The sequence below is a fragment of the Kiloniellales bacterium genome, from assembly GCA_030064845.1.
GTDB lineage: Bacteria > Pseudomonadota > Alphaproteobacteria > Kiloniellales > JAKSDN01 > JASJEC01.
In genome coordinates this window covers 1-49,377 of record JASJEC010000088.1, presented here as the reverse complement: position 1 = coordinate 49,377, position 49,377 = coordinate 1, and the positions used below count along the sequence as shown (strand labels likewise).

The 49,377-nt window shown below is 68.5% G+C and carries 45 protein-coding genes and 1 tRNA gene; 25 read left to right on the top strand and 21 right to left on the bottom strand.

Translation table 11 applies throughout. The annotated features are described in order from the left end of the window. From QNJ67_21530 to QNJ67_21515, 4 genes are all read right to left on the bottom strand, one after another. A partial coding sequence (locus QNJ67_21530; protein MDJ0611569.1) for a protein norD occupies window positions 1-1,135 on the bottom strand: 1,135 nt, incomplete at its 3' end. A gap of 10 nt (window positions 1,136-1,145) precedes the next feature. Next, window positions 1,146-1,961, bottom strand: a complete 816-nt coding sequence (locus QNJ67_21525) for a CbbQ/NirQ/NorQ/GpvN family protein (GenBank protein MDJ0611568.1) — start codon at window positions 1,959-1,961, stop codon at window positions 1,146-1,148. 7 nt (window positions 1,962-1,968) lie between these two features. Beyond that, window positions 1,969-3,318 (bottom strand): cbb3-type cytochrome c oxidase subunit I, encoded by a 1,350-nt coding sequence (locus QNJ67_21520; GenBank protein ID MDJ0611567.1) that lies wholly within the window; start codon window positions 3,316-3,318, stop codon window positions 1,969-1,971. Window positions 3,319-3,342: 24 nt separating this feature from the next. Then, window positions 3,343-3,795: a cytochrome c gene (locus QNJ67_21515; protein MDJ0611566.1), complete on the bottom strand. Its 453-nt coding sequence runs from the start codon at window positions 3,793-3,795 to the stop codon at window positions 3,343-3,345. A gap of 263 nt (window positions 3,796-4,058) precedes the next feature. Between QNJ67_21515 and QNJ67_21510 the strand changes: the two genes are divergently transcribed. After that, window positions 4,059-5,207 (top strand): IS481 family transposase, encoded by a 1,149-nt coding sequence (locus QNJ67_21510; GenBank protein MDJ0611565.1) that lies wholly within the window; start codon window positions 4,059-4,061, stop codon window positions 5,205-5,207. Between the two features lie 56 nt (window positions 5,208-5,263). Here QNJ67_21510 and QNJ67_21505 read toward each other — a convergent pair. From QNJ67_21505 to hemC, 5 genes are all read right to left on the bottom strand, one after another. Next, window positions 5,264-5,339, bottom strand: a tRNA-Thr gene (locus QNJ67_21505). An 84-nt stretch (window positions 5,340-5,423) separates the two neighbouring features. Then, on the bottom strand, window positions 5,424-6,857 hold the full coding sequence (locus QNJ67_21500) for a heme biosynthesis HemY N-terminal domain-containing protein (protein ID MDJ0611564.1): 1,434 nt from the start codon (window positions 6,855-6,857) through the stop codon (window positions 5,424-5,426). A gap of 3 nt (window positions 6,858-6,860) precedes the next feature. Continuing rightward, entirely contained in the window at window positions 6,861-8,618 is a 1,758-nt protein-coding gene (locus QNJ67_21495) for a hypothetical protein (protein ID MDJ0611563.1), read from the bottom strand. Between the two features lie 59 nt (window positions 8,619-8,677). Then, window positions 8,678-9,391, bottom strand: a complete 714-nt coding sequence (locus QNJ67_21490; GenBank protein ID MDJ0611562.1) for a uroporphyrinogen-III synthase — start codon at window positions 9,389-9,391, stop codon at window positions 8,678-8,680. A 16-nt stretch (window positions 9,392-9,407) separates the two neighbouring features. Continuing rightward, window positions 9,408-10,346 (bottom strand): hydroxymethylbilane synthase, encoded by a 939-nt coding sequence (gene hemC, locus QNJ67_21485; GenBank protein ID MDJ0611561.1) that lies wholly within the window; start codon window positions 10,344-10,346, stop codon window positions 9,408-9,410. Between the two features lie 251 nt (window positions 10,347-10,597). Here hemC and tsaD point away from each other — a divergent pair, with 251 nt between their 5' ends. The 9 genes from tsaD (at window position 10,598) to acs (ending at window position 18,893) form a co-directional block, all read left to right on the top strand. After that, window positions 10,598-11,671: a tRNA (adenosine(37)-N6)-threonylcarbamoyltransferase complex transferase subunit TsaD gene (tsaD, locus tag QNJ67_21480; GenBank protein MDJ0611560.1), complete on the top strand. Its 1,074-nt coding sequence runs from the start codon at window positions 10,598-10,600 to the stop codon at window positions 11,669-11,671. Then, window positions 11,668-12,681, top strand: coding sequence for an NAD(P)H-dependent glycerol-3-phosphate dehydrogenase (locus tag QNJ67_21475; GenBank protein ID MDJ0611559.1), 1,014 nt, complete (start codon window positions 11,668-11,670; stop codon window positions 12,679-12,681). The genes tsaD and QNJ67_21475 overlap by 4 nt, the downstream gene beginning before the upstream one ends. 22 nt (window positions 12,682-12,703) lie before the next feature. Next, window positions 12,704-12,997 (top strand): YciI family protein, encoded by a 294-nt coding sequence (locus QNJ67_21470; protein MDJ0611558.1) that lies wholly within the window; start codon window positions 12,704-12,706, stop codon window positions 12,995-12,997. 109 nt (window positions 12,998-13,106) lie between these two features. Beyond that, window positions 13,107-13,916 (top strand): hypothetical protein, encoded by an 810-nt coding sequence (locus QNJ67_21465; protein MDJ0611557.1) that lies wholly within the window; start codon window positions 13,107-13,109, stop codon window positions 13,914-13,916. A gap of 228 nt (window positions 13,917-14,144) precedes the next feature. Further along, the gene (locus QNJ67_21460; protein MDJ0611556.1) at window positions 14,145-15,581 is read left to right on the top strand and encodes an ammonium transporter; all 1,437 of its coding nucleotides are present in this window, start codon (window positions 14,145-14,147) and stop codon (window positions 15,579-15,581) included. Between the two features lie 14 nt (window positions 15,582-15,595). Continuing rightward, a complete protein-coding gene (locus QNJ67_21455) occupies window positions 15,596-15,826 on the top strand; it encodes a hypothetical protein (protein MDJ0611555.1) in 231 nt (76 codons plus the stop codon). A gap of 199 nt (window positions 15,827-16,025) precedes the next feature. After that, entirely contained in the window at window positions 16,026-16,439 is a 414-nt protein-coding gene (locus tag QNJ67_21450; protein MDJ0611554.1) for an EVE domain-containing protein, read from the top strand. After that, on the top strand, window positions 16,436-16,792 hold the full coding sequence (locus tag QNJ67_21445; GenBank protein MDJ0611553.1) for a Rieske 2Fe-2S domain-containing protein: 357 nt from the start codon (window positions 16,436-16,438) through the stop codon (window positions 16,790-16,792). The genes QNJ67_21450 and QNJ67_21445 overlap by 4 nt, the downstream gene beginning before the upstream one ends. A 157-nt stretch (window positions 16,793-16,949) precedes the next feature. Then, window positions 16,950-18,893 carry an acetate--CoA ligase gene (acs, locus tag QNJ67_21440; protein ID MDJ0611552.1) on the top strand — a complete coding sequence of 648 codons (1,944 nt, stop codon included), beginning with the start codon at window positions 16,950-16,952 and terminating at the stop codon, window positions 18,891-18,893. A 208-nt stretch (window positions 18,894-19,101) separates the two neighbouring features. Here acs and QNJ67_21435 read toward each other — a convergent pair whose 3' ends face one another. After that, window positions 19,102-20,928, bottom strand: a complete 1,827-nt coding sequence (locus QNJ67_21435; GenBank protein ID MDJ0611551.1) for an alkaline phosphatase D family protein — start codon at window positions 20,926-20,928, stop codon at window positions 19,102-19,104. A gap of 248 nt (window positions 20,929-21,176) precedes the next feature. On the opposite strand from QNJ67_21435, the gene QNJ67_21430 reads away from it, so the two are divergent. After that, window positions 21,177-21,776 (top strand): YceI family protein, encoded by a 600-nt coding sequence (locus tag QNJ67_21430; GenBank protein ID MDJ0611550.1) that lies wholly within the window; start codon window positions 21,177-21,179, stop codon window positions 21,774-21,776. A gap of 362 nt (window positions 21,777-22,138) precedes the next feature. Further along, the gene (locus QNJ67_21425) at window positions 22,139-23,548 is read left to right on the top strand and encodes a PcfJ domain-containing protein (protein MDJ0611549.1); all 1,410 of its coding nucleotides are present in this window, start codon (window positions 22,139-22,141) and stop codon (window positions 23,546-23,548) included. 4 nt (window positions 23,549-23,552) lie between these two features. Here the strand turns inward: QNJ67_21425 and QNJ67_21420 are convergent, their stop codons facing one another. Continuing rightward, entirely contained in the window at window positions 23,553-25,043 is a 1,491-nt protein-coding gene (locus tag QNJ67_21420) for a PLP-dependent aminotransferase family protein (protein ID MDJ0611548.1), read from the bottom strand. A gap of 102 nt (window positions 25,044-25,145) precedes the next feature. On the opposite strand from QNJ67_21420, the gene QNJ67_21415 reads away from it, so the two are divergent. Both QNJ67_21415 and QNJ67_21410 read left to right on the top strand, forming a co-directional pair. Next, complete coding sequence (locus QNJ67_21415) at window positions 25,146-25,877, top strand: type 1 glutamine amidotransferase (GenBank protein ID MDJ0611547.1); 732 nt, start codon at window positions 25,146-25,148, stop codon at window positions 25,875-25,877. A gap of 8 nt (window positions 25,878-25,885) precedes the next feature. Next, window positions 25,886-26,584, top strand: coding sequence for a GNAT family protein (locus tag QNJ67_21410; GenBank protein MDJ0611546.1), 699 nt, complete (start codon window positions 25,886-25,888; stop codon window positions 26,582-26,584). A gap of 176 nt (window positions 26,585-26,760) precedes the next feature. Here QNJ67_21410 and QNJ67_21405 read toward each other — a convergent pair whose 3' ends face one another. Then, a complete protein-coding gene (locus tag QNJ67_21405) occupies window positions 26,761-26,949 on the bottom strand; it encodes a DUF1674 domain-containing protein (GenBank protein ID MDJ0611545.1) in 189 nt (62 codons plus the stop codon). Between the two features lie 150 nt (window positions 26,950-27,099). Between QNJ67_21405 and htpX the strand changes: the two genes are divergently transcribed. From htpX to QNJ67_21380, 5 genes are all read left to right on the top strand, one after another. After that, window positions 27,100-27,975, top strand: a complete 876-nt coding sequence (gene htpX / locus QNJ67_21400; GenBank protein ID MDJ0611544.1) for a zinc metalloprotease HtpX — start codon at window positions 27,100-27,102, stop codon at window positions 27,973-27,975. A 38-nt stretch (window positions 27,976-28,013) separates the two neighbouring features. After that, window positions 28,014-28,229 carry a hypothetical protein gene (locus QNJ67_21395; protein MDJ0611543.1) on the top strand — a complete coding sequence of 72 codons (216 nt, stop codon included), beginning with the start codon at window positions 28,014-28,016 and terminating at the stop codon, window positions 28,227-28,229. A 316-nt stretch (window positions 28,230-28,545) separates the two neighbouring features. Then, window positions 28,546-29,541 (top strand): hypothetical protein, encoded by a 996-nt coding sequence (locus QNJ67_21390; protein MDJ0611542.1) that lies wholly within the window; start codon window positions 28,546-28,548, stop codon window positions 29,539-29,541. Window positions 29,542-29,558: 17 nt separating this feature from the next. Next, entirely contained in the window at window positions 29,559-29,984 is a 426-nt protein-coding gene (locus tag QNJ67_21385; protein ID MDJ0611541.1) for a hypothetical protein, read from the top strand. A 90-nt stretch (window positions 29,985-30,074) separates the two neighbouring features. Then, window positions 30,075-31,010: a hypothetical protein gene (locus QNJ67_21380; GenBank protein MDJ0611540.1), complete on the top strand. Its 936-nt coding sequence runs from the start codon at window positions 30,075-30,077 to the stop codon at window positions 31,008-31,010. Window positions 31,011-31,216: 206 nt separating this feature from the next. On the opposite strand, the gene QNJ67_21375 is transcribed toward QNJ67_21380, so the two are convergent. The 5 genes from QNJ67_21375 to QNJ67_21355 form a co-directional block, all read right to left on the bottom strand. Next, complete coding sequence (locus QNJ67_21375; GenBank protein MDJ0611539.1) at window positions 31,217-33,148, bottom strand: alpha/beta fold hydrolase; 1,932 nt, start codon at window positions 33,146-33,148, stop codon at window positions 31,217-31,219. Between the two features lie 141 nt (window positions 33,149-33,289). Continuing rightward, complete coding sequence (gene ppk2, locus QNJ67_21370; GenBank protein ID MDJ0611538.1) at window positions 33,290-34,210, bottom strand: polyphosphate kinase 2; 921 nt, start codon at window positions 34,208-34,210, stop codon at window positions 33,290-33,292. Window positions 34,211-34,446: 236 nt separating this feature from the next. Continuing rightward, window positions 34,447-35,616, bottom strand: a complete 1,170-nt coding sequence (locus tag QNJ67_21365; protein ID MDJ0611537.1) for a cytochrome c peroxidase — start codon at window positions 35,614-35,616, stop codon at window positions 34,447-34,449. Window positions 35,617-35,621: 5 nt separating this feature from the next. Beyond that, window positions 35,622-36,380, bottom strand: coding sequence for an SCO family protein (locus tag QNJ67_21360; protein MDJ0611536.1), 759 nt, complete (start codon window positions 36,378-36,380; stop codon window positions 35,622-35,624). Between the two features lie 26 nt (window positions 36,381-36,406). Beyond that, entirely contained in the window at window positions 36,407-37,705 is a 1,299-nt protein-coding gene (locus tag QNJ67_21355; protein MDJ0611535.1) for a selenium-binding protein SBP56-related protein, read from the bottom strand. 123 nt (window positions 37,706-37,828) lie between these two features. Here QNJ67_21355 and QNJ67_21350 point away from each other — a divergent pair, with 123 nt between their 5' ends. From QNJ67_21350 to QNJ67_21340, 3 genes are all read left to right on the top strand, one after another. Continuing rightward, on the top strand, window positions 37,829-39,133 hold the full coding sequence (locus tag QNJ67_21350) for a transcription antitermination factor NusB (protein MDJ0611534.1): 1,305 nt from the start codon (window positions 37,829-37,831) through the stop codon (window positions 39,131-39,133). Window positions 39,134-39,208: 75 nt separating this feature from the next. Continuing rightward, window positions 39,209-39,874, top strand: coding sequence for a ribulose-phosphate 3-epimerase (rpe, locus tag QNJ67_21345; GenBank protein MDJ0611533.1), 666 nt, complete (start codon window positions 39,209-39,211; stop codon window positions 39,872-39,874). A 45-nt stretch (window positions 39,875-39,919) separates the two neighbouring features. Beyond that, entirely contained in the window at window positions 39,920-41,611 is a 1,692-nt protein-coding gene (locus QNJ67_21340; protein MDJ0611532.1) for a heparinase II/III family protein, read from the top strand. 199 nt (window positions 41,612-41,810) lie between these two features. On the opposite strand, the gene QNJ67_21335 is transcribed toward QNJ67_21340, so the two are convergent. The 3 genes from QNJ67_21335 to QNJ67_21325 form a co-directional block, all read right to left on the bottom strand. Continuing rightward, a complete protein-coding gene (locus tag QNJ67_21335; GenBank protein MDJ0611531.1) occupies window positions 41,811-42,812 on the bottom strand; it encodes a TauD/TfdA family dioxygenase in 1,002 nt (333 codons plus the stop codon). Between the two features lie 31 nt (window positions 42,813-42,843). After that, a complete protein-coding gene (locus QNJ67_21330) occupies window positions 42,844-43,977 on the bottom strand; it encodes a PQQ-dependent sugar dehydrogenase (GenBank protein MDJ0611530.1) in 1,134 nt (377 codons plus the stop codon). A gap of 118 nt (window positions 43,978-44,095) precedes the next feature. Beyond that, the gene (locus tag QNJ67_21325; protein MDJ0611529.1) at window positions 44,096-44,791 is read right to left on the bottom strand and encodes a hypothetical protein; all 696 of its coding nucleotides are present in this window, start codon (window positions 44,789-44,791) and stop codon (window positions 44,096-44,098) included. 92 nt (window positions 44,792-44,883) lie between these two features. Between QNJ67_21325 and QNJ67_21320 the strand changes: the two genes are divergently transcribed. Further along, window positions 44,884-45,714 carry a TauD/TfdA family dioxygenase gene (locus tag QNJ67_21320; protein ID MDJ0611528.1) on the top strand — a complete coding sequence of 277 codons (831 nt, stop codon included), beginning with the start codon at window positions 44,884-44,886 and terminating at the stop codon, window positions 45,712-45,714. A gap of 62 nt (window positions 45,715-45,776) precedes the next feature. Here the strand turns inward: QNJ67_21320 and QNJ67_21315 are convergent, their stop codons facing one another. Next, the gene (locus tag QNJ67_21315; GenBank protein MDJ0611527.1) at window positions 45,777-47,465 is read right to left on the bottom strand and encodes a hypothetical protein; all 1,689 of its coding nucleotides are present in this window, start codon (window positions 47,463-47,465) and stop codon (window positions 45,777-45,779) included. 339 nt (window positions 47,466-47,804) lie between these two features. Here QNJ67_21315 and QNJ67_21310 point away from each other — a divergent pair, with 339 nt between their 5' ends. After that, complete coding sequence (locus QNJ67_21310; protein MDJ0611526.1) at window positions 47,805-48,875, top strand: nitronate monooxygenase family protein; 1,071 nt, start codon at window positions 47,805-47,807, stop codon at window positions 48,873-48,875. 86 nt (window positions 48,876-48,961) lie between these two features. Continuing rightward, on the top strand, window positions 48,962-49,377 hold a 416-nt coding region (purH, locus tag QNJ67_21305; GenBank protein ID MDJ0611525.1), incomplete at its 3' end, for a bifunctional phosphoribosylaminoimidazolecarboxamide formyltransferase/IMP cyclohydrolase.

Here is a 49,377-nt window from a genome sequence, read left to right as displayed (position 1 = left end):
GGCTCTCCAGGATGCGGACATGGTCCGCCAGGTAGCGATTGCCGCGGTAGTCCCATTCGGGCAGCAGCGCTTCGCCGGCCAGCCGCTCCCCCTCGAGGTCCCGCGGCGCCAGGTCAAGATCGAAGGCGAGGCGCGTGGCCGGGCGCTGGTCCACATCTGCGATGCCGAGCTCCTCGGCATCGTCCGCCGCTTTCTTCGCCGTCTCCGGGTCGTCGTCCTCGACGCGGCGGTTGAGATTGAGGAAGTCGGCCCAGGAGAGGATCGACTCGAAGCGGTGGAGGATCAGCGAATCCTTGCGATTGGCCTGGTCACTCTTCTTTCGGGCGGCGCGTTTGCGTTTTCCATTGGGGGTCTGTCCGCTTCCGGCCCCGGCTTCGTCGCGGCTTGCCTGGCCCCTGTCCGGCAGCGGGGCCGGCCGCCGCTCCGGCCAAAGCAGGACCGGCTCGAAACAATGGTAGCCCGCGGGCGCGGTGACGTCGTCCAGCCCTGCCGTCTCTTCTTGGATGAGCTCGAGGTAGCGCCGCGCGGTGCCGGAAGTCGCGGCGCCGTCGCCGAGCAGGGCAAGGATCGCGCTCTCCAAGGCCTGCTTCGCTTCCGGCCGCTGGCGCCGGGCGCGCAGGGCAAGGGTCTCCCGGCGGAGCCGGTCGTAACCTTGCCGCAGGCCCGGGTAGTCGGCGAGCACCTGGGCGGTCGTCCTGTGAGCCTGGCGCAGGGTGAGCAGATCGGCGCGAAGAGGATCCTGGATGTCGGGCGGCGGGGCTGGGTCGTGCGCGGCGTAGGCGGCCAGCCAGAGATAGAGCTGCTCGTTCAATGCGCGCTCGGGCAGGGCGTCCAGGCTTGCCGGCAGGCGCAACACCTCGCCGTCGAACGAGGGCCGCTCGATCGACTCTTCGGCATGGCCGAGCCGTCGCCAAAGACTGCGCCGGTGCTGGGCCGTCTCCTCGGCGGCGTCCCGAAACTCCACTCCGGCCTCGCCGCCGAGACCGCGGAAGACGATACCGATGCGCCCTTGCATGGCGGCGAGGGCGACGGCGGCTTCGGGAAAGGCCGGGCGCTCGTCGAGCCGCCCCACCACGCGGTGCCACAGACTGCCGACGGCTTCCTCGGGTTCCCAGGGCTTGATGCCGAGCGGCATGGCGACGACCTCAGCCGATCACAGCGGTCATCAGATCCTTGAGGCCGCGCTTGGTCTCAGGGTCGTCGGAAAGCGGCTCGATCATCGCCGCCTCGATCGCCCGCTCGATCTTCATGCCGTCCCGCAGCAGAGTGGCGCAATAGACCACCAAGCGGGTCGAGACCCCCTCTTCGATGTCCTGGCCCTTGAGGCCGCGCAGCTTGCCGGCCAGCCGCACCAGCAGCTTGGCGCGCTCCGGGTCCAGGCCCGACTCGGCGACGACAATCTCGACCTCGCGATCGGGCGGCGGGAAGTCGAAGTCGATCGCCAGGAAGCGCTGCCGGGTCGAGGGCTTCAGGGTTTTAAGGATGTTCTGGTAGCCGGGATTGTAGGAGACCACCAGCATGAAGCTGACCGGCGCCTTGAGGACCTCCCCGGTTCGATCCAACGGCAGGATGCGCCGGTCGTCCGTCAGGGGATGGAGCACGACAGTGACGTCCTTGCGCGCCTCCACCACCTCGTCGAGATAGCAGACCCCGCCATCGCGCACCGCGCGGGTCAGCGGGCCGTCGAGCCACACCGTCTCGCCGCCCTTCAGCAGATAGCGGCCGGTAAGATCGGCCGCCGTCAGGTCGTCGTGGCAGGCCACCGTGTGCAACGGCAGGCCGAGCTTGGCCGCCATGTGGGCGACGAAACGGGTCTTGCCGCAGCCGGTCGGCCCCTTGAGCAGCAAGGGCAGGTTATTGCGGTAGGCCGTCTCGAAGACCGCGCACTCATCCGCCGTCGGGGCATAAAAGGGAAGGGGGCTTGCGCCCCCTTCTTTGATATCGAGAGCAGCCATGGTCATGCGAGCCTCACTCGGCCGGCACCGCGCCCGCCGTTTCGCCAGGTGCTACGATCTCGCGCCGCGGCACCGCTAGAGCATAGATGAAGAGCAGAGCGCCCACCACCACCGCCACGCCGGAGCCGAGCCGCATCCAGTAGAACAGCGCGAGCTGCTCCTGCACGCTCATGAAGTCCTCGCCGTTGACCCGCTGCAGGTGGGTCTGGATGGTGCCGGCGAAGGTGAGCGTGAAGGTCATGAAGGCCATGCCGCCCGACATGAGCCAAAAGCTCGCCATGTTCATGACCTGATTGTAGGGCTCGCGGCCGCGCAGATAGGGGAAGGCGTAGGTCATGATCGCCAGGTTGAGCGAAACATAGGCGCCGAAGAAGGCGAGATGACCATGGGCCGCGGTCACCTGGGTGCCGTGGGTGTAGTAGTTCACCGGGGACAGGGTGTGCATGAAGCCCCAGACGCCGGCGCCGAAGAAGGCCAGGGTGGCGCAGCCGAGGGCCCAGAGCAGCGCCGCCTTGTTGGGATGGTCGCGGCTCCCCTTCCAGACCATGACGAAGGCGAAGACGACCATGGCGAAGAAGGGGATGACCTCCAGGGTGGAGAAGATCGAGCCGATCCACTGCCAGTAGGCGGGCGTGCCAATCCAGTAGTAGTGGTGGCCGGTGCCGAGCAGCCCGGTGAAGAGCGAGAGGGCGACGATGACGTAGAGCCACTTCTCCACCACCTCCCGGTCGACGCCGGTCAGCTTGAGCAGGAGGAAGGCGAGGACGGCAGCCATCACCAGCTCCCAGACGCCTTCGACCCAGATGTGCACGACGTACCACCAGTAGATCTTGTCGACGGTCAGGTTGTCCGGGTTGTAGAGAGCGAAGAGGAAGAAAAGCGCGACGCCCCAGAGGCCGAGCAGCAGCACGTTGGAAACCGCGGTCTTGCGGCCCTTCAGCACCGTCATGGTGACGTTGTAGAGGAACATCAGCGCGGCGACGACGATGCCGAGCTTGACCCACAGCGGCTGCTCCAGGAACTCGCGGCCCTCGTGGATCCGGAAGAGGTAGCCGATCACCGCGCCCGAGGCGCCGACCATCAGCAGGATGAGCTGGGCATAGGCCAGTTTCGGCGACTCGATGTCACGCTCCGCCTCCTCGGGGATCAGGTAGTAGGCCGCGCCGAAGAAGCCGAGCAGCAGCCAGACCACCAGCGCGTTGGTGTGGATCATGCGCGCGATGTTGAACGGCAGCAGCTCGGACAGGAAGTTGGGGTCGACGTAGATATAGCCGACGACCAGGCCGAAGGTGACCTGCGCGGCGAAGAGGACGAGCGCGCAGGCGAAGTAGGCGAGCGCTATCTTCTGGGTCGGGTATTTCATCGAGGCTCTCCCGCGTCTTGCCGATCAGCCCGCGTCGTTCGGCGGCCAGTTCTGGGTGTCGATCTTCGAGACCCATTCGAGGAAGGCGATCAAGTCGTCGAGCTCCTGGTCGGAGAAGTTGAAGTTCGGCATCTGCCGCCGGCCCTCGACGCCGGAGGGCTGGGAGACCAACCAGGCCCTCAGCGTCTCGCGCGCGCCTTCCGGGTCGTCCAGGCCGCCGTAGCGCACGAAGACGTTGCCGACCTCGGGCGCGAAATAGGCCCCCTCGCCGAGGATGGTATGGCAGTTGATGCAGGAATGCTTTTCCCAGACGCGCTTCCCGGCGGCGACCGACTCGGTCAGCTGGTCGTTGTTGGTCGAGGTGTTGAGCGCGTAGAGATGGCTATGCACCGTCAACCCGACGAAAATCACGAGGAAAAAGAGCGACCCGCCGTAAAAGATGTTGCGGGCCTGAGTCTTGGTCAGCCCTTCGTTCATCGGCCTCTCCGCAGTGACTGTCCAACCACGCTAGCGAAGCTAGAGACGAACGCGGGGCGGCTACTTGACCGTCGTCAAGCGTCGGGAAATTAGTTCGCGAGGGGCGCGGCGCCGGCGTTCCGACAGGGGAAACTGCGCCGAACGCATCACCAGAAAAGTATGTGCCCGACCCGAGAGATAGGTGACAGATCGTACCGGAGACATGGGTGACACTTTGCGCCTTTGGGCGGGAGGTGTTGATGCCATGGAAGGAGACTTCGGTAATGGAGGAACGCCTGCGATTTGTCGCCCGTCTGCTTGAAGGCGAGGCCATGAGCGATGTCTGCCGGTCTTTCGGGATATCCCGAAAGACCGGCTACAAGATCTTCAACCGCTACAAGGAGCACGGCCTCGAGGCGCTGTGCGACCGCTCGCGGCGGCCGGTGCGCTACGCCAACCAGCTGCCCGAGCCGATCGAGCGGATGATCGTGCGGCTCAAGAAGGAAAAACCCCACTGGGGCGCCAGGAAGATCAGGGAGCTGCTGGTCAGGCGCTTGGCCGGCGAGGTCCGGATCCCCGCCAAGAGCACGGTCCATGCCGTGCTCGACCGCCACGGCCTGGTCAAGCGCGCGCGCCAACGGCGCAACAAGGCAAAGGGCACGGCGCTTTCCGCCGGCACCGCGCCGAACGATCTCTGGTGTGCCGACTTCAAGGGCGAATTCAAGCTCGGCAATCGTCAATACTGTTACCCACTGACCGTCACCGACCAGGCCTCGCGCTACCTGCTGATGTGCGAGGCCCTGGAGTCAACCAAGGAAGCCAACGCCTTCACCGCCTTCCAGCGGCTCTTCGAGGAACGCGGCCTGCCCGGCGCCATGCGAACCGACAACGGCCTGCCCTTCGCCAGCCCAAACGGCCTCTACAACCTCTCAAAGCTCTCCGTCTGGTGGCTCAGGCTCGGCATCGACATCGAACGCATCAAGCCAGGACACCCCCAGCAGAACGCACGCCACGAGCGCATGCACCTGACCTTGAAAAAGGAAACCACCAGACCGCCCGGCGCAAACAGCCTGCAGCAGCAGGCCCGCTTCGATGACTTCCTGAGCGAATTCAACACCGAAAGACCCCACGAAGCGCTTACAATGCGGTGCCCCGCCGAGGCCTATCGGCCCTCAAGCAGACCCTATCGCGGCCTCCCCGAGCTCGAATACCCGCTCCATGACCGCGAGGCCATCGTCACAGCCTGCGGGCGCATCTGTATGCACCGAAAGAAAATCAACGTCTCGACCGTCATGGCCGGACAAAAACTCGGAATCAAGGAGGTCGACGACGGAATCTGGATCGTCAGCTTCATGCACTACGACCTGGGATACATCGACCTCGAGCAGAAAACTCTGCAAACTGTCGAAAACCCCTTCGGCCCGAAGGTGTAACCCATGTCTCCGGTACAAAGTGTTACCTATGTGTCCGGGCCGGACAATGACCGAAATGGTGCCGCCTGTAGGACTCGAACCTACGACCCCCGCATTACGAATGCGATGCTCTACCAACTGAGCTAAGGCGGCCCAAGGGCGTCGCGTGAAAGCGCGGCGGAAAATAGACCGAAGGGCGGAGCCGCGTCAACGGCGGCCGCCAGTCCATAGCTGGGATCAGGGGATCGCCTTGTCCAGGTCGCGGCGCGGGGTCTCGCCGGCCGGGACCAGGGCGCCGCGCCCGGGCTCGGCCTCGATGGTCGGCGGCTCGCCGTCCGGCGCGGCCAGGGCGTCGGGCGAAACCCGCACGGCGCGGCGCCAGGAGAGCGAATCGAAGGCATTGCAGGCGCCGCAGTGGGCCGACCAGCGCTCGGCGATGGCACCGCAGCTGCCGCAGACCCAGGCGGGATCGCGCCGCGCCGAGGCGGCGCGGACCAGCCAGGAGCGGGCCTTGGCGGCGTCGCCGTACTCCAATTCCTCGAGCCGGGCCATGGCGCGGCAGACCGCCTCGCTCGGCTCGCCGTCCGCGGACTCGGCCTCCTGGGCCTTCATGGCCGCGCTCAGGTAGCGCCGGGCCTCGCCCCAGAGCTTGGCGTCGAGCGCCGCCTCGGCGAGCGCCAGCTTGCTGGCCTCGTGATCCGGTTTGCCTGCGGTCAGGCGCTTGATCTTCTCGAAGCGCGGCAGCGCCTCGCCCGGCGCGAGCACGCGGTAGAGCCGCAGCAGATCGGGGTGCGGGGTGCCGGCCCAGGCGCGCTCGATCAGACGCTCGGCCTCGCCGGGCCGCCCGGCGTCGATCAGCGTCTCGGCCAGCAGAATCGTGGCGGGCACCAGGCCGGGCGCCAGCTTGAGCGCCGCGCGCGCCCGTTTCTGCGCCGTCGCCGTGTCGCCCGAGCGCCGGGCCGCCTCGGCCTGCTGCAGAAGGACCACGGCCTGCTTGCGCTCGCCCTCGGGCGCCGGCAGGGCCTTGTAGCGGACCGCCTGCTTGAGCGCTTGCTGCGCGCCTTCCAGGTCGCCGGTCGCCTGGGTCAGGTCGAACAGCGCGGTCAGCACCCAGGCCGTCTTCGGGCGCATGGCGTGGGCCCGGCGGACGAAGTCGAGCGCCGCTTCCTGGTCACCCTCGCGCAGGGCCTGCATGAGACAGCCGCGCAGACCGAGAAAGCGGGTTTCGTCGCTCTCCAGCATGGCGTGGAAATAGCGCTTGGCCGCCTGGTCGTCGCCCTCGAGCTGGGCCGCCTGGGCGGCCAGCAGCAGGGTGAGCGGCGGCTCCTCCTTGAGCACCTCGGCCTTGCGCGCCCACTTGCGCGCCTCTTCCTTGTCGCCCGCGGCGACCGCGACCATGCCCTGAGTCAGCGCCTTGTAGCCGCGCCGGCGCCGGCCTTCGCGGAACGAGCGGCCGATGCTGCCCGGCGCGTCCATGAAGAGGCGCCAGTAGCGGTAGCCGATGGTCGCCAGCACGGCGACCAGGAAGACCGCCAGCACGAGGATGCCGACCGCGGTCTCGATGCGGTAGCCCATGAAGTCGATCGAGACCTGGCTGGGCTGGTAGGCGAGCCAGACCGCGACGGCGACGACGACCGCCAGCTTGGCGATGTAGAGGAGCGCGCGGCCCATGGCTCAGCCGGCCTCCGCCAGGCGGTCGACCGCCAGGATTCCGAGATCGACCAGCGCCGCCTCGCCCGCCAGGCGGGCTTCGGCCTGTTCCTTCCACGCGGCCGCCGCTTCGGCCGCCGCCCCTTCGAGCGCGGAGAGCTGGGCGAGCGCGCCGGCCAGGTCGCCGTCGCGCAGGCGGGCTTCGGCCCGCGCCACCACGGCGCCCGGGCCCTCGCCCTCGACCTCGCCGACCGGCCGGACGGTCACCACGCCCGAGAGGCTGCGCCACGCGCCGGCGAGCAGTCCCTCCTCGTCGCCTCCCGGACCGGCGGCGACCACGGCGCGGGCCACGGGGCCGAAGGCTTCGGCCAGGGCGGCCGGGGTCGGCAGGCCGGATCCGGCGTGGGCCTCGAGCGGGCCCAGCAGGCCGAGCATCTCGGCGTCGTCGCCGATCGCCTGGCGCAGGCCGGCCAGTTCCTCGCCGTAGGCGGCGCCGCGGCTGAAGCTGTCGCGCAGCTGCACCAGCGACAGCATGATCGCCACGTCGCGCGCGGCGGCCGGGGTCTGCTCGCTCAGCGCCTCGACCGTCATGCCGAGGCGGTCCAGGTCGCTGAGCCGCGCCTCGAGCACCGCCGCCCGGGCGTCCAGGTCCTCGAGCTCGGCGCTCACCTCGGCGTCCAGCGCGTTGACCGCTTCCCGCGCCCCCGCACCGGCCTCTCTGCGCTCCTCGAGCGCGGCGATCCGGGTCTCCAGCCCGCTCTCGCGCGACGCGACCTCCTCGAACTCGGCCCGCAGGCTCGCCACCACGGCCTCGGTATCGGCGCTGCCGCCCGCGGCCGGCGGCTGGGCCTCGAAACGCTCCTGCAGGCTGCGCAGGTTGGCGCCCTGGGTGTCCAGGGTGCTGTTGAAACGGTCGAGGCGCTGCGACAGGGCGGCCACGGCCGCGTCGTCGACCACCGGGCCGCCGGCAACCGGCGGATCGAGGATCGGCAGCCACTGTCCGCGGCTCATGACCGCGCCGCCGAAGCCGAGCGAGACCGCCACGGCGCCGAGCAGGAAAGCCACGATCCAGCCCGGTCCGCGCGCCGGTTCCGGCGTGGATGAGGGCGGGGGCTTCGGCCCGGAGGCGGGCAGCGGCGAGGCGGCCGGCCGCTCCGGCTTCTTTTCCTGGGGTCCCTGAGGTCCTTGAGCTTTCGGGGCGGCCTCCCCCGGGGGCTTCGCCGGGCTCGTGCGCAGGCGCTCTCGCGCCGTGCCGGCGGGGCTGGCCGCGGGCAGGGCAGGCAGGTCGGGCGTGGCGCCGCTCTCGGCCTCCGCAGCGGCCTCGGACGGCGCCGGCTTGTCGAGGTCGAGGCCGAGCTCGGCGGCCGCGGTGCGGATCTCGGCGTGGCGGGAGGCGGGGATGGCGTCGCGCTCCTTCCAGCCCTGGACCGTGCTGACCGCGACGCGCAGCTTGGCCGCCATGGGCCGGATGCCGCCGAAGGCGGCGATCGCCGCCTGGGCGTCGTTGATCGGCTCGGCCGGCGCGCCGGCAAGTGGGTCGGAAGCGGGGGACTCGGATGCGGGGGAATCGCTAGCCTCGGGCGCGGAGGACTCGGGGGCGTCCGCCGCCTCGGGAGGCTGCTTGCCGGTCTGCGCCTCGGCGGCCTTCTGCTCGTTCTCGGTCGTCGCCTCGTCGGGCGCTTTTCCGGCGGGCAGTTTCCCAGAGCCGGGGGGCGGCCCGCCGGCCGCGCCGCCGGGGCCCGCCTTCCCGCCGTCGGGCGCGGCGCGATCTTCCTGTGACATCTCTACCCCTGGTCCCGCGTTCCGCCTTCCCAAGTCCTACAATTGACGCGCCCTGCCCTTCAAGGCAACGATTTCAAGCAGGCGAGCAGCGACCTCCGGTCGGACCGCCGGGCCACCGCCACGCGCCGCCACGGCAGCCCGCCGACCTTCTCCGCCACGGCCGCGCTGAGGCAGACCGCGCTACAGGCCCCGAGCGCGTCGGCCAGACCGTCCTCCGCCGTCAGCGTCACGAAGGTCTCGGCGCTGCGCGGCGAGAAGAGAAGAACCGCGTCAAGCCGTCCCGCGGCCAGGGCCTCGCGCACCTCTGGTGCGAAGCCGTCGGCCGCTACGGCTTTATAGAGAACCACCCGATGCAGGGTAAAGCCCGCCGCCACGAGGGCGCCTTTGAGGTCGCCCGCCAGGCTGGCCCCGGCGCCGTGGAACAGGGCGCCGTCGGCCGGCTGCAGGCGCGCAGTCACCAGGCGTGCCAGGTCTTCGACGTCGCCGGCCGCGCTCTCGACCGCCGCGAAGCCGGCGCGGCGCGCCTCCTCGGCGCTGGCGTCGCCGACCGCGAAGACCGGCAGGTCGCGCCGGGGGGTGAGCGCGGCCAAGGCGCGCACGCCGTTGGCGCTGGTGAAGAGCAGGGCCTGGACGCCGACGAAGTCGAGTGCCGGCGGGGGATCGGCCGGCTCGATCCGCAGCAGCGGCTGGATCAGGGTCTGGTGCCCCTCGGCCTCGAGGGCCGCGGCCAGCGGCGCGGCGTCTTCCCGGGGCCGGGTCACCAGGACCCGCATCACGCCAGGACCCGCATCACGAGAGGGCGGCGATGAAGTCCGGTCCCGCTTTTCCGCGCAGCTCCTCGCCGGCGTCGCGCCCCAAGGCCTCGGCCTCGGCGGCGGATCCCCGCCGTTCCGTGCGGTGGGACTCGCTGCCGTCGGGCAGCGCGATCAGCGCGCGCAGACGCAGGGAGTCGTCGCCGTTCAGCTCGGCGAAGGCGGCGATCGGCGTGCGGCAGGAGCCGTCGAGCACCGCGAGGCAGGCGCGCTCGGCGGTCACCCGGCGGCCGGTCGGCGGATCGTCCAGCGCGGCCAGCCAGGCCGCGGTCCGCGCGTCGTCCGTCCGCGCGGTCACGGTAATCGCGCCCTGGGCCACGGCGGGCAGCATCTCCTCGGGCGCCAGCACCGCCGTCGCCTCGGCCTCCTGGCCGAGCCGCCGGAGACCGGCCAGCGCAAGGAGCGTGGCATCGACCTCGCCGTCGGCCAGCTTGCGCAGGCGCGTGCCGACGTTGCCGCGCAGCGGCACGACCGTGACGTCGGGACGGGCCAGCAGCACCTGGGCCTGGCGCCGCAGCGACGCGGTGCCGACCACGGCGCCGGACGGCAGCTCGGCGAGGCTGCCGGCGTCTGAGCAGAAGAGCGCGTCGCGCGGGTCCTCGCGCGGCAGGACCGCGCCGATCTCAAGGCCGTCGGGCAGCCAGGTCGGCAGGTCCTTCATGGAGTGGACCGCGATGTCGATTTGCCGGTCGAGCTGCGCCTCGTCCAGCTCCTTGACGAAGAGGCCCTTGCCGCCGATCTCGGCCAGGGTGCGGTCCTGGATCTTGTCGCCGCTGGTGCGGATCACGACGATCTCGACCGCGCCCTCGGCGGCGAGCTCGGGGTGGGCCTCGCCGAGGCGGCGGCGCACCTCCTCGGCCTGAACCAGGGCGAGCGGGCTGCCGCGCGTGCCGAGCTTGAGAAGCGGTGTGGTCATGGCGGAACAGCTTTAGGCCCGCAGGGGGTGACGCGCAAGGAATCTGGCGCCGCCCCGGGCAACAAGCTAGGGTCCTGGTCGAGAAACTCCGACGACCAGTCTATCGCCGGTAATCCTGCGATCAGGCCTCCTCACCCTCCACGGCTGCGCCGCGGATCCTCCCTCTCCCCCAACTTGGGTGAGAGGGCTGGGGTGAGGGGGCGACGAGGCAGATCAACGGAACTTCGAAACCGGGACACTAGGGTCCGGCCATGATCGTGCTCGGGATTGAAACAAGCTGCGACGAGACGGCGGCGGCGGTGGTCGACGAGACCCGGCGCATCCGCTCCAACCTCGTCCTGTCGCAGCTGGACCAGCACCGGCCCTTCGGCGGCGTGGTGCCCGAGATCGCGGCGCGCAGCCACCTCGACCATCTCGACAGCCTGGTCGCCCGAGCCCTCGACGAAGCCGGGGTCGGCTTCGACGCGCTCGACGGCGTTGCGGCGACCGCCGGCCCGGGACTGATCGGCGGCGTCTTCGTCGGCGTCATGACCGCCAAGGCCATCGCGCTGGCCCGGGGCCTGCCCTTCCTGGCGGTCAACCACCTGGAGGGCCACGCGCTGACCGCGCGCCTGACCGCCCCGCCTAACGAAGACCTCGGCTTTCCCTATCTGCTGCTCCAGGTCTCGGGCGGACACTGCCAGCTGGTCGCGGTCGAGGGCGTCGGCCGCTACCGCCGCCTGGGCACGACCATCGACGACGCCATCGGCGAGGCCTTCGACAAGGGCGCCAAGCTGCTCGGCCTGCCCTATCCCGGCGGCCCGGCGCTCGAGGCCGCGGCCGAGGGCGGCGATCCGGCCGGCTTCGACCTGCCCCGGCCCATGGTCGGACGCGATTCCCTGGACTTTTCCTTCTCGGGGCTCAAGACCGCGCTGCGCCACGCCGCGGTGTCGCGGGGGCTGGAGGGCGCCGGCGCCGGCGCGCCGGGCGTGGCCGACCTGGCCGCCGCCTTCCACGAAGCGGTCGGCGACGTGCTGGTCGACCGCTGCCGGCGGGCGCTCGCCCGCTTCCGGGACGACTACGGCGCGGCCGGCCCCCTGGTGGTCGCCGGCGGGGTCGCGGCCAACCGCTACCTGCGCGGCCGGCTCCAGGGCCTGGCCGAGGCGGAGGGCACGCGCCTGGTGGCGCCGCCCGCCAAGCTCTGCACCGACAACGCGGCCATGATCGCCTGGGCCGGGCTGGAGCGCCTGCGCCTCGGCCACCGGGACCCGCTCGATTTCGCGCCGCGGCCGCGCTGGCCGCTGGAGGAGACCGCCCTGGCGAGCGCGCCGGAACCCGTGTCGTGAGCGGCGGCGGCACCGGCATCCACCGGGTCGGCATCCTCGGCGCCGGCGCCTGGGGCACGGCGCTGGCCCACGTGCTGGCCCAAGGGGGCCGCGACGTCCTGCTCTGGGCGCGCCGCGGCGAGCTGGCGGAGGCGATCAACGCGACCCACGTCAACGCGCCCTACCTGCCCGCGGTGACCCTGTCCCCCGCGCTGCACGCCACCAGCCGTCCGGAGGATCTCGCCCCCTGCGAGGTCCTGCTGCTGGTGACGCCGGCCCAGCACATGCGCGCCATCGCCGCGCGCTTCGCGCCCCTGATCGGGGGCGACACGCCCCTGGTTCTCTGCTCCAAGGGCATCGAGCAGGCCGGCGGCGCGCTGATGACCGAGGTCGCCGCCGAGGTCCTGCCCGGGCGGCCGCTCGCCGTGCTCTCCGGGCCGACCTTCGCCATCGAGGTGGCGCGCGGTCTGCCCGCGGCGGTCACCCTGGCAGCCGACGACCAGGCGCTCGGCGCCGCGCTGGTCGAGACCCTGGGCAGCCGCCGCTTCCGGCCCTACCTGAGCGACGACCCGGTCGGGGCCGAGGTCGCCGGCGCGGTCAAGAACGTGATCGCGGTCGCCTGCGGCATCGTCGCCGGGCGGCGCCTGGGCGACAACGCGCGCGCGGCGCTGATCACAAGGGGCCTGGCCGAGATCGGCCGCCTGGCGGTCGCCAAGGGCGGCCGGGCCGAGACCCTGATGGGCCTCTCCGGGCTCGGCGACCTGACCCTGACCTGCTCGGCCATGCAGTCGCGCAACTTCTCGCTGGGCGCCGCGCTCGGCGAGGGCCGCACGCTCACCGAGATCATGGCCGAGCGGCGCAGCGTCGCCGAGGGCGTGCACTCGGCCGCCGCCCTCACCGCGCTGGCGGCGCGCCTCGGCGTGGAGATGCCGATCTCCGCCGCGGTCGACCAGGTGCTGAACCACGGGGCCGACATCGACCAGACGATCGAGGGTCTGCTGGCCCGGCCGTTCCGCGCCGAGAGCACATGACGATCAACAGAGGGGGAAAGCCGTGTTCTTCATCGTCCTGACCACCGACAAGCCCGACTCGGCCCAGATCCGCGCCGACAACCGCCCCGAGCACCTTGATTACCTGAAGAGCTTCGGCGCGCAGCTGGTCGCCGGCGGCGCCACGCTGACCGACGACGGCGAGGGCATGACCGGCAGCTTCCTGCTGGTCGACATGGCGGACCGCGCCGCGGTCGAGGCCTTCGCCGCGGGCGACCCCTTCGCCAAGGCCGGCCTCTTCGCGACGACCGAGATCCGCCGCTGGCGCAAGGTGATCTTCAACCCGCCGGCGGATTAGACTCCAAGGCTCGAATTGCCGGGCTGGTTTCGTTACTTATAAACCGCTTTCACCTTCGGAAGATCGGCCCGCGATGCCGATTCCGATCATGGATCGATGATCCGACACGATGCCGGGCTGGAATTACACGGTCGCGCTGGCCACCTTGATCATCGCCTTTTGCACGCTTCTCGACTGGCTGGTGAGTCGATCGGAGGAGGAAAGGGCAAGAGCGCAGCTGACCGAACTCTTCGTCAGACTCGACGACTATCGCTTCCGGCCTGCGATCGCGGCCCTCCAAGCGTACTTCAACCGGCTGTTCTCTGCCATTTATGGCGCGCGCTTGCGGTCGTGGCGGTTTTTCGCCGCTTCGGCGCTTTCCTCCTACTTCGCGATCGGTCTGGTGGCTATCCTGTTCCTGGCCACGGGCCGTTTCGGCGAAGAAGGCATCGCAAACGACGTCTTTCAGGCCATGATCGGCATGTCGCTCTTCGTCAACGTCTGGGTCGATATCGCCTCGCTTGCGGAAACCCGGTGGATTTTGCGCCAAGCCGAAGGCAAGTCCCTGGCCACCCTGATCCTGTTCCTACTCTTAGATCTGGTGTTTAGCGCGCTCTTGTACCTAGTGCCGTTCTATCTGCTGATGTCGCTGGGCGAGGGCGTTTTCGTGCCGCTCGGCGAAGTGGCGCGCGACGTCTTCTCCCTCTCCGAAACGACCGAGCCGCACATTCAGGTCATGTTCTTCTCGTCCTTCTTCGCCAGCGCCATGTTCTATGCCTTCATGATCTTCGCGTTCCTGGCTTGGCTGCTCGGCTTGGCCAAGTCGCGCTTGCTGATCGTGATCGAAAAGCTGGAGTCGTCCAATCATCTCTTTAAATCTCTCGGTGGACTGTTGACCGCCATTCTCGGCGTGGCGAAGGGGCTACAAGAGATTCTGTAGTTGCAAGATCCAGCCCAGCCCAAAGCTCACCGCCGACCGCGAGAATGATCACTTCTTAGTCGCTTTGCGTGATTTTTGGGCATTGCGCCGATTCCAGAATCGGCGCAGGCTTTTCAGCGCGATTTCCTGGGGACGGGTCGCAGCGGGCCGCCAAGAGCCCGCGATCGGCCCGGGCTTCCGGCAAGACCCGCGGCCGAGCGGGCCGCGAAAACACAAAGGAGGGGGGTTATGGACACCGATATCGGTGCGCTCACGGTCATCTTCACCGAATTCTACTACTGGGTCACGGTTCCCTTGATGTTCCTGATCCACGTCGGGTTCTGCATGTACGAGGTGGGCGCGACCCGGCGCAAGAACCACCTGCACACCCTGATGAAGAACACGATGCTGATCCCGCTGGTCACCATCACCTTCTTCTTCTTCGGCTGGTGGATCTACTTCGCCTTCCCCAACGGTCCCGGCATCACCGGCGGCCTTACGGAGAGCTCGAACGCCGTGCCCTGGGGCGAGCTGATGGGCACCCACCTCGGCGGTCCCGGCGTCAACGACCCGCAGGCGGTCGGCTACGGGGCGGAGCTGGGCAACAGCTTCTGGGCCCGACTGAACGGCGTGTTCTGGGCCGCCTTCCTGCTGTTCTCCTGGACCGCGGCCTCGATCGTGTCCGGGGCGACCATCGAGCGGATCCGGCCCTCGGCCTTCTGGATCCTCGCGGTCGTGATCGGCTCGTTCACCTGGATCATCGACGCGGCCTGGGGCTGGCACCCCGACGGCTGGATGGTGACCCAGCTGGGCTATCACGACGCCTACGCGTCCGGCGTGATCCACGCGATCGCCGGCGGCTTCGCGCTCGGCGTGATCGTTCCCCTGGGCGCGCGCATCGGCAAATTCGCGCCCGACGGCACGCCCCGGAACATCAACCCCCACAACAAGTGGCTGGTGACGATCGGGCTGTTCCTGATCTACACCGGTTTCTGGGGCTTCTACGTGGCCTGCAACGTGCCGCTGATCGATCACGGGACGCTCGGCGGCGCCGAAGGCAAGGTGAACTTCACCGCGACCACGATCTACCTGACCCCGACAACCCTGTCGGCGATCGTGTTCAACTTCCTCATGTCGCTGTCGGGCGGCCTGCTGGCCGGCTACATCGTCTCCAGGGGCGAGGCCTTCTGGACCTATTCCTGCGGACTCGCGGGCGTGATCACGGCCTCGGCCGGTAACGACCTCTATCACCCGATCCAGGCCATGCTGATCGGCGCGGTGGGCGCGTTCTGCGCCTACAAACTGCACTTCTGGGTCGAGCGGCGCTTCAAGATCGACGACCCGGTGGGCGCGATCGCAGTGCACGGCTACGCCGGCTTCATCGGCCTGGTCATCGCCGGATTCGTGCTCTGGGGCCACCCGGCCACGGCCGCCTACCACGAGAATGTCGCGGTGATCACCCCCTGGGGGCAGTTCGCTGGGGCCTGCATCATGTTCATCGTGCTCGGCTTCATCCCGGCCTACATCGTGGCCTCGATCCTGAAGGCCATGGGACGGCTCCGGGTGCCCGAGAGCGTCGAGCTCGTCGGACTCGACATGAGCGCCGAGTTCGCCGAGGAGGTCGACGCGATCGAGATTTCCGAAGCCGATGTCGCCGAGGCCAAGCGCCTCGGACTGCTTTCGTGACGGGAGGATGAACCATGTCGACGACAATCGTTGAAACCTGGAGCGGGGCGGACCTGTCCCAGCTCGGCCCGATCTATCCCATGGTCGGGACCGAGTTCGTGCTGTTCCTTCTCGGACTCGCCTTCTGGATCGGCTTCCACGTCCTGCAGTCCAGGATCGAGAGCCGGGAAATGGAAGAGGACGACAAGGCGGCACGAACGCCGGAACGCCTGAAGCGGGTGTTCTCCGCCGAAGCCGAGGAGTAGCGCGTCCTTTTGGCCGGAAGGCCGGTCCGTCCGGCCCTTCGGGTCCCCATTGGCGCAGCAGCGTCCGCCAGCCGGGCCTGCTGCGCCTTTTCTTTGCGCGGTATCCGAGGAGACCTCGGCTTGACGGTCGGACTTGATTTCCAGGCGCGCGAGAGCCGATATGACAGCCTGACCGAAGAACGTGGGAGGAGAAGCCGCCATGGCCTATTGGCTGATGAAGTCGGAGCCGGGGACCTGGTCCTGGGACGACCAGGTGCGCGACGGCACGGCCGAGTGGGACGGCGTGCGCAACCACCAGGCGGCTGCCAACATGAAGGCCATGAAGATCGGCGACCAGGTCTTCTTCTACCACTCGGTCAACGAGAAGCAGGTGGTCGGCATCGCCGAGGTGGTGAAGGAGTACTACCCCGACCCGACCGACGCCTCGGGCCGCTTCGGCATGGTCGACATCAAGGCCATCAAGCCCATGGCGAGCCCGGTGACCCTGGCCCAGATCAAGGCCGAGCCACGGCTCCACGACCTGGCTCTGGTGCGTCAGTCTCGGCTCTCGGTCATGCCGATCGACGAGGATTCGTGGAAGCTGATCTGCCGGATGGGCGACACGGCCCCGTGAGCGAAGCGCTAGCCCTCTGCCGGCTGGACGAGATCGAGGACGGCGAGGGCCGCGGCTTCACCCTGGGCGAGGGCATCGACGCGACCGACCTCTTGGTGGTGCGCCAGGGCGAGAAAGTCTACGGCTACCTCAATTCCTGCCCCCACGCCGGCACGCCCCTGGACTGGGTGCCGGACCGCTTCCTGAACGGCGACGGCAGCCGCCTGATGTGCCACACCCACGGCGCGCTGTTCCGGATCGAGGACGGCTTCTGCACGGCCGGCCCCTGCGCGGGCGACAGCCTGACTCCCGTCGCGGTCGCGGTCGACCCGGGCGGCCGTGTTGTGCTGATCGGCCCTGCGGAGGCGGGCTGAAGGTCTGCCGGGAAGGCTTGCGGGGGCTCGTCGCGTCCTCGTTTCGCCGCCTTGTTTTGGCTCGGAAATCCGACAATAATCTTGACCTTGCGCAGGGACAGAACCGCGCCGATCAGGTCCAATCGAGGCCGGTCGAGGAACAAGGGGGATCGCCAGCATGTTCGAAGTTCAAGTCCATCCGGTTTCCGAAGACTGGGCCAAGCGGGCCTGGACGAATGAAGCGGGCTATTTCAAGGATTACGAGCGGTCGGTCACCGACCCCGAGGGCTACTGGGCCGAAGAGGGCAAGCGGATCGACTGGTTCAAGCCCTACAGCAAGGTCAAGGACGTCAACTACGGCCCCGGCGACGTCCACATCCGCTGGTACTACGACGGCACGCTGAACGCCGCCTACAACTGCCTGGACCGGCACCTGGAGAAGCGCGGCGACCAGGTCGCGATCATCTGGGAAGGCGACGATCCGGGCGACGACAAGAAGATCACCTACCGTGAGCTCCACGAGGAGGTCTGCCGCCTGGCCAACGGGCTCCTCTCGATCGGCGCCAAGAAGGGCGACCGGATCACGATCTACATGCCGATGATCCCCGAGGCCGCGGTCGCCATGCTGGCCTGCGCCCGGATCGGCGCGATCCACTCGGTCGTGTTCGGCGGGTTCTCGCCCGACGCGCTGGCCGGACGGATCCACGACTGCGACTCCAACATCATCATCACCGCCGACGAGGGCGTCCGCGGTGGCCGCAAGGTCCCGCTCAAGAAGAACTCCGACGCGGCGATCGAGCGCACCTCGAGCATCGAGAAGTGCGTCGTGGTCAAGCGCACCGGCGGCGACGTCGCCTGGAGCGACGGGCGCGACGTCTGGTACCACGACCTGATTGCAGAGGCCTCGCCCGAGCACAAGCCGGAGGAGATGAACGCCGAGGACCCGCTGTTCATCCTCTACACCTCCGGCTCGACCGGAACGCCCAAGGGCGTGCTGCACACGACCGGCGGCTACATGGTCTACGCCTCGATGACCCACCAGTACGTCTTCGACTACCACGAGGGCGACATCTACTGGTGCACCGCCGATGTCGGCTGGGTCACGGGACACAGCTACATCCTCTATGGGCCGCTGGCCAACGGCGCCACCACGCTGATGTTCGAGGGCGTACCGAACTATCCGGACTTCGGGCGGTTCTGGCAGGTCTGCGACAAGCACAAGGTCAACACCTTCTATACCGCGCCGACCGCGATCCGCGCGCTGATGCGCGAGGGCGACGACCCGGTCAAGAGCACCAGCCGGTCCACCCTGCGCCTTCTGGGCTCGGTCGGCGAGCCGATCAACCCCGAGGCCTGGGAGTGGTACTACCAGATCGTCGGCGACGGGCGCTGCCCGATCGTCGACACTTGGTGGCAGACCGAGACCGGCGGCATCCTGATCACCCCGCTGCCGGGCGCGACGCCGCTCAAGCCGGGCTCGGCGACGCGGCCCTTCTTCGGCATCAAGCCGCTGATCGTCGACAACGAAGGCAAGCCGCTGGAGGGCGCGACCGAAGGCAACCTCTGCATCGCGGACTCCTGGCCGGGCCAGATGCGCACGGTCTACGGCGACCACGAGCGCTTCATCCAGACCTACTTCTCGACCTATCCCGGCCGCTACTTCTCCGGCGACGGCTGCCGCCGCGACGAGGACGGCTACTACTGGATCACCGGTCGGGTCGACGACGTGATCAACGTCTCGGGCCACCGCATGGGCACGGCCGAGGTCGAGAGCGCGTTGGTCGCGCACGACAAGGTCGCCGAGGCGGCCGTGGTCGGCTATCCCCACGACATCAAGGGCCAGGGCATATACGCCTATGTCACCCTCAACGTCGGCGAGGAGCCGACCGAGGAGCTGCGCAAGGAGCTGGTCCAGTGGGTCCGCAAGGAGATCGGGCCGATCGCCTCGCCGGACCTGATCCAGTGGGCGCCCGGCCTGCCCAAGACCCGCTCGGGCAAGATCATGCGGCGCATCCTCCGGAAGATCGCCGAGAACGACTACTCGAACCTGGGCGACACCTCGACCCTGGCGGACCCGGGCGTGGTCAACGAGCTGGTCGACAACCGCATGAACCGGGCCTGAGCTTTCGAAACGGTCCTGAGTTACGGTCCTGAACTGGCGCGGGCCGGGCGATCGCCCGGCCCGCGCTCGTTCTAGAGCAGATCCGGGCTTGATGAATCGCTAAAGGCGATTCGTCAAACCCGGCGAATCTGCTCTAACTCAATGATGTAGATCGGATTCACATGTTTAGACGTAAGCAGGATCGGCTTCCGTCTAAACATGATCCGATCTACACGCCCTTCGTCACCAGGCGCTGGCCGCTGCCGCGCCGATTGAAGCCCGCCGCGATCTCCAGCACCTGGTCGTCCTCGACCGTGTCGCCGGGCATGGGCACCAGGGCGAGTGGATTTGGATCGGTCGCGTCGGACGGCGTGCCGACCCGGCGGTAGGTGGTCCGCCAGCGCTTGCGGTCGACATCGCACAGACAGTAGCCGCGGAACAGGCCGTTGAAGAACTCGATCTGCGGGTTCTTCGCGGGCAGGCCCGCCTTGACGATGCCGTCGATCGGTCGCGGGTCGAGAGCCGCGAAGGTCGAAGAGATCGCGGTGCAGACGAACTCGGCCGCCAGGATGTCGGACTGGGGATCGTCGAAGTCCTTCAGCAGATTCGCGCCCCAGGCCGAGTGGATGTCGCCAGTCAGCACCACGGGGTTCGAGGGGCGCCTCTTGTCCAGGAAGCGGAAGATGCGATCGCGCGCCGCGCCGTAGCCGTCCCAGGCGTCGATGTTGAGGATGTCTGAGACCTGACTAAACAGGGGCTCCACGAAGGGCTGCTGCGCCGGCGGCACCGAGAAGAACAGCGTATCGACCAGGTTCCAGCGGGTCACCATGACCTGCTGCGCCAGCACGTTCCAGGTCGCCCGGCTGCGCCGCAGGCCCCGCTTCAGCCAGCGCTCCTGGCGTCCGCCGAGCATCTCGGCCGCGTCGCTCTCGATCGCGGGGTCGAACAGCGTCTCGCCGAGAATCGGCTCCAAAGCGGCGCTGTCGGGATCGGCCGAGCCGAAGCCGTCCTCGGCCGGCTGGTCGGTCCGGAACTGCCGCGTGTCGAGCACGAAGAGCGAGGCGAGGCGGCCAAAGTCGAGCCGGCGGTAGAGCTGGATCCGGTTGCCGCCGTCGCGCAGCCCGACGCCCGGCCCGTAGGGCATCGTCTCGTTCAGCACCTGGAAGGCGTTGCGGCGGCGCTGGAGGAACTCCTCGTCCTGAAACGGCGCGCCCTCCTCGGCGATCGGGCCGGCCACGTTGTTGTCGACCTCGTGGTCGTCCGGCGTGTGGACCACCGGAAAACGCGCTTCGGCGTCCTGCAGGTCCTGGTCGAGGCGGTAGAGCGCGTAGCGGTTGCGATAGTCCTCAACCGAGAAGATTTCCGGGCCGTTGTGCACCCGGCCCGGGTCGATGGGAGTCGAGGTCGGGCCGTCTTCATAAATGTAGTCGCCGACGTGGACTATGAAGTCGAGGTCCTGGCTGACGATGTCGCGGAAGGCGGTGTAGAAGCCCTGCTCATAGTTCTGGCAGGACACCAGGGCGAAGCGCATGCGCGCCGCACGGGCCCGCTGTCCCCCGTCGTCGAAGTCGCCCCCATCGTCGTCTTCCTCGAATTCGTGGCCGTCGTCGTCGAACTCGTGATCGTCGTCGCCGAGCGCCGGGAAGGTGCGGGTCCGGCCGATCCGGCTCGCTTCACCCAGGGCCTCGAAGCGGTAGTAGAGCCAGCGGTTTGCCGGCAGGCCGCCGGCCAGGACGCGCAGGGCGTGGCCGTTCTGCGGCAGGGCGACCGCCCGGCCGCGCCGGATGACCCGGAGCATGTCAGGATCGGTCGCGACCGCCCAAGTCACCGGCACGGGCTCCGGCGCCATGCCGCCGCCGTTGAGCGGGTCAGGTGCGAGGCGAGTCCAGAGCGTGACGTGGTGCGCGCCCGGGTCGCCCGAACCGACGCCCAGCGTGAAGAGCGGCGAAGAGCCCGACGCCCCGGCCGCCAGGCCCTTCAGGATCGCCGGCGCGGCAACCAGCCCACCGCCCACGGTGTAGAGAACCCGCCGCCTGGAAATCACCCTGCCATTCATCGGGACTTGCCTCTTCCTTTCCGATTCGAGCCAGCCACACTAGAGCCTAGCATCAGTGTCCCTTTGATTCATAAGTTCGACCACTCGAACTTATGAATCGGAACACTAGGACCGCCGCGAGTCAGTAGCATTGCATACGCGTGACGGTCTTGTGTTCCGCGGGCGGCCGGTCACGTCGATTTTATTGGGGACCGACCCGAAGCAAGCTAGGATCGCCAAGCAGCCGCATCAGGATGGAAGGATCGACGATGCTCCGCAAGTTCGCCTGCCACACGGCGGCGGTGGCGCTCGCCGCCGCGCTGCTGGCGGCCCCGGCCGCCGCCAAGGAGACCTATTACTTCGATCCGGGCCATACCGAGATCTTCTTCGGCTGGAGCCACGCGGGCGTGTCCATGCAGCACGGCGAGTTCACCAGGGCCAAGGGCAAGCTGATTCTCGATCCCGAGAACGTGGAGAACTCGAGCATCGTCGTCTCGATCGACACGAGCAGCGTCTCGACCGGGGTGCCCGCGCTGGACAAGCACTTGAAGGCCGCCGACTACCTGAACGTCGAGAAGTACCCGGAGATCACCTTCAAGAGCACGGCGGTGAAGCGCACCGGCGAGAAAACCGCCGATGTGACCGGCGACCTGACCATCCACGGCGTGACCAAGCCGGTCACCCTGCAGGTCGAACTGACCCACCGCGGCCCCCACCCGGTGGCCAAGTTCATCGACTACTACAGGGGCGACTGGGTGGCCTTCGCCGCCAGGACCGAGATCGACCACCTGGCGTTCAACGTCGGCAGCATCTCGACCGGCATGATCTTCATCGAGATCAACACGGAGATGATGGACCGCGAGAATTAGTCTCACGGTCAAGTAGAAGGGCCGGTCGTCTCTTGCAGACTGCCGGCTCTTTTCTGGCCAAGGCCTGTGGACATTTCATTCGTGTTTTGATAGACACTGCGTCCCGCGCTGAGGGCGGGAACCCTTTCGAAGGAAACGAGACCCCGATGAACGAGCAAGAAATGAGAATCATCGGGTCGGCCTGTTTCCGCGCCGGTTAGCCACCGCGTCTTTTCATGAGCGCCGCGGCCGACCGCCGGGCGCCGATCCTGAAATTTCAACCTTCGAGAACCGGCTGAGAACCATGCCGGTTTAATCCGCGCGTGCGCGTGGGCCCCGTCGCCCGTGCCGCTTCGGCGCGCGGAAGACGCTGGGCTATTGCCGTGAGTAGGAACGTTTTAAACAGCTGGGACGTGGAGCGCTTCATCGCGCAGGTCCGCGGGACCACCGAGAACCCGACCATCGGGCGCTGGCTCGACCGCGTCGCGCGTCGCTGGATCATCAAGGATTTCCCGGCGGCGGGCCGGGTCGTGCGGCTGCGCCGTCCGGCTGGCGAAGGCGGGAGCTTCGTGGACGTGGAGTGGCCCACCGACGCCGCCGAGGCCTGCAACCCGTGCTTCGAGACAACCTACGAAAGCCCGCACCCGGACTGGCTGGAAGCGGCGCTTCCGAATGGCGTCTACTGGATCGACATGGAAGGCCGGCTTGCCCAGGAGCTGGCGGTCGAACTGTCCGGTGTCCTAACCTATTTCAAGAGCCTCGATGCCGACAAACTCGGCCGCATCGAGCGGGTCGCCCTGCCCGACGCCGTGGCGCAGGCAAGGCGCTTCAGCGCGGACGCCAGGCGGTACACAGACCAGACTCTGGTCAGCTTCCCCGACGGTTTTCGCATCGCCCTCCTGGAGACCCCCGAGTCGCTCGCCCAGGAGGGCGCGCGGATGAACCACTGCGTGGCGAGCTATGCCGACTATCTCGGCAAGGGCATCGACATCCTTTCCCTGCGCGATCCTCAGGACCGGCCCCACGTGACCATGGAGGTCGAGGAAGGAAAATGGCTGGACCAGGTCAAGGGCAAGGCCAACGGCCCGGTGGCCGACACCTACAGACCGATGATCGAGTCGCTGATCGTGCAACTCGGCCTGTCGATTCGGGGCGATCAGGAGCTGGTCGGCATCACCAGCCGGTCGTTCCGTGCCGATGATCCCGAGAGCTGGCGACATCAGCCGCGGCTCGCACAGGAGATCCGACGGGAAATCTGCGGCCTGTCCTGCAACAGTCTCGATTCCGACGTCTTCTATGGCGATCTCAGGGCTTCCCTGAAAGACCTGGATAACGAGACCTGGTCCTGGTTGATCGAGCTCTTCCGTGGTCCGAATGGCGCGTTCGCCTGGCCGGAGCCCAGCAGTTCCTTCGAGATCGGCGCCGAGTGGTTCTTCGTGGCTGCAATTCGATTTCCCGGAAGCCTCTTCTGGCTGTTGGGGGACGACGCGCGTAGCCGTGCCTTGGAGCAGCAGATCCTCGAGGATCTGGAGAATCTCATCCTCTGCTTCTGTCGAGAAGACGACCGGACGCTCCTCTGCCATCGAGGGCACCTCCAGCATGTCCAGCGCGACATCGGGCACTTGCGCCGCACGCACGTTCAACGGGTGCGCCGGAACTACGAGCGGACCTGCCGGCGACTCGGCCGCCGGACGGTGAAGAAGATCCACTCGAAGCAGACACTGGCGCTCTGGAGCAAGAACGCCCAGAAGTTCGAGAAGCGCCTGCGCGATGAGAAAGGGACCTATCTCTGAGGCATCAGGTACTCAGCGCCTCGGCCAGATCCCGGGCCTTGGCCTCGATCTCCGCTTCCGGTACGCCGGCGTAGCCGAGCATGAGGCCGTTGTCGTTCGCCTGCTCCAGGTAGTAGGCCGAGAGCGGCCAGACCGTGATGCCGGCCGCCGCCGCGCGGTCCGCCATCTCCAGGTCGCTCATCCGTCCGGCCAGCGCCGGGGTCGGGCGGGCGACCAGGTGCATGCCGGCCTCGTCGGGCGCGACCGTCAGAAGCCCCGAAAGGTGGCGTCCGGCGGCGGCGACCAGGGCGGCCTGGCGCTCGGCGTAGAGCAGGCGCATGCGGCGCAGGTGGGCGGCGAAATGGCCCTCGTCGATGAAGTCGGCGAGCACCGGCTGGACAACCGCCGAGGGGTGGTCGTCGACCGCCCGCCGGGCCTGGGCGAAGGCCTCGGCGAGGTCTTCCGGGACCACGATGTAGCCCAGCCTGATCGAGGGGAACAAGACCTTGGAGAAGCTGCCGAGATAGATCACCCGGTCGCCGCCGGGCGGCTCGAGGCCCTGCATCGCCGTCAGCGGACGGCCGGCGTAGCGGAACTCGCTGTCGTAGTCGTCCTCCAGGATCCAGGCGTCGGCGCCGCGCGCCCAGTCGAGCAGCGCGAGGCGGCGGGCCAGGGTCATGGTGACGCCGAGCGGGTATTGGTGCGAGGGCGAGACGATCGCCAGGCGCGCGTCCGGCGCCCGCGCGACACCGGCCTCGAGCGAGAGACCCTCGCCGTCGACCGGTACTGGCACGATCTCGGCCCCGTTGGCGACCAGCGGTCCGCGCAGCCCCGGATAGCCGGGTTCCTCGATCCAGACCCGGTCACCGGGATCGAGCAGGAAGCGCGCCGTCAGGTCGAGGCCCTGCTGGGCGCCGCTGGTGATGATCACCTGCCCGGCGCTGCAGTCCAGAGCCCGCACCGCCCGGAGATAGTTGGCGATGGCGCGGCGCAGCGGCGGGTAGCCGGCCGGGTCGCCGTGGGCCAGGAGATCGCGCGGCGGCCGGCGCCAGACCCGCGCCAGCGCGCGGGACCAGAGCTCGAAGGGAAAGCTCTCGACCTCGGGGAAGCCGGGTGAGAAGGCCCGGTGGCGTGGGCCCCGCGAGACCGGTGGCGCCAGCAGGGCCCGGCCGCGCCGCGACAGAGCGGCGCTTCGGCGGTCCGCCGGCGGCGCGTCCCGCCCGGGCCGGGCGGAGAGAAGCTCTTCCGGCAGCACCTGGGACACGTAGGTGCCGGAGCCGAGCTGACCCTCGAGATAGCCCTCGCTGTAGAGCTGGTCGTAGGCGCCGACCACGGTGTTGCGCGAGCAGCGCAGCTCGCGCGCCAGGCCGCGCGACGAGGGCAGGCGGGTGCCCGGCGCGAGGCGTCCGGCAAGCACCGCCTCGCGCACCTGGCGGTAGAGCTGGCGCTGCAGGGGCTCGGCCCCGTCCCGGTCGAGTCCCAGGGCGATCAGAGCGGCGCTGTCGGAGCGTGACATGAAGCAGTGCAAAGTGGTTCTACGAACAGGCCAAAAGCGGATCTTTCGACCGCTCCACTTGTACCTTAGACTGGCCCGCAAATCGGCGGCAAGGGGCAGGCCATGGAGTCGAAACCGCGCATCCTGGTTTTCCAGCATATCGCCCTGGAGCATCCCGGCGTCTTCCGGGAGTTCCTGGCCGCCGACGGCGTCGCCTGGGACGCCGTCGAGCTCGACGAGGGCGAGGCCATTCCGCCGCTCGAGGGCTACGACGCGCTCTGGGTCATGGGCGGCCCTATGGACGTTTGGGAGGAGGACCAGCACCCCTGGCTGAAGCCGGAGAAGGAAGCGATCCGCCGCGCGGTGGCGGAACGCAAGATGCCGTTTCTCGGACTCTGCCTGGGTCATCAGCTTCTGGCCGAGGCCTTGGGCGGAAAGGTCGGCAAGGCGGCCCAGCCGGAGATCGGCGTGATGGAGGTCGCGCTGACCGAAGCCGGCCGGCGCTCGCCGCTGCTCGCCGGGCTGCCCGAGACACACGCCTGCCTGCAGTGGCACGGCGCCGAGGTGCTGGAGCCGCCCGAGGGCGCCGAGATCCTGGCCGCCTCGCCGGCCTGCCGGGTCCAGGCCCTGTCCTGGGGCGACCGGGCGCTCGGCATCCAGTACCACGTCGAGCTGACCGAGACGACGGTCGAGGAGTGGGGCGGCATTCCGGCCTACGAGGCCGCCCTTGAAAGGAGCCTGGGGCCCGGCGCCCTGCCGAAGATGAAGGCGGAGGCCGACCGCCACATGGCCGGGTTCAAGGCCAATGCCCGCCGGATCTATGACAACTTCATGGCCCTCATGGTCGAGGCCTGAGGCGACCGATGCGACAGGTATCCGGCCGGACTCTCGATCGCCTGCCGAGCGGCGCCCGCCCCGAGCGTGCGCCGCTGGAGGGGCGCTCGGTCCTCCTGGAGCCGGTCGATCCCGCGCGGCACGGGTCCGAGCTCTATGCCCTGGCCCACGCCGACGATGAGGCCCGCGCCCTCTGGGCCTATCTGCCCTACGGCCCCTTCGACAGCGAGACCGCCTTTGCCGACTGGCTGGAGGGCTGCGCCGCCTCGGCCGACCCGCTGTTCTTCGCCATTCGCGACAAGTCCGATGGCCGCGCGGCCGGCATGGCGAGCTACCTCAACATCGTGCCGGCCCACGGCAGCATCGAGATCGGCCATATCTGGTTCTCGCCGCCGCTGCAGAACACCCGGGCCTCGACCGAGGCGCTCTACGAGATGATGCGCCACGCTCTCGACGACCTGGGCTACCGGCGCATGGAGTGGAAGTGCAACGCGCTCAACGAGGGGTCGCGGCGCGCCGCGCTGCGCCTCGGCTTCACCTTCGAGGGCATCTTCTACCAGCACCTGGTCGTCAAGGGCTGCAACCGGGATTCGGCCTGGTACTCGATCCTCGACGGCGAGTGGCCGCGCCTGAGGACCGCCTACGGGACCTGGCTGGCGGACGAGAATTTCGATGGAGAGGGGCGGCAGAAACAGGCGTTGAGCGCGCTGACGGCGAGCCCGGATTGAAGAGAAAAAGTGCCCAGCTTTAACTTGTCATGCCCGGGCGGGCGTAGCCCAAGTGCTCCGCACTCCCGGGCATCCAGGGCTACCGCAGGCCAACGCCAACAAACCCTGGATGCCCGGATCAAGTCAGGGCATGACAGAAAGAGTTGAACGAGAGTTAGGACCCGCGAGTCTTGGGCCTAGAAGTCGATGCAGCGGCCGTTGACTTCCCAGTCGCCGTAGCGGGTCGGCTCGGGGCCGCTCGGGCCGCCGATCTCCTTCTTCGACTCGGGCTTGTTCTGAGCGGACACTTTCTCAGCCTTCTCCGCCTTACCCGCCGGCACCGTCCTCACCGGCCGCGGGCCCGGCTTCTTCTCCGATCCGGGCACCGCGGGGGCTGGGCTGATATCGTGTCGCTTGAAGGAGCTACTCATAAAGCAGATATGGCGATGGCACCGGCCTCTGCCAAGGCTTGACGGGCCTTCCGCCCGAGCCCACCTGGATTCTTTTGGGCACGGGAACACGGCGGAAGGAGAGCGATGAACACCCTGCGCACCGGCGTGCTGCTGGCCGTGATGACGGCCCTCTTCCTGGCGGTCGGATTCATGATCGGCGGCGAGGTCGGCATGCTCGTCGCCCTGGGCGTCGCCGTCGCCATGAACGCCTTCGCCTACTGGAACTCGGACAAGCTGGTGCTGAGCATGTACGGCGCGCGCGAGGTGGACTCGCGGTCTGGCGGGCAGGCGGCGCAGCTCCACGCCCTGGTCGGACAGCTGGCCGACAACGCCGGCCTGCCCATGCCGAAGGTCTACATCATCGACAACGATCAGCCCAACGCCTTCGCCACGGGCCGCAACCCGCAGAACGCGGCCGTCGCGGCGACCACCGGCCTGCTGCGCCGGCTCAGCTCCGAAGAAGTCGCGGGGGTGATGGCCCACGAGCTGGCCCACGTGAAGAACCGCGACACCCTGACCATGACGATCACGGCGACGATCGCGGGCGCGCTTTCCATGCTGGCCAACTTCGGGCTCTTCTTCGGCGGCAACCGCAATTCGCCGCTCGGCTTCGTCGGCGTCCTGCTGGTCGCGATCCTGGCGCCGATGGCGGCCGCGCTGGTGCAGATGGCGATCAGCCGCTCGCGCGAGTACGAGGCCGACCGGGTCGGCGCGGAAATCTGCGGCCGGCCGCTCTGGCTCGCCTCGGCGCTGGAGAAGATCCAGAACGCCGCCCAGCGAATCGACAACGACGCGGCCGAACGCAACCCGGCGACGGCCCACATGTTCATCATCAACCCGTTGCACGCGCACAAGGTCGACAACCTCTTTTCGACCCACCCCAACACGGCCAACCGGGTCGCCGCGCTGCGCCGCATGGCGCAGGAGATGGGCCAGGCGGCGGGCGGCCCCTGGGGCTGAGCGTCACGGCACCTGAGCGCGCCTTTAGGGAGGAAACCATGACGATCGCAACGTCACTCCGAAGAATCGGCCTGGCATTCGGCGTTTTGTTGCTGGTGGCCGCTTGTGCCGGTACCGAGAGCACGCAGGCCCGCTTCGAAGCCGAGTGCCAAGCGGCTGGAATCGACGCGGGTTCGGAGCGCTTTGCCGCCTGCGTCGAGGAAAGATGGTCGCGCTACCGCCCCTCGACCCGGGGCCGCGGCGGCGGACGCTAGAGCAGATCCGCGTTTGACGGAATCGCCAGAGGCGATCCGACAAATCTGGTGAATCTGCTCCAACAAATTGATGTCGAGCGAAACCTGGAGCGGCCTCGCCTCGGGTTTCTCGGCCGGGCGCGACGGCGAAAGCCCGATACGACCAAAGCGGGAGTCGTCACGCGCGACATAAACCTCTAGGCTGACGCCGTCCGGTGAGCGTCGGACCGGGCAAGCAATTCCGGCGCTCCCGTCCCTCTCGCCCATTTCGACGAGACCGTCGGGGCGGCTGAAGGATTCTTCACGGATTCGTGAGTTTTCGAGGGGGAAACCGATAATGCGCTTTGATCGCCTGCTTGCGGGCCTATCCTCCGTCCTGTTGTTCGCGGCGCTCTCGGGCTGCGTGACACCCACCACCTATCGTCCGGAAGTCGAAGCCTTCAAGAAAGCGACCGCCGAGACCTCGGCCTACATGACGGCGCGCGTCGAGGAAGCCGGCGACGTCCGCAAGGACCTGCGCCGGGAGGTTCTGCTCGATCAAAGGCCAATCGTGAGCCTCGCGCCAGGCTGTGACGCCGCGATCGTTGCCTTCAACTTGGAAGCCGGCAAGCAGCAGCCCGCGCCGCTGCCGGAGGCGCTCTTGGACTCCTGCCTGCTCTTGCCCGACAACGAAGATCTCGCGCCGCTTTTCAACTCCCGCGCGGCCATGCGCAACGCCAGCCGCTTCGCGACCTCGGTGGCCGACTATGCCGCCGCTCTGGACCGGGTCGCCGTCACCGCCGATCAGGCGGGCTTCGAGCAATCGGTCCAGGATCTGGGGAACGCCATGACCTCACTGGCGAACAGCGCGGCCACCGCGGCGAACGAGAAGGCGCCGACGCTCCCCGAGTTGGGGCTGGTGACGGCCTTCGTCGCCAAGGCGAGCTTCTACTATCTGGAGAACCGGCGCACGGAGGCGCTAAAGGAGGCGGCGACCCAGGCGCAGCCCTGGATCGAGAAGGGCTCCGCGAGCGTGGTCCGGGTGCTCTATGCGGCGCGGTTCGAGTCGGTCAACGCGGCCAAGCAGACGCTCCTCAAGCGGTTGGACGCGGTCAACGAAGCGAGCGCGTCGGCCTACGTGACCAAGGCGGACGACGCCGTCGCCGCACACGGCCGGCTCCTGACGCTCTTGAGCGGTGATCCGGCGGCCCCCTTCACGAAGCTGCCGGAAGCGCACCGGGCGCTGATCGAAGCCTTCGACGAACCGGACCGGCATCTGGCTCCCGCAATCGCCGCCGCCATGGACCTGTTCAACGCGGCGCGCGCGGCCAAGACCGCGCTCGCGGATAACTGAGGAGAGGACTCCTTGCCATGACCGACACGCGAGCGGAGCTGGCAGCGGCGATCGAGCGCCGCAGCGCCGAGGCCGGCGCCAAGATCGAAGAGCTCCTCCGACAGCAGACCACTGCCCAGGCCCGGGTGACCCAGCTGCAGCGCGAGCTGCGCGACGGCGATGATCAGGCCAAGCAAACCAGCCTGGCGGAACTGAAGGAGGCGCGGGACGCGGCCGGGCGACTGATCGGCCTCCTGGCCCGGCACCGGGTCGAGCTTCTGGACAACCTGCCGACCATCGTCGATGCCGCCGGGCAACTGGACGTCCTCGCCAATCAGCTGAGCGAGGACGCGGGAGAGATCGAGCGGATCACCAAGCGCCTCAAGAAGCTGACGAGCACGATCAACAAGGCCGAAGGCGTCATCGTCAAGATCATCTCGCTGGTGAAGCGGGTCGTCGTGTGACCTGAGCGCGGGCGTCCCGCGCCGTCGGCGATCCGCGTCGCATCGGAGGCAAAGCGCCGGGAAGCGTGCTAACGTCGCAAAGTCTGAAAGATGGATCTCGCTTTCTCGCTGATGATGTCCCCGCGTAAACGGATCGTGGCCCTGGGGATCGGGGCGCTGGTCTTGGGACTTGCCGCCCCCGTCCGGCCCGCGCTCGCCGAGCCGCCGTCAGGCGACCGGGCGCGGCTCCAGGGCCTGATAGACGAGCTCGAGGTGCAGCTGGAACGGGGCGAGCGCGAACGCTTGATCGACCCCTGGTTCCTGCGCGAGCTGCGCCGGACGATCGGCCGCTACGACAATCCCTGGAGCAGACCGCTGTTCAGCGACGACTTCTCCGGCCGCGCGCCGGAGCCGTCGCCGCCTTGGCAGGTCACAGCGGGGGAATTCCTGATCGACTGGCGTTACGGCCTGCGTTCGGTGATCGAGGGCCGGCCCGGGGCGCAGCAGGAACCCGCGGTCACAGAGGAGGAGGCGGTCAAGCGGCTCTTCGGCGAGATCCTGAAGCAGGCGCTCGAGGAAAAGGAGACGGCGCCCGCACCGAAGGCCGCGGGCGTCGCCGCCGTGATCGCGCCCGTAACGATCACCAACGCCTTCGCTCTGCGTCTCGAGTTGACGGCGCGCGCCCTGGAGGGCGTGTCGAATCCCCGCTTCGAATTCGGCCCCTATCAAGGCGACGCGGCCGCGGCCGGCTATCGCCTGGCCTACCGGTCCGGCGACCGACCGTCCCTGGAGCTCAACAGCATCTCGCCGCGCGGCATGGTCTCGACCGTGGAGATCTACGGCGAGCCGCTCGAGCTGGAGGACGGGCAGGTCCATGCCATCGAATGGACCCGCGATCCGGCGGGCCTCATGATCGTCAGGCTCGACGGCCAGGAAGTCATGAACGTGACCGACCGCCGGTTCCGAGACCCCTTCGACGGCTTCGCGGTGGTGAATTCGGGCGGCGACTACGCGCTGCGCAGCGTCACGATCACCGGCACCGAGTAGCCGCTTCTATAGCGGATCCGCCGGCTTTGATGGATCTGCTCCAGGAGGCTGCTGAAGAAGTGCTCAGCCGGGACCATCACCCTTCGACAAGCTCAGGGTGAGGGCGATATATTTCATGTACTTATCCTCATCCTGAGCCTGTCGAAGGATGACCGTGATCAAGGGCTCTAGGCCTTTTACATCATCCTGCTGGAGAAACTTGTCCCTCAGCTCTGGTGCACGTAGCTGCCGGGCGCGTCGTCGAGCGGCGGATAGCCGGCATCGGGATTGCCGGTCGGCGGCGGCGGCACGGGCTCGCCTGAATGCTCCGCCAGCCAGGCCTGGTAGGTCGGCCACCACGAGCCCTGGTTCACCGGCGTCTCGAGCCGCCAGCGGTCGGGATCGACGTAGCGTTCGTGGTCGTGGACCGTGGACACCTGGTAGATGCGCCGGGGATGGCCGGGCGGCGTGACGATCCCGGCGTTGTGCCCGCCGCTGGTCAGCAGGAAGGTGACCGCCGTGTCGGTCAGCAGACGGATCTTGTAGACCGAGCGCCAGGGGGCAACGTGATCCTTCGCCGTCCCGACGGCGAAGAGCGGAACCTCGATGTCGGTCAAGGCGACCGGGCGGCCCTCGACCTGGTACTTGCCGCGCGCCAAGCGGTTCTCCAGGAACAGGGCGTGGAGATACTCCGAGTGCATGTGATAGGGCATGCGCGTCGCATCCGCGTTCCACGACATGAGGTCGCTCTTGTTGGTCCGCTCGCCCAGGAAGTAGTCGTGGATCATGCGCGACCAGAAGAGATCGTTCGAGCGCAGCAGCGTGAAGGCGCCGGCCATCTGGCTGCTGTCGAGGAAGCCCTGGCTCCACATCAGGTCGTCCAGATAGCTAACCTGGTTGTCGTCAATGAAAAGGCTGAGCTCGCCGGCCTCGCTGAAGTCCACCTGGGCGGCCAGGAGGGTCATGCTCGCCAGGCGCCGGTCGCCGTCGCGCGCCATGGCGGCGGCGGCGGCCGCGAGCAGAGTGCCGCCGAGGCAGTAGCCGACCGCATGAATGCCCCGGTCCGGCGCGATCGCCGAGACCGCGTCAAGCGCGGCCATCACGCCGAGGCGCCGGTAGCTGTCCATGTCGAGGTCCCGGTCCTCGGCCGTCGGGTTGCGCCACGAGAGGCAGAATACCGTGTGGCCCTTCTCGACCAGGTAGCGGATGAAGGAGTTCTCCGGAGACAGGTCCAGGATGTAGTACTTCATGATCCAGGCGGGCACGATCAGCACCGGTTCCGGGTGCACGCGCTCGGTCTGCGGGCTGTACTGGATCAGCTCGACCAGCCGGTTCCGGTAGACGACACGGCCCGGCGTGACGGCGACCTCGCGGCCCGGCCGGAAGCGCTGCGCCGGCGCCGGCTTGCGATGCAGGATCCGGTCCTGCCAGTCCGCCAGGAAGTGCTGGTATCCGCGCCAGAGGTTCTCGCCGCCGCTCTCGGCGGTGGCCCGCTGCAGCACGGGATTGGTCGCCAGGAAGTTGCTCGGCGACCAGACATCGAGCAGCTGGCGCATGACGAAGGCCGCCTGGGCCTCGTGCTGCTTTGAGACGCCGGGGACCTGGGTCACCAGATTGTGCCACCACTGCTGCGCCAGGAGAAAGCTCTGCACCGTGATGCTGTGGGGCGGTTGCCGCCAGAGCGGATCCTCGAAGCGCTTGTCGTGGGCCAGCGGTTCGACCAGCGGCTCCGGCGCGCCGCCGCCGAGCGCCGCGCCGGCGTACTCGGCGAGCCGCGCGGCCATGATCCAGGCGTAGCGCAGCATGTGGCCCTGCTTGCCCGGCGAGAGCATGAGATTGGCGCCGAGATCGGTGAAGGCGAGGGTCAGGGCGACCGGCGAGGTCGCCTGCGCCTGCGCCAGGGCGGCGCGGACCATGCGGTCGAACTGGCGCGCGCCCAGGTCCGGCGCGTAGTCCTCGACGCGGCTGTCCGGGCGGAACTTGGTCGGCTGCGCGGCCGAGGGCTCTACGGCGCGGCGGGCTTTCCCCTCCTCCGCCTCCACGGACGGTCGAAGCCGGGCGCCGGACGGCGCCAGTTTCGCGACCTTGGTGTCGCCGCGTGCGGACGGGCGCGGGCGCGCGCCGCGCCTGGCCGATGCCCTCTCGCCTTGCCTTGCCATGGTCCCGCCTCGATGTCCCGCGTGAGCAAGACCTAAGGCACCGGGCGACCGCTTTCCTTGACCCGAATCAAAGAGCGCGGGGCCGTCGGTCAGCCGGGGATGCCGGGGCCGCGGCTGAGGTCGGGCAGGGCGTCGACCGCCTCAATACTTCTCCGGCACGTAGAGCTCGTCGGGCAGCACCTTGCGCTCGTAATCGGGATTGAAGACCCGCTCGGGCAGGGTGATCGAATCCGTCGGCACCTCCTCGTAGGGCACTTGGTCGAGGAGGTGCTGGATGCAGTTGAGCCTGGCGCGCTTCTTGTCGTTGCCCTCGACGATGTACCAGGGCGCCTCGGGGATGTTGGTGCGCTCCAGCATCTCCTCCTTCACCTTGGTGTAGAGCTCCCAGCGCGCCCGCGACTGCAAATCCATGGGGCTCAGCTTCCATTGCTTCATGGGGTCGTGGATGCGCATCAGGAAGCGGAGCTGCTGCTCCTGGTCGGTGATCGAGAACCAGTACTTGATCAGCTTGATGCCCGAGCGCGCCAGCATGCGCTCGAACTCCGGCACGTCGTAGAAGAACTGGTCGACCTGCTCGGCCGTGGCGAAGTCCATGACCCGCTCGACGCCGGCCCGGTTGTACCAGGAGCGGTCGAACAGCAGCATCTCGCCCGCCGCCGGCAGGTGCGAGACGTAGCGCTGGAAATACCACTGGGTCTTCTCGCGTTCGCTCGGCGCCGGCAGGGCGGCCACCCGGCAGACCCGCGGATTGAGGCGCTGGGTGATGCGCTTGATCACGCCGCCCTTGCCGGCCGCGTCGCGCCCTTCGAAGATTACCACCAGCTTGTAGCCGCTGTGCACGACCCAGTCCTGCAGCTTGACCAGCTCGGCCTGGAGGCGAAACAGCTCGTGGAAGTAGGTGCGCCGGTGGAGCGTCGACTTGTGCCGGAAGTCGGTGATCGTCTTGAGCTCGCGGGCGATCCGCTCGTCGTCGATCTCCATCTCGAGTTCTTCGTCGAAGGAGTCCTCGAGCTCCGCCTCGATCCAGCTCTTGTCTTCCAGCTCCCGTCTGTTGCTGCTCATTGCTGCCTTCCGCCTCCATTTCCAACACGATCAAGGGCGCGATCCGCCGGACGGCAGACTAGCGCGGATCATGTTTGGTCGGAACCACTCACGGTTCCGACCAAACATGTGAATCTGCTCTAGCACGGCTGGCCGACAGTTTTCCCGTCTCGGCGGTCGATCGCAACCGCCCGACGTCAAACTGTCATGGTTAGGGGCTATCTTTTCGGCTCCCCAAGGGGGCGCCGCCTGCCCGATCAGTTCCCGACCGCCTGGCTCCGGGCGTCGGCGATCAGATCGTCGAGGCCGGATCCGTCGAGGCTTTTCAGGAAGGCGACGAGGTCGGCGATCTCCTCTTCGGAAAGACCCAGTGGCCTGATCGAGGGATCGAGCCCGGGGTGGTAGTAGCCACCGCCGTCGTAGAAGCGCACCACCGCCTCCAGGGTTCTGAGCGAGCCGTCATGCATGTAGGGCGCGGTCACCGACAGGTTGCGCAGGCCTGGCGTGCGGTAGCGCCACAGGTCGGCCGGGTCGAGCGTGACCTCGTAGCGGCCCAGATCCTGTTCGGGCGGATCGCCGACCGAGCGGATGACCTCCAGACTCAAGGCCACGCGGACGCCAGGCGCGATCTCGACGGGCACGGGCGCCTGGGAGGCCGGCTTGATCTGGTTGTTGAAGTAGCCGATCCCGGTGTCGTGGAAGTCCTGGTCGGTGAAGAGGGCGTGATCCTGCCCCACCAGGTGACAGCCCGCGCATCCGGCCTTGCCGACGAAAAGCGCGAAACCGCGCTTCTGTCGCCCGGTCAAGGCATCCGCCTCGCCGCCGTAACGCCAGCGGTCGAAAGGCGCGTTGCCGGCGATCATGGTGCGCTGCCAGGCGGCGAGCGCCCGGCCGATGCGCTCGATCGAAGGGCCGCCGCCGAAGGCCCGCTCGAAGCGGCCGGCGTAGTCGGGCAGCGCCGCGATCTTTTCCAGCAGGTAGCCGATCGAAGGGTTGGCCATCTCCTCGCGCGCGAGCAGCGGGCTGAGGACCTGGGTCTCGAGCGTCGTCTCCCGGCCGTCGTGGAACAGCCGCTCCCGGTAGGCGACGTTGAGGATCGTCGGCGCGTTGCGCCTGAGGCTGCGTCCCTCGACCCCGATCGGGGTTGCCAGCTCGTTGTTCGTGAAGCCCTGCTCCGGGACGTGGCACATGCCGCAGGACATGGTCTTGTTGTGGGACAGGCGCCGGTCGAAGAACAGCTTGCGGCCGAGCGCGACCTCCGCCGCCGTGGGCAGCGCCCCGCCGGGAAGTGGGACCGGCGGCAGACCGAGCGGCGGCGAGGCCAGCCGCGCGAGCGCCCGCTTGTCGATGCCGTCCGCCTGCAGACCGGCCGTCGAGGCCAGCAGCAGGCCCAGAGCGAGCCCGGCCGCGCGGGCCAGATCGGCCACGCCCGTCACCCCTTGGGGACGCTCCGTGATTCCTCGAGCAGCAGGGTGCGGATGTCCGTGATGACCAGGCGCGGGTCGAGGAACCCGAGGCTGTAGATGTTGCGGATCGTCCCCCGACGGTCGATCAGATAGACGCGGAGCTGATGCGTGAAGGGACCGAAGGGGTCGGCGTCGTCGGCCTTGCGGCCGATCGGCTGGTCGTAGGCCTCGAGAATCGGATCGAGATCGGCCTGTGACCCCGTGGTCAGGAACGTCACGTCCGAGCCGGCCGCCTGCGCAGGGTCCTTATGGCCGGACAGTTCAGCCAGCACCGCCGGGGTGTCGTGCTCGTGGTCGAAGCTCAAAGCCAGCAGGCGGAGGTTGTCGCCGATCGCCGGGTCCTCCTGACCGACGTAGAGCAGGTCGTAGAGCAGGCCGATCGAGAGCGGACAGCCCTGCGGGTCGCTGCAGCGCGTGTAGATGAAGGCCAGAACCGTCAGTCGGCCCGCCGCGAGCTCGTGAAGACGGCGTTCCCGTCCCTCGGCGTCGATCACCGCGCCGTCCCCCGCCGGCTTGATGGCCGGGAGGCGATAGCTGCCCGGCACCGGCGGCTCGTAGTCGTAGTCCGGCGTGCGGCCGAAGGAGAGCTCGACCCGATCCTTGGGCACGGCATGGTGCTTGGCGTCGTGGGCCGACGTCGGGGCGGCGAGAGCGAGGGCCGCAAGGCCGCCGCAGACCACCGCGGCGACGCCGAAAGTCCCTGGGCGAAAAAACGATCCGATCATCGGTCTCTGCCCGCCGCGGCCCCGCCTCAGCCGGAATAGAGGCTCTTGGCGCCGAAGCGCATGATGTGCGGCCGGCCCAGCCCCTCCTCGTAGAAGTCGATGGCGAAGCGCGGCGTCATCTCCTTGCCGTCCCAGTCAAAGGCCTTGAGGAACTGCTCGTTGTCCTCGCCCTTCTTGTCCCAGTTCGCCAGCAGGGAGGTGGTGAAGTAGAGCCGCTTCCCGTCCCAGCTCTGGGAGACCATGTTGACCTGCTTGCCGATCACCTGCTCGTAGGTCTGTTTCGGGTTGTGCGGGTCCGAAACGTCGAAGACGCGAAGAGTGCCGTCCAGGAAGGAGTTGACGAAGAGGGTGGAGTCATCGGCGCTCAGGCTGATGTCGACGGGCAGGGGAATGTCGGCCGGATTCCCGATGTCGGCCACCGCCTTGGCCTGCCACTCTTCGTTCTCGTCCTCATAAATCAGCCACATCTGCGAGGTCAGCGCCGTCGTGGTGAAGGCGTAGTTGTGGGTCGGCCCCCAGGCCCAGCGGATCTCGAGCGGCGCGCCGGGCACGTGGAACACCTTCTTGGGCTTGCGGGCGTGGAAGTCCCACAAGACCATCGATTGCCCGAAGCGCTTCATCGCCTCTTCGTCCTGCAGCATCTGGCCGAAGTCCATCATGTAGTTGGACCAGCCGGTGAAGGAGGAGGTCAGCATGACGTTCTTGCGCGGCAGGATTCGCACGTCGTAGCCGTAGCCGTCGGCATGCTCGCCGACGTTGGGCATCCAGTGCGTGGCGACGTAGTCGCCTTCGTTGGTGTACTCGACCAGGGCGGTGCGCCCGCCGTGGTCCTTGTCGTTCGACAGGCCCGCGATGATCACCCGTCCGGGCAAGGCATAGGCGCCGTGCGGCCCGACCACGCCGCCGCTGGCCTTGACGAAATCGTCGACGGTCCTGACCAGCTTGGGTTTCCCCGGGTCCGTGGCGACGTCGAAGATGAAGATCATGCTGGTGTCCAGGCCGCTCACCCAGAGGTGCCGACGGTCGTCGGTCAGGCCGCCGTGGTGGGCTTCGTGCCGGCCGCCGACCGAGGTGCTGTGAACGACCTTGCCGTAGGTCGGCGAGTCCGGCCGTACGTCGACGGTGACCAACTTGTCCGACGCGTCGCCGATGCCCTCGGCGCCCAGGGTCCAGACATAGACGTAGTCTTCCTGTCCCGTGATCTTGGCCATGTAGGGCGACTGGCAGGTCTCGTCGGCCAGGGCGCCCTGCCCCGACACCTGCGCCGCAAGAGCCACCGCCACGAGTGCGGCCAATCGGCCAAGCCATTTTTTGATTGGTTTCATCTCCTGCCTCCCTCTCTATCCCTTTTCTTCATTTAACCAGGAATCCGGTCCGCGTGCCACCATCGCGGGTGTGCGCTTTGGTCCTGTGCGTAGGGAAACTTCTCTGTCATAACCCGCCGCGACATGGAAAAGCCGCGACACAGAAGCGGACCGCCCGACGCGCGCGCCCTCGCGCTCGGGCTGCTGAGCGCAGTGCTCGACCGCAAACGGCCGCTCGACGAGGCCTGGGCACGGGAGCCGGCGATCCTCCGCCTGGCGCCGCGCGACCGTGCGTTCCTGCGCAAGCTGGTGACCGAGACCCTGCGCCGGCTGGGGCAGCTCGACGCGCTGCTCGCCGGCTTCCTGAACAAGCCGCTGAAGGCGAGGCAGTCGGAGCTGCGCCATCTGCTGCGGCTCGGGCTCTGCCAGCTGGTGTTTCTCGAGACCCCGGCCCACGCCGCGGTCGACACCACGGTGTCGCTGGCGCGCGGCCAGGCCCTGGCGGGATTCCGCGGCCTGGTCAACGCGGTCATGCGCCGCGCCGCACGGGAGGGGCCCGAGTTGGCCGCCGGACAGGACGCCGCCAGGCTGAACACGCCGGACTGGCTCTGGCACGCCTGGACGGCGGCCTACGGCGGGGCCGGCGCACGGGCGATCGCCGAGGCCCACCTGGCCGACCCGCCGCTCGACCTGACCGTGAAGGAGCCGGCCGAGGCCTGGGCCGAACGGCTCGGCGCGACGGTCCTGCCGACCGGGAGCCTACGCCTGCCGCCCGGCACCGGCGACGTCGCCGCGCTGCCCGGCTACGGCGACGGCGCCTGGTGGGTCCAGGACGCCGCCGCCGCCCTGCCGGCCCGCCTGTTTGGCGCGCTCGCCGGCAAGACGGTGATCGATCTCTGCGCCGCGCCGGGCGGCAAAACCGCCCAGCTCGCCGCGGCCGGCGCCGAGGTGACCGCGGTCGAGCTCTCGGCGCCGCGACTGGAACGTCTGAGAGAGAACCTGGAGCGCCTCGAGCTCAGCGCCCGGCTGGTCTGCGCCGACGCCCGCGCGTGGCGGCCGGAGGCGCCAGCCGACGCGGTGCTACTCGACGCCCCCTGCAGCGCGACCGGCACGATCCGCCGCCACCCCGATATCGCCCGGCTCAAGTCGGCCGAGCTCGGTACCGTCACGGCGCTGCAGGACGACCTGCTGAAGGCGGCGCTCGCCATGGTCCGGCCGGGCGGGCTCCTGGTCTACGCGACCTGTTCGCTGCAGCCGGAGGAAGGCCCGGAACGCGTCGCGGCCCTGCTCGCAAGCGGCGCGCCGGCCGAACGGGTCCCGCTGCGCCAGGATGATGTCCCGCTTCCCGAGATGGTCACGCCCGAAGGCGATCTTCGGACCCTGCCCCGCCATCTGGCGGCCCAGGGCGGCATGGACGGCTTCTACGGCTGCCGCCTGCGCCGCACATAGACGAGGCGGTCCTCGGCCGTCGCCCGGCCGCGCCGCCCGCTTGCGGCCTTTCACGCTTGCTGATACCAAGGCGCCATGCAGCAAGACGTGCGAATCGCGCCCTCGATCCTCGCCGCCGATTTTTCCAAGCTGGGCGAGGAGGTGCGCGCGATCGAGCAGGCCGGAGCCGACTACGTCCACATTGACGTAATGGACGGCCACTTCGTACCCAACCTGACGATCGGCCCCGATGTGGTGCGCGCCCTCAGGCCCCACTCCAAGCTGCCCTTCGACGTCCACCTGATGATCTCGCCGGTCGACGCCTTCGTGCCGGGCTTCGCGGCGGCCGGCGCCGACATCATCACCGTGCACCCCGAAGCCGGTCCGCACCTGCACCGCACGCTGCAGCTGATCAAGGCCGAGGGCAAGAAGGCGGGCGTCTCGCTCAACCCGTCGACGCCGGTCGAGGCGGTCGCGCCGGTGCTGGACGAGGTCGACCTGGTGTTGGTGATGAGCGTCAACCCCGGGTTCGGCGGCCAGGCCTTCATCCCCGGCGCGCTGGCCAAGATCGCGGCGCTCAGGCAAATGATCGACGAGACCGGCCGCGCCATCGACCTCGAGGTGGACGGCGGCATCAATTTCGAGACCGCGGCCGGGGCGGTCGGCGCGGGCGCCGACGTGCTGGTCGCCGGGACCGCGACGTTTCGCGGCGGGCCGGAGGCCTACGCCGGCAACATCGAACGGCTGCGCGGCGGGTCCTAGCGCGGCCGCGCGAGGCGGACTGAGAGGTCGGGCGATATGTCCGGAATGAGCCGAGATCGGGGGGGCCGCGAGGCGCGCTCCGCCTGGACCGAGATGCAGAGCCTGAGCCGGCTGCCGCGCGAGCTGATGATGGAGCGCATCGGCTATGCCGCGCGCCAGCCGCTGTTCACCCTGCCGTTCTACCCGCGCAGCCTGTCGCCGAGCACGCCGACCCGCCTGGCGGTGACCGTCTCGGACCCCTGGCCCGGCAACGCCGAGGCCGGGCGGGCGATCATCGAGGGCCGCTTCAGCTTCCACGGCGAGACCCACAAGGACCCGAGCCCCCTGTGGCGGCCGGCGGACACCGGTCCGCGCTGGCGGGCGGCGCTCAACGACTTCGCCTGGCTGCGGAACCTGCGCGCCGCCGGCGGCGACGGGGCGCGGCGCCAGGCGCGTAGGCTGGTCGCCGACTGGATCGCCGAGAACGCCGTCGCCTGGCAATCGCTGATCTGGAACCCGGCCATTGCCGGGCGCCGGCTCTGTCACTGGCTGAGCCACTTCGAGTTCTTCGGCAGCAGCGGCACGGTCGAGTTCCGCCAGAGCCTGCTGCGCGAGATCGAGCGCCAGGCGCTCCACCTGGAGCGGGTCCTGCCGGCCGGGCTGACCGGCGCAGAGGCGATCGCCGCGATCAAGGGCCTGACTTTCGCCGGCGTCTGCCTGCCGGAACGCGGGTCCTGGTGCCGGCGCGGGCTGGAGCTGCTCGAGCGCGAGCTCTCGGCGCAGATCCGGGTCGATGGCGGCCACGTGCAGCGCAACCCGCGCCTGCACTGCGAAGTGCTGCGCGACCTGATCGATCTGCGCGCACTGCTCAGCGCCGGCGGGCTGGAGGTGCCGGCCAACCTGGAGACCGCGATCACCCAGATGGCGCCGGTGCTGCGCCTGCTGACCCACGGCGACGGCGGGCTGGCGCTGTTCAACGGCGGCGACGAGGGCAACAGCCTGCACATCGACATGATGCTGCAGCGCGCGGCGGTGAAGGGCGTGCCCATGACCAGCGCACCGCAGAGCGGCTTCCAGCGCCTCCAGGCCGGCCGCGCCGTCGTGCTGGTCGACTGCGGCCCGCCGCCGCCGCCGGGCTTCGACCGACACGCCCACGCCGGGACCCTCGGCTTCGAGGTCAGCATCGGGCGCGAGCGCCTGATCGTGAACTGCGGCGCCCACCTGGGCGACGGGCCCTGGAGCGAGATCCAGCGCAGCACGGCGGCCCATTCGACCCTGGTGATCGACGACACCAACAGCGCGGAGCTGGCGCGCGACGGCACGCTCCGGCGCCGGCCCGAGAACGTCTTCAGCCGGCGCGAGGAGAGCGAGGGCAATACCTGGCTGGACTGCAGCCACGACGGCTACCGCCGCCGCCTCGGCCAGATCCACCACCGCCGCCTCTTCCTCTCGGCGAACGGCGAGGACCTGCGCGGCGAGGACCGGCTAAGGGGCAAGGGCGGGCGGCACTTCGTGCTCCGCTTCCACCTCCACCCAGACGTTCACGTCATCGCCGGCGAGAACAACTCCGCCGTCCTGCAGCTGCCCCGCGGCGGCACCTGGCGCCTGCGCGCCAAGGGCGCGATCGTGGGCCTCGAGGACAGCGTCTACCTGGGCAGTCCCGGCAAGGCGCAGCCCTGCCGGCAGGTCGTGCTGAGCGGCGAGATCGAGACGCCGGAGACCGCCGTGAAGTGGGGGCTCCGGCACGAGGCACCGTAAGGCCGCGTCGTGCGACAAGTGGCCTTCAAGCGCCGCCCTATCTTCCCTGACTCCTAGAGCAGATCCGGTTTTGACGGAATCGCCAGAGGCGATCCGACAAACCCGGTGAATCTGCTCTAACAACTTGATATCGAGCGGATTCACATGTCTTCGCTGGAACCGCAAAGCGTTTCCGTCAAAACATGATCCGCTCTAGGGGTTAGCCGGCGGGGATCCAGCTGCGCGCCTCGCCGGCGTACTCGGAGCCCGGATTGCCGCGCACGGTGGTGCGCCACATGCGCCGCCGGACCCGCTCGGCGTCGTACCAGGTCGCCGAGTGGATCAGGCAGCGGTTGTCGTAGATCAAGAGGTCCCCCTCGGTCCACTCGTGGACGTAGGTGAAGGCCGGCTGGGTGAAGTGGGTCATGAGCCGGTAGAGCAGGGTTGCGGCCTCGCCGTCGATGCCGGGCGCCATGCCGGCGAAGGGGCCTTCGTACCAGTCCATCTGCCCCGCCTCGCAGAGGTAGAGCGCGGGCCTGCCGCTGACCGGATGGCGCCGCACCACGGGCTGGCGCTGGGGGCGCTCGTGGCGCGGCAGCGCCGGCATGGGCTCGCCGGCCCGCGCCGCGTACTCCGAGCGGCCCTTGCCCGGCATGACATGGAGGCCTTCGAGATCCCGGATCGCCGCCTTGAGATCTTGCGGCAGGGCGGCGTAGGCGGCCGTGCCGTCGGCGAAGAGCGTCTGGCCCTGACCCCGGGGCGCCGGCGTCTCGCCGTAGAACAGCGAGATGTCCGGTGGCGGGCGGCGGAAGCTCTGGTCCGTGTGCCAGCCGCGCCGGTGGGGAAACTGGACCGGCAGCCCGCCCTCGGCGGTCAGCGGCGGATCGGGCCGCGGCGGCGGCGGCAGGGTCGAGGGCGGCATGTTGGAGACGACATAGATCTCCGGCACCTGGGGGTGAATGTTATTCCGGTCGGTCAGGGTCCGGCGGTAGTCTTCGACCTCGGGACCGAAGAGGCGGCTGAGCCGCGGCAGGAGCTCCGGCGCGCGGCCGATCCCGCCGAGGCCGGTGAGAACCAGCAGGCCGCTCGCCTGCAGGAGGGCCTCAGGGAGCGCTTCGGGCTCGGCCTCCGCCGCGTCGACCAGGGCGTGGGCATCCGTTACGCCCTCGAATCGGGCCAGCGCGCCGAAGGTCGCGCTGGGAAGCGGCTGAAGCGTGAGCACCGTGAACCCCCCTCGTCGGGGAGCGATCTTCTCAGTTCTTGGGCGTCAGCTTCAAGAGGCGGCCGTCAGAGTCCTCGAGCACCCAGAGCGCGCCGTCGGGGCCCTGCTCGACCTCGCGCACCCGGCTGTCCCACTCGAAGCGCTCGGCCTCGCGCGCGCTGTCGCCGGTGATCTCGACCCGCACCAGGGCCTGGGACGAGAGCCCGCCGATGAAAGCGTTGCCGCGCCACTCGGGGAAGAGGTCGCCGTCGTAGATGACCAGGCCGGCGGGCGAGATGGCCGGCACCCAGTAGGCCTTGGGCTCTTCGAACTCGGGGCGCTCGGGATGGTCGGGGATCGGCCAGCCGGAATAGTGCTTGCCGTAGGAGACCTCGGGCCAGCCGTAGTTCGCGCCCTTGACGATCAGGTTCAGCTCGTCGCCGTGGCGCGGGCCCATCTCGTGGGCCCAGAGCCGACCCTGGCCGTCAAAGGCGAGGCCGAGCGGGTTGCGGTGACCCATGGACCAAAAGGTCTTGGCGCGCTCGCCCTTGTCCTGCCAGGGGTTGTCCGGCGGCACGCTGCCGTCGTCGTTGAGCCGGATGACCTTGCCGAGCGCCTGCCCGAAGTCCTGCGCCGGATCCAGCTTCTGGCGGTCGCCCGCGGTGATGTAGAGCATGCCGTCGGGGTCGAAGGCGATGCGGTGCCCGTAGTGGCCGCGGCCCGAGACCTTGGGCTCCTGGGTCCAGATGCGCTCGACCGATACCAGGCGCGGCGTGGCGCCCGAGCGGTCGAGCCGGGCGCGCGAGACCAGGGCGCCCCGGTCCCAGCCCTGCGCCTCGGCGTTGGAGATGTAGACCAGGCTATTCTCCGTGAAGTCCGGATGCAGCACGACGTCGCCGAGCCCGCCCTGGCCGCCGTAGGCGACCTCCCAGAGGCCCTGGACCTCGGTCTTGCCGCCGTCCTGGGTGACGTGGAAGAGCGTGCCGGGCTTGGTCGTGACCAGCAGCGTCCCGTCGGGCAGGAAGGTCATGGCCCAGGGCTCTTCGAACTCGGCGACGCTGGACGCCCGGAGGACCGAGCCGGCGCTGCCGGTCACCTCGAAGTCCTCGGCGCTGACGCGCGGCGCGCAGCCGGCCATGAGCGCGGCGGCGACGAGAACGGCGGGAAGACGGGCGTGGTTGCGCATCGGCGGACTCCCTTTCGGCGCTTGCAGTGGACGCTGCCGGGGATTTGGCTAGGCGAGGGGTCGAAAGCAAGAGGTGCGGGGCCGGCGATCGCGGGCCATGCGATCCCCTTGTCGTCGGTCAGAGATCGAAAACCGTCACCCACTCGGAGTCGGCTACCTGGTAGCCGCCGTCGCCGATCAGATGGCGAATGACCGCGGGCATGTGCTTCGCCCCGTAGACGACGGCGATGGTCCGCCTGGCGTTGTCGGGGTCGCCGCGCTCCTGCTCGATCACCTCGATCAGCCGCCGGTCACGCCAGTCGAGCAGAACCGCATCCATCTCGCGCAGGTCGTCGCTCCTCAGGATGTCGTCACGCGACCTGCGCAGGTTGAGGGTCAGATGCCGGGCGATCTGCTCGCGGGTCGCCAGGTATCGCATGTAGACGCCGACCAGGGGCCCAGCCAGCGCCAGGGCGTAGGGTATCCAGTTCCCGATCCGCCACCAGCGCCGCTCGAATTCTGCGCCGCCGACGTCGGCATGGACCTTGCGCGCCCCGAGATGGTCCAGCTTCATGCTGTGCTGGGTGACCAGGCCCAGGCGCTCAGATTGTTCGGCCGCGCGATACCAGCGGGTCACCAAGGCTGAGGTCCGGGATTTGACCCCTTCGAGCAGGACCACGTCGCAGGCCTCGAGGCGGCGGGACACATCCTCGTAGAACGCCGGCTCGGCGATGTGGATCATGGGAAACAGCAGGAAGGCGGGGCTCCGCTCCTCTGCCTCGAGCCGCATCACGGCGCTGCGCACGCCGAACGGGGTGGATTCGATGATCTGCATCGAACAGGCTCGTTCCCGGATTGCCCGCGTCACGCTGGATCGTGCGGCCGAGTGCTTTAGTCTTGGTTATCGGTCAGAGGAAAACCTGGGCAATGAACGGTAAACCCACTGCTGCCCGCGAAGAGGGGACGACCGGGCTGACGGTCGAGCCGATCACCCCGCACCTCGGCGCGGTGCTGCGCGGGATCACCCTGAGCGGGTCGCCGGATCCGAAGACACTGGCGGCGGTGAGGGACGGGCTCGCCCGCCACCTCGTGCTGGTGATCCCAGGACAGGAGCTGACGCCGGCTGCCCTGCGCGATTTCACCGCGCTCTTCGGCCCGCCGTTCCACCACCACGACGACGAGGGCGTGATCCGGGCCGAGGGCGTGCCGGAGGTGCTGGAGATGCGGAAGGAGCCGAACGGCACCCGGCTCTTCGGCGGCAGCGACTGGCACGCCGACGTCACCTTCCGCAAGCCGGCGGGGTATGTCTCGGTGCTGCACGCGCTGATCATTCCGCCGGTCGGCGGCGACACGGGCTTCGCCAGCACGATCGCCGCCTTCGAGGCCCTGAGCCCCGGCATGCGTGACCTGCTGCGCGGCCTGGAGGCGGTGCACAGCTACGACGGCCCGGGACGGCCCGACCATCCGACCGAGACCGCGGTCCACCCCGTGGTCCGCCGCCATCCCGAGACCGGCGCCGAGGGAATCTACCTCAACCGCATGTTTGCGACCCGCTTCACCGGCATGACCGAAGAGGAGAGCCGGCCGCTTATCGATTTCCTCGACCGCCACATGAGCCGGCCGGAGTTCACCTGCCGCCTGCGCTGGCGCGGCGGCGAGGTGGTGATGTGGGACAACCGCTTCACCCTGCACTACCCGATCAACGACTTCGCCGGCGAGCGTCGGCTCTTGATCCGCTGCACGGCGCTGGAAACCTGAGAGAAGCGCGGGCGGGAGCCACCGGGCGTGGCCCCCGCCAGGGCCCATCTGCTCGGTGCGGTTCAGGCGAAGAAGCGACTCATCACCTTTTCGCCGCGCTTCATGTCCTCCTGCCATTCCTTGCCGAAGCTGGCCAGAGCCGGCGCCACGCCGGGCGCGAGCAGCTTTTCCAGTGCTTCGATCTGGATGCCAGCGGGTTTCCGCGCGGCGGCGGCGCGGTGCATCTTCTGCGCCATTTCGAAGCTTTGCTGGACCAGGCCGCCGAGGATGACATCCTCTACCGTCTCGAGCGGCGGACAGCTGAGACAGGGGTCCGGCCCATCCGGACCGGTCGGCGGGAATTCGATCTCACGAAGCACCCGGATGTCGAAGTAATCCAGGAAATCGTGAACGAACTGGGTGACCCAGCAGGGCCCGTAGGTCTGCAGAAGGTTCTCGCGTAGCGCCCGGCCCAGAATGGCCGGTTTAAGCTTGGGCGAAAACTCCTGAAAGCCGACCCAGTGGAAGTGGCAGGCCAAGACGTGCAGCGAAAGACAGCGCGTCGTGTAGCCCGGCGGGCTCAGCCAGACCGCCAGGTTGGTGAAGTAGCAGCTGATCTTGTCCCAGTCGGTGCCGCCGGCTTCCTTGATCTGGCCGATGTTGACATCCATCCAATGGTGCCAGGTCGAATCGGTCGCAACGCGGCCCACTCCCGCTGCGTGACCGTCATAGACGCTGATCATCGGAAATCGCGGACGCGCCGGCTGGGAACCCTTGGCGAAGTTGTAGGGTGGATCGCCAAGGGTGCTGCCGTAGGCGATCACCGTCGGCTCGGGGCGCGGACCGCCGCCTGTCGCGTTCGGATACTCCGGCTGATCACCGGCGCCGTCGAAGTCGTAGCTGCCGCCCAGGGGCACGGTCCCGGTGTCGCGGCAGAGGCCCTCATGGGCGTGGTCCGGCATGACGTCGATCGGCCCGAGCCGGGGATGGCACAGCACGGGATGGGGCCGCACCTTCTCGATAAAGAAAGAAGTGCGAACCCGGCTCCAGGGCACCCATTCGATCGGCTGGGGTGTCAAATCCCCCTGTTGCGGATTGTTCGCCATCGGCGCGGGGCCGCCCGGGTTACCCGGCTCGAAGGCCGGTGACGGCGGCCGGAGCGTGTCGATACGATCCGGCGTGCCGATCGGAGGCACGCCATCGGCGTTGGTCCAGAGCCGCATCGTACCGATCCGCGGCATCCTGTGGCACATGGAGGCGCCCAGGTAGTCGTGATCGCCGGTCGCGAAGAGCCCACCCTTGCGAAGCTTCATCCAGCTTGCCAGCTTGGCCAGCTCGGAGTCGGTCGCGGGAAAGGCCGAGGGTTGTTCAATGTTGCTGTCCGGTCCGCCGTCGTTGCCCGGTTCGAAGCCGAAACACCAGATCTGCTCGTAGCGATCGATCACGTCGGCACCGTCGTCGGTCATGTCGAAACGGAAACCCGTGTATCTCGGCGCGAATGGGGCCGGAGAGGCGACAACATTGGGCGAACCGCCCGAGCGCTCGGCAATGTCGACGTTGAATCGCATGCAGCCGACCTTGGCGCTGCGAATCAGCTCGATCACCGTGCCGATGCCGAAGCCGATCCCGGGTTGGGTATCGATCTGGGTGTCGACCACAACCAGAATATCCACCCGGGTGGTCAGGCGGATCGGGGTCAGGGCCTCTTTGAGTACTCCTTCGTAGTACCGATTGATCCCCAGGTCGCGGATGATCTCGTCAGAAATAGGCATGTGAGTTTCTCCTTTTGGTCCAGGCCTCTCGTCAAAAAATCGGGGACCCTTGGCTTCGCTGCTCGATAAGGACCGCGTCGCCGACGCGGAAAGAGGATCGAAAGTCGACCGGGAAACCCTTCTTGAATATCCCTGGATAAGAGCAGAGCCTGCGACCGGGGCTTGTGGGAAATCACACAATCAATAGGTTTATTGGCTTCTAGACTTCTTGAAATAGTTGCGGGCGCTGCGTCCTTGATGCTTCTGCTGCCCTTTGCGCTGCCCGATCGGAGCGCAGCCAGGACCTCCGATGACAGCCGCGCGCCCTCCCGTTAGGATGCCGCCGGGAAGGTCTCCGGGATGTGGCCGCGAAGCGATCTCACCGCTCTGCTCGACATCGAGCATCCGATCATTCAGGCGCCTATGGCGGGCTCCTCGACGCCGGCCCTGGCGGCCGCCGTCAGCAATGCCGGAGGCCTCGGGTCGCTCGGCTGCGGATCCATGTCCCTCGACGACATCAAGGCCGCGTCCAACGCGCTTCGCGCCCTGACCAACCGGTCGTTCAACCTGAACTTCTTCGCGCACGCGCCGGCCAGGGTGAACCCAGAAGCCGATGCGCAAGCCCATGCCCTCGTGTCGCCGTTCTACGACGAGTTGGGCCTCGGCACGGCGCCCTCGGCCGGCGAGTCATCGTTCCACCCCTTCAACGCAGAGACGCTCGCCCTGGTGCTGGAGGTAAAGCCGGCCGTCGCGAGCTTTCATTTCGGGCTCCCGGCGCTGGAAATGGTGCGCGCGTTGAAAGAGGCCGGCTGCCGCGTCTTGTCCTCCGCGACCAACGTTTCCGAAGCCAGGTTGCTGATGGCCGGCGGGGCCGATGCGATCATCGCCCAGGGCTGGGAAGCCGGCGGGCATCAGGGCAGCTTCGATGCCGCCTTCGAGGACGCGGGCGTCGGGACCCTGGCCCTGGTCCCGCAAGTGGTCGATGCGGTCGATGTCCCGGTAGTCGCGGCCGGCGGTATCGCCGACGCACGAGGGATCGCCGCGGCCTTCGCCCTGGGCGCCAGCGGGGTCCAGATGGGGACGGCCTTTCTCGCCTGTCCCGAAGCTCAAGTCAGCGACATGCACCGGGCCGTCCTGCGCCGCGCTACCGACCAGGACACCAGGCAAACCAGGGCTTTTTCCGGTCGCTCTGCCCGGGCGAAGTCCAACCGCTACATCGAGGCCATGGCAAAGCAGCGGATCCCACTGCCCGACTTCCCCACCATGTACAGCTTCAGCGACCCTCTGCGTGAGCACAGCGTGGCCAGGGAAGATCTCGACTTTCAGTTCCTCCTCTATGGCCAGTCGGCCGCGATGGCTCGGGAGCTGCCCGCCGCCGAGCTGATGGAAAGCCTGGTAGAGCAGGCACGAGACCTGCTCGGTTCGAAATGATGCACGGGCGGCTGCCGCGCCCGCTTGACGCTGGTGCGGGCGGGGCATAAACCCGGCCCTTGACCGAGACCGAACGGAGCCCCGCCATGACCGAGCCCGCCGCCGTAAAGCGCGCCCTGATCTCCGTTTCCGACAAGACCGGCATCTCGGCGTTCGGCCGAAGGCTACAGGCGCTCGGCATCGAGATCCTCTCGACCGGCGGCTCCGCCAAGGCGCTCCAGGCCGCCGGCGTGGCGGTCACCGAGGTCTCGGAGGTGACCGGCTTTCCGGAGATCATGGACGGACGGGTCAAGACACTGCACCCCAAGGTCCACGGCGGCATACTGGCGCGACGCGACGAGCCCGGCCACGTCGCCGCCATGGAAGAGCACGGGATCCAGGGCATCGACCTGGTCGCGGTCAACCTCTATCCCTTCCGCAAGGCGCTCGACTCGGGCGCCGGCCGCGAGGCCTGCATCGAGAACATCGACATCGGCGGCCCGGCGCTGATCCGCGCCGCGGC

Excerpts from the sequence above, each read along its gene's own strand:
- QNJ67_21525 (MDJ0611568.1), bottom strand. The coding sequence starts at position 1,961 with ATGACCATGGCTGCTCTCGATATCAAAGAAGGGGGCGCAAGCCCCCTT.
- QNJ67_21520 (MDJ0611567.1), bottom strand. The coding sequence starts at position 3,318 with ATGAAATACCCGACCCAGAAGATAGCGCTCGCCTACTTCGCCTGCGCG.
- QNJ67_21515 (MDJ0611566.1), bottom strand. The coding sequence starts at position 3,795 with ATGAACGAAGGGCTGACCAAGACTCAGGCCCGCAACATCTTTTACGGC.
- QNJ67_21510 (MDJ0611565.1), top strand. The coding sequence starts at position 4,059 with ATGGAGGAACGCCTGCGATTTGTCGCCCGTCTGCTTGAAGGCGAGGCC.
- QNJ67_21500 (MDJ0611564.1), bottom strand. The coding sequence starts at position 6,857 with ATGGGCCGCGCGCTCCTCTACATCGCCAAGCTGGCGGTCGTCGTCGCC.
- QNJ67_21495 (MDJ0611563.1), bottom strand. The coding sequence starts at position 8,618 with ATGTCACAGGAAGATCGCGCCGCGCCCGACGGCGGGAAGGCGGGCCCC.
- QNJ67_21490 (MDJ0611562.1), bottom strand. The coding sequence starts at position 9,391 with ATGCGGGTCCTGGTGACCCGGCCCCGGGAAGACGCCGCGCCGCTGGCC.
- hemC (MDJ0611561.1), bottom strand. The coding sequence starts at position 10,346 with ATGACCACACCGCTTCTCAAGCTCGGCACGCGCGGCAGCCCGCTCGCC.
- tsaD (MDJ0611560.1), top strand. The coding sequence starts at position 10,598 with ATGATCGTGCTCGGGATTGAAACAAGCTGCGACGAGACGGCGGCGGCG.
- QNJ67_21465 (MDJ0611557.1), top strand. The coding sequence starts at position 13,107 with ATGCCGGGCTGGAATTACACGGTCGCGCTGGCCACCTTGATCATCGCC.
- QNJ67_21460 (MDJ0611556.1), top strand. The coding sequence starts at position 14,145 with ATGGACACCGATATCGGTGCGCTCACGGTCATCTTCACCGAATTCTAC.
- QNJ67_21455 (MDJ0611555.1), top strand. The coding sequence starts at position 15,596 with ATGTCGACGACAATCGTTGAAACCTGGAGCGGGGCGGACCTGTCCCAG.
- QNJ67_21450 (MDJ0611554.1), top strand. The coding sequence starts at position 16,026 with ATGGCCTATTGGCTGATGAAGTCGGAGCCGGGGACCTGGTCCTGGGAC.
- acs (MDJ0611552.1), top strand. The coding sequence starts at position 16,950 with ATGTTCGAAGTTCAAGTCCATCCGGTTTCCGAAGACTGGGCCAAGCGG.
- QNJ67_21435 (MDJ0611551.1), bottom strand. The coding sequence starts at position 20,928 with ATGAATGGCAGGGTGATTTCCAGGCGGCGGGTTCTCTACACCGTGGGC.
- QNJ67_21430 (MDJ0611550.1), top strand. The coding sequence starts at position 21,177 with ATGCTCCGCAAGTTCGCCTGCCACACGGCGGCGGTGGCGCTCGCCGCC.
- QNJ67_21420 (MDJ0611548.1), bottom strand. The coding sequence starts at position 25,043 with ATGTCACGCTCCGACAGCGCCGCTCTGATCGCCCTGGGACTCGACCGG.
- QNJ67_21415 (MDJ0611547.1), top strand. The coding sequence starts at position 25,146 with ATGGAGTCGAAACCGCGCATCCTGGTTTTCCAGCATATCGCCCTGGAG.
- QNJ67_21410 (MDJ0611546.1), top strand. The coding sequence starts at position 25,886 with ATGCGACAGGTATCCGGCCGGACTCTCGATCGCCTGCCGAGCGGCGCC.
- htpX (MDJ0611544.1), top strand. The coding sequence starts at position 27,100 with ATGAACACCCTGCGCACCGGCGTGCTGCTGGCCGTGATGACGGCCCTC.
- QNJ67_21395 (MDJ0611543.1), top strand. The coding sequence starts at position 28,014 with ATGACGATCGCAACGTCACTCCGAAGAATCGGCCTGGCATTCGGCGTT.
- QNJ67_21390 (MDJ0611542.1), top strand. The coding sequence starts at position 28,546 with ATGCGCTTTGATCGCCTGCTTGCGGGCCTATCCTCCGTCCTGTTGTTC.
- QNJ67_21385 (MDJ0611541.1), top strand. The coding sequence starts at position 29,559 with ATGACCGACACGCGAGCGGAGCTGGCAGCGGCGATCGAGCGCCGCAGC.
- QNJ67_21380 (MDJ0611540.1), top strand. The coding sequence starts at position 30,075 with ATGGATCTCGCTTTCTCGCTGATGATGTCCCCGCGTAAACGGATCGTG.
- QNJ67_21375 (MDJ0611539.1), bottom strand. The coding sequence starts at position 33,148 with ATGGCAAGGCAAGGCGAGAGGGCATCGGCCAGGCGCGGCGCGCGCCCG.
- ppk2 (MDJ0611538.1), bottom strand. The coding sequence starts at position 34,210 with ATGAGCAGCAACAGACGGGAGCTGGAAGACAAGAGCTGGATCGAGGCG.
- QNJ67_21360 (MDJ0611536.1), bottom strand. The coding sequence starts at position 36,380 with ATGATCGGATCGTTTTTTCGCCCAGGGACTTTCGGCGTCGCCGCGGTG.
- QNJ67_21355 (MDJ0611535.1), bottom strand. The coding sequence starts at position 37,705 with ATGAAACCAATCAAAAAATGGCTTGGCCGATTGGCCGCACTCGTGGCG.
- QNJ67_21350 (MDJ0611534.1), top strand. The coding sequence starts at position 37,829 with ATGGAAAAGCCGCGACACAGAAGCGGACCGCCCGACGCGCGCGCCCTC.
- rpe (MDJ0611533.1), top strand. The coding sequence starts at position 39,209 with ATGCAGCAAGACGTGCGAATCGCGCCCTCGATCCTCGCCGCCGATTTT.
- QNJ67_21340 (MDJ0611532.1), top strand. The coding sequence starts at position 39,920 with ATGAGCCGAGATCGGGGGGGCCGCGAGGCGCGCTCCGCCTGGACCGAG.
- QNJ67_21330 (MDJ0611530.1), bottom strand. The coding sequence starts at position 43,977 with ATGCGCAACCACGCCCGTCTTCCCGCCGTTCTCGTCGCCGCCGCGCTC.
- QNJ67_21325 (MDJ0611529.1), bottom strand. The coding sequence starts at position 44,791 with ATGCAGATCATCGAATCCACCCCGTTCGGCGTGCGCAGCGCCGTGATG.
- QNJ67_21320 (MDJ0611528.1), top strand. The coding sequence starts at position 44,884 with ATGAACGGTAAACCCACTGCTGCCCGCGAAGAGGGGACGACCGGGCTG.
- QNJ67_21315 (MDJ0611527.1), bottom strand. The coding sequence starts at position 47,465 with ATGCCTATTTCTGACGAGATCATCCGCGACCTGGGGATCAATCGGTAC.
- QNJ67_21310 (MDJ0611526.1), top strand. The coding sequence starts at position 47,805 with ATGTGGCCGCGAAGCGATCTCACCGCTCTGCTCGACATCGAGCATCCG.